49 protein-coding genes (2 of these 49 running past the window's edge) are annotated in these 57,671 nt (G+C 71.2%); 16 read left to right on the forward strand and 33 right to left on the reverse strand.

Annotation, left to right across the window (positions count from 1 at the left end):
- From Q9S71_RS13665 to Q9S71_RS13715, 11 genes are all read right to left on the reverse strand, one after another.
- On the reverse strand, positions 1 to 121 hold the beginning of the coding sequence (locus tag Q9S71_RS13665; RefSeq protein ID WP_311862906.1) for a ComF family protein. The gene continues 554 nt to the left of window position 1, outside the view; only the first 121 of its 675 coding nucleotides appear in the window; it begins with the start codon at positions 119 to 121; its stop codon lies off the left edge, out of view.
- Positions 122 to 212: 91 nt separating this feature from the next.
- The gene (locus Q9S71_RS13670; RefSeq protein ID WP_311862908.1) at positions 213 to 1,886 is read right to left on the reverse strand and encodes an LpqB family beta-propeller domain-containing protein; all 1,674 of its coding nucleotides are present in this window, start codon (positions 1,884 to 1,886) and stop codon (positions 213 to 215) included.
- Positions 1,883 to 3,562 (reverse strand): MtrAB system histidine kinase MtrB, encoded by a 1,680-nt coding sequence (mtrB, locus tag Q9S71_RS13675; protein ID WP_311284295.1) that lies wholly within the window; start codon positions 3,560 to 3,562, stop codon positions 1,883 to 1,885. The genes Q9S71_RS13670 and mtrB overlap by 4 nt, the downstream gene beginning before the upstream one ends.
- Before the next feature lie 19 nt (positions 3,563 to 3,581).
- Positions 3,582 to 4,262, reverse strand: a complete 681-nt coding sequence (gene mtrA / locus Q9S71_RS13680; protein ID WP_311284296.1) for an MtrAB system response regulator MtrA — start codon at positions 4,260 to 4,262, stop codon at positions 3,582 to 3,584.
- A gap of 143 nt (positions 4,263 to 4,405) precedes the next feature.
- Positions 4,406 to 6,745 (reverse strand): catalase/peroxidase HPI, encoded by a 2,340-nt coding sequence (gene katG / locus Q9S71_RS13685; protein WP_311862911.1) that lies wholly within the window; start codon positions 6,743 to 6,745, stop codon positions 4,406 to 4,408.
- A 37-nt stretch (positions 6,746 to 6,782) separates the two neighbouring features.
- Entirely contained in the window at positions 6,783 to 7,217 is a 435-nt protein-coding gene (locus Q9S71_RS13690) for a Fur family transcriptional regulator (protein WP_253035197.1), read from the reverse strand.
- 62 nt (positions 7,218 to 7,279) lie between these two features.
- Positions 7,280 to 8,737: an adenosylhomocysteinase gene (gene ahcY, locus Q9S71_RS13695; RefSeq protein ID WP_064001404.1), complete on the reverse strand. Its 1,458-nt coding sequence runs from the start codon at positions 8,735 to 8,737 to the stop codon at positions 7,280 to 7,282.
- 22 nt (positions 8,738 to 8,759) lie between these two features.
- The gene (locus Q9S71_RS13700) at positions 8,760 to 8,966 is read right to left on the reverse strand and encodes a DUF3499 family protein (RefSeq protein ID WP_064002410.1); all 207 of its coding nucleotides are present in this window, start codon (positions 8,964 to 8,966) and stop codon (positions 8,760 to 8,762) included.
- A 51-nt stretch (positions 8,967 to 9,017) separates the two neighbouring features.
- Positions 9,018 to 9,611, reverse strand: a complete 594-nt coding sequence (locus Q9S71_RS13705; protein WP_311862912.1) for an energy-coupling factor transporter transmembrane component T family protein — start codon at positions 9,609 to 9,611, stop codon at positions 9,018 to 9,020.
- Positions 9,605 to 10,294: an energy-coupling factor ABC transporter ATP-binding protein gene (locus Q9S71_RS13710; protein WP_311862914.1), complete on the reverse strand. Its 690-nt coding sequence runs from the start codon at positions 10,292 to 10,294 to the stop codon at positions 9,605 to 9,607. The genes Q9S71_RS13705 and Q9S71_RS13710 overlap by 7 nt, the downstream gene beginning before the upstream one ends.
- Positions 10,291 to 10,914, reverse strand: a complete 624-nt coding sequence (locus Q9S71_RS13715) for a biotin transporter BioY (RefSeq protein ID WP_311862915.1) — start codon at positions 10,912 to 10,914, stop codon at positions 10,291 to 10,293. Before Q9S71_RS13715 ends, Q9S71_RS13710 begins: the two co-directional genes overlap by 4 nt.
- Before the next feature lie 52 nt (positions 10,915 to 10,966).
- Here Q9S71_RS13715 and Q9S71_RS13720 point away from each other — a divergent pair, with 52 nt between their 5' ends.
- Together Q9S71_RS13720 and Q9S71_RS13725 are read left to right on the forward strand one after the other, a co-directional pair.
- On the forward strand, positions 10,967 to 11,602 hold the full coding sequence (locus Q9S71_RS13720) for a TetR family transcriptional regulator (RefSeq protein ID WP_311862916.1): 636 nt from the start codon (positions 10,967 to 10,969) through the stop codon (positions 11,600 to 11,602).
- Positions 11,603 to 11,631: 29 nt separating this feature from the next.
- Complete coding sequence (locus Q9S71_RS13725; RefSeq protein ID WP_311862917.1) at positions 11,632 to 12,054, forward strand: metallopeptidase family protein; 423 nt, start codon at positions 11,632 to 11,634, stop codon at positions 12,052 to 12,054.
- Positions 12,055 to 12,066: 12 nt separating this feature from the next.
- Here Q9S71_RS13725 and Q9S71_RS13730 read toward each other — a convergent pair whose 3' ends face one another.
- From Q9S71_RS13730 to manA, 4 genes are all read right to left on the reverse strand, one after another.
- Positions 12,067 to 13,455: a DUF5719 family protein gene (locus Q9S71_RS13730; RefSeq protein WP_311862918.1), complete on the reverse strand. Its 1,389-nt coding sequence runs from the start codon at positions 13,453 to 13,455 to the stop codon at positions 12,067 to 12,069.
- Positions 13,452 to 16,292 carry a glycosyltransferase gene (locus Q9S71_RS13735; protein ID WP_311862920.1) on the reverse strand — a complete coding sequence of 947 codons (2,841 nt, stop codon included), beginning with the start codon at positions 16,290 to 16,292 and terminating at the stop codon, positions 13,452 to 13,454. The genes Q9S71_RS13730 and Q9S71_RS13735 overlap by 4 nt, the downstream gene beginning before the upstream one ends.
- A gap of 66 nt (positions 16,293 to 16,358) precedes the next feature.
- Positions 16,359 to 16,679 carry a WhiB family transcriptional regulator gene (locus tag Q9S71_RS13740; protein WP_082886057.1) on the reverse strand — a complete coding sequence of 107 codons (321 nt, stop codon included), beginning with the start codon at positions 16,677 to 16,679 and terminating at the stop codon, positions 16,359 to 16,361.
- A gap of 140 nt (positions 16,680 to 16,819) precedes the next feature.
- Complete coding sequence (gene manA, locus Q9S71_RS13745; RefSeq protein ID WP_311862922.1) at positions 16,820 to 17,962, reverse strand: mannose-6-phosphate isomerase, class I; 1,143 nt, start codon at positions 17,960 to 17,962, stop codon at positions 16,820 to 16,822.
- Positions 17,963 to 18,054: 92 nt separating this feature from the next.
- Between manA and Q9S71_RS13750 the strand changes: the two genes are divergently transcribed.
- From Q9S71_RS13750 to Q9S71_RS13765, 4 genes are read left to right on the forward strand one after another with little or no spacing between them, the layout of a single operon-like run.
- Entirely contained in the window at positions 18,055 to 19,455 is a 1,401-nt protein-coding gene (locus Q9S71_RS13750) for an O-antigen ligase family protein (protein ID WP_311862924.1), read from the forward strand.
- Positions 19,452 to 20,771, forward strand: coding sequence for an O-antigen ligase family protein (locus tag Q9S71_RS13755; protein ID WP_311862925.1), 1,320 nt, complete (start codon positions 19,452 to 19,454; stop codon positions 20,769 to 20,771). Before Q9S71_RS13750 ends, Q9S71_RS13755 begins: the two co-directional genes overlap by 4 nt.
- Positions 20,772 to 20,809: 38 nt before the next feature.
- Positions 20,810 to 23,194, forward strand: coding sequence for a CDP-glycerol glycerophosphotransferase family protein (locus Q9S71_RS13760; RefSeq protein ID WP_311862926.1), 2,385 nt, complete (start codon positions 20,810 to 20,812; stop codon positions 23,192 to 23,194).
- 54 nt (positions 23,195 to 23,248) lie between these two features.
- Positions 23,249 to 24,643, forward strand: coding sequence for an SDR family NAD(P)-dependent oxidoreductase (locus Q9S71_RS13765; RefSeq protein ID WP_311862927.1), 1,395 nt, complete (start codon positions 23,249 to 23,251; stop codon positions 24,641 to 24,643).
- 9 nt (positions 24,644 to 24,652) lie between these two features.
- On the opposite strand, the gene Q9S71_RS13770 is transcribed toward Q9S71_RS13765, so the two are convergent.
- The 4 genes from Q9S71_RS13770 to Q9S71_RS13785 are packed head-to-tail and all read right to left on the reverse strand — an operon-like array spanning position 24,653 to position 30,338.
- Positions 24,653 to 25,366 (reverse strand): IspD/TarI family cytidylyltransferase, encoded by a 714-nt coding sequence (locus Q9S71_RS13770; RefSeq protein WP_253035210.1) that lies wholly within the window; start codon positions 25,364 to 25,366, stop codon positions 24,653 to 24,655.
- Entirely contained in the window at positions 25,363 to 27,174 is a 1,812-nt protein-coding gene (locus Q9S71_RS13775; protein WP_311862928.1) for a CDP-glycerol glycerophosphotransferase family protein, read from the reverse strand. Before Q9S71_RS13775 ends, Q9S71_RS13770 begins: the two co-directional genes overlap by 4 nt.
- Positions 27,171 to 28,292, reverse strand: coding sequence for an NAD-dependent epimerase/dehydratase family protein (locus tag Q9S71_RS13780; RefSeq protein ID WP_311862931.1), 1,122 nt, complete (start codon positions 28,290 to 28,292; stop codon positions 27,171 to 27,173). The genes Q9S71_RS13775 and Q9S71_RS13780 overlap by 4 nt, the downstream gene beginning before the upstream one ends.
- 51 nt (positions 28,293 to 28,343) lie before the next feature.
- Positions 28,344 to 30,338, reverse strand: a complete 1,995-nt coding sequence (locus Q9S71_RS13785) for a glycosyltransferase family 2 protein (protein WP_311862933.1) — start codon at positions 30,336 to 30,338, stop codon at positions 28,344 to 28,346.
- An 83-nt stretch (positions 30,339 to 30,421) separates the two neighbouring features.
- Between Q9S71_RS13785 and rfbA the strand changes: the two genes are divergently transcribed.
- The 3 genes from rfbA to Q9S71_RS13800 are packed head-to-tail and all read left to right on the forward strand — an operon-like array spanning position 30,422 to position 33,692.
- Complete coding sequence (gene rfbA / locus Q9S71_RS13790) at positions 30,422 to 31,291, forward strand: glucose-1-phosphate thymidylyltransferase RfbA (protein WP_253035214.1); 870 nt, start codon at positions 30,422 to 30,424, stop codon at positions 31,289 to 31,291.
- A 2-nt stretch (positions 31,292 to 31,293) separates the two neighbouring features.
- Positions 31,294 to 32,292 carry a dTDP-glucose 4,6-dehydratase gene (rfbB, locus tag Q9S71_RS13795; protein ID WP_311862935.1) on the forward strand — a complete coding sequence of 333 codons (999 nt, stop codon included), beginning with the start codon at positions 31,294 to 31,296 and terminating at the stop codon, positions 32,290 to 32,292.
- Positions 32,289 to 33,692 (forward strand): bifunctional dTDP-4-dehydrorhamnose 3,5-epimerase family protein/NAD(P)-dependent oxidoreductase, encoded by a 1,404-nt coding sequence (locus tag Q9S71_RS13800; protein WP_311862936.1) that lies wholly within the window; start codon positions 32,289 to 32,291, stop codon positions 33,690 to 33,692. Before rfbB ends, Q9S71_RS13800 begins: the two co-directional genes overlap by 4 nt.
- 22 nt (positions 33,693 to 33,714) lie before the next feature.
- On the opposite strand, the gene Q9S71_RS13805 is transcribed toward Q9S71_RS13800, so the two are convergent.
- The 9 genes from Q9S71_RS13805 to Q9S71_RS13845 all read right to left on the reverse strand — a co-directional run bounded on the left by Q9S71_RS13805 (position 33,715) and on the right by Q9S71_RS13845 (position 44,352).
- A complete protein-coding gene (locus tag Q9S71_RS13805; protein WP_311862938.1) occupies positions 33,715 to 34,461 on the reverse strand; it encodes an ABC transporter ATP-binding protein in 747 nt (248 codons plus the stop codon).
- Positions 34,461 to 35,351, reverse strand: a complete 891-nt coding sequence (locus Q9S71_RS13810) for an ABC transporter permease (RefSeq protein ID WP_311862940.1) — start codon at positions 35,349 to 35,351, stop codon at positions 34,461 to 34,463. Before Q9S71_RS13810 ends, Q9S71_RS13805 begins: the two co-directional genes overlap by 1 nt.
- Positions 35,352 to 35,439: 88 nt before the next feature.
- Entirely contained in the window at positions 35,440 to 38,517 is a 3,078-nt protein-coding gene (locus tag Q9S71_RS13815) for an SH3 domain-containing protein (RefSeq protein ID WP_311862942.1), read from the reverse strand.
- An 89-nt stretch (positions 38,518 to 38,606) separates the two neighbouring features.
- Positions 38,607 to 39,716 (reverse strand): glycosyltransferase, encoded by a 1,110-nt coding sequence (locus tag Q9S71_RS13820; protein ID WP_311862943.1) that lies wholly within the window; start codon positions 39,714 to 39,716, stop codon positions 38,607 to 38,609.
- Between the two features lie 19 nt (positions 39,717 to 39,735).
- Positions 39,736 to 41,190, reverse strand: coding sequence for an LCP family protein (locus Q9S71_RS13825; RefSeq protein WP_311862945.1), 1,455 nt, complete (start codon positions 41,188 to 41,190; stop codon positions 39,736 to 39,738).
- A gap of 25 nt (positions 41,191 to 41,215) precedes the next feature.
- Positions 41,216 to 41,683: a 5-(carboxyamino)imidazole ribonucleotide mutase gene (gene purE, locus Q9S71_RS13830; protein WP_311863312.1), complete on the reverse strand. Its 468-nt coding sequence runs from the start codon at positions 41,681 to 41,683 to the stop codon at positions 41,216 to 41,218.
- A 97-nt stretch (positions 41,684 to 41,780) separates the two neighbouring features.
- Complete coding sequence (locus Q9S71_RS13835; protein ID WP_311862947.1) at positions 41,781 to 42,908, reverse strand: 5-(carboxyamino)imidazole ribonucleotide synthase; 1,128 nt, start codon at positions 42,906 to 42,908, stop codon at positions 41,781 to 41,783.
- A 55-nt stretch (positions 42,909 to 42,963) separates the two neighbouring features.
- Positions 42,964 to 43,518, reverse strand: coding sequence for a PH domain-containing protein (locus Q9S71_RS13840; protein ID WP_311862949.1), 555 nt, complete (start codon positions 43,516 to 43,518; stop codon positions 42,964 to 42,966).
- Between the two features lie 51 nt (positions 43,519 to 43,569).
- Positions 43,570 to 44,352 (reverse strand): biotin--[acetyl-CoA-carboxylase] ligase, encoded by a 783-nt coding sequence (locus Q9S71_RS13845; protein ID WP_311862950.1) that lies wholly within the window; start codon positions 44,350 to 44,352, stop codon positions 43,570 to 43,572.
- 138 nt (positions 44,353 to 44,490) lie between these two features.
- On the opposite strand from Q9S71_RS13845, the gene Q9S71_RS13850 reads away from it, so the two are divergent.
- Positions 44,491 to 46,080 carry an acyl-CoA carboxylase subunit beta gene (locus Q9S71_RS13850; RefSeq protein ID WP_374209393.1) on the forward strand — a complete coding sequence of 530 codons (1,590 nt, stop codon included), beginning with the start codon at positions 44,491 to 44,493 and terminating at the stop codon, positions 46,078 to 46,080.
- On the forward strand, positions 46,077 to 46,307 hold the full coding sequence (locus Q9S71_RS13855) for an acyl-CoA carboxylase subunit epsilon (RefSeq protein ID WP_064001378.1): 231 nt from the start codon (positions 46,077 to 46,079) through the stop codon (positions 46,305 to 46,307). Before Q9S71_RS13850 ends, Q9S71_RS13855 begins: the two co-directional genes overlap by 4 nt.
- Before the next feature lie 217 nt (positions 46,308 to 46,524).
- On the opposite strand, the gene Q9S71_RS13860 is transcribed toward Q9S71_RS13855, so the two are convergent.
- Genes Q9S71_RS13860 through Q9S71_RS13875 form a run of 4 tightly spaced genes read right to left on the reverse strand, consistent with a single transcriptional unit; the run spans position 46,525 to position 50,764 of the window.
- Positions 46,525 to 47,610, reverse strand: a complete 1,086-nt coding sequence (locus tag Q9S71_RS13860; protein ID WP_311862952.1) for a hypothetical protein — start codon at positions 47,608 to 47,610, stop codon at positions 46,525 to 46,527.
- Complete coding sequence (locus Q9S71_RS13865; RefSeq protein WP_311862955.1) at positions 47,607 to 48,821, reverse strand: sensor histidine kinase; 1,215 nt, start codon at positions 48,819 to 48,821, stop codon at positions 47,607 to 47,609. The genes Q9S71_RS13860 and Q9S71_RS13865 overlap by 4 nt, the downstream gene beginning before the upstream one ends.
- On the reverse strand, positions 48,811 to 49,467 hold the full coding sequence (locus Q9S71_RS13870; protein ID WP_311862957.1) for a response regulator: 657 nt from the start codon (positions 49,465 to 49,467) through the stop codon (positions 48,811 to 48,813). Before Q9S71_RS13870 ends, Q9S71_RS13865 begins: the two co-directional genes overlap by 11 nt.
- A 16-nt stretch (positions 49,468 to 49,483) precedes the next feature.
- A complete protein-coding gene (locus Q9S71_RS13875) occupies positions 49,484 to 50,764 on the reverse strand; it encodes a class I SAM-dependent RNA methyltransferase (protein ID WP_311862959.1) in 1,281 nt (426 codons plus the stop codon).
- A 71-nt stretch (positions 50,765 to 50,835) separates the two neighbouring features.
- Between Q9S71_RS13875 and Q9S71_RS13880 the strand changes: the two genes are divergently transcribed.
- The 3 genes from Q9S71_RS13880 to Q9S71_RS13890 all read left to right on the forward strand — a co-directional run bounded on the left by Q9S71_RS13880 (position 50,836) and on the right by Q9S71_RS13890 (position 53,846).
- Entirely contained in the window at positions 50,836 to 51,501 is a 666-nt protein-coding gene (locus Q9S71_RS13880) for a Maf family protein (RefSeq protein ID WP_311862960.1), read from the forward strand.
- An 81-nt stretch (positions 51,502 to 51,582) separates the two neighbouring features.
- A complete protein-coding gene (locus Q9S71_RS13885) occupies positions 51,583 to 53,364 on the forward strand; it encodes an acetyl/propionyl/methylcrotonyl-CoA carboxylase subunit alpha (RefSeq protein WP_311862961.1) in 1,782 nt (593 codons plus the stop codon).
- Between the two features lie 38 nt (positions 53,365 to 53,402).
- Positions 53,403 to 53,846, forward strand: coding sequence for a hypothetical protein (locus Q9S71_RS13890; protein WP_311862962.1), 444 nt, complete (start codon positions 53,403 to 53,405; stop codon positions 53,844 to 53,846).
- 10 nt (positions 53,847 to 53,856) lie between these two features.
- Here Q9S71_RS13890 and Q9S71_RS13895 read toward each other — a convergent pair whose 3' ends face one another.
- On the reverse strand, positions 53,857 to 55,317 hold the full coding sequence (locus Q9S71_RS13895) for an NAD(P)H-quinone dehydrogenase (protein WP_422880357.1): 1,461 nt from the start codon (positions 55,315 to 55,317) through the stop codon (positions 53,857 to 53,859).
- 84 nt (positions 55,318 to 55,401) lie between these two features.
- Here Q9S71_RS13895 and Q9S71_RS13900 point away from each other — a divergent pair, with 84 nt between their 5' ends.
- Entirely contained in the window at positions 55,402 to 56,232 is an 831-nt protein-coding gene (locus Q9S71_RS13900; RefSeq protein ID WP_311862964.1) for a purine-nucleoside phosphorylase, read from the forward strand.
- Positions 56,229 to 57,671 carry the 5' portion of a phospho-sugar mutase gene (locus Q9S71_RS13905; protein WP_311862965.1) on the forward strand. Its footprint extends 222 nt past the window's final position, so the window shows 1,443 of its 1,665 coding nt (coding positions 1-1,443); its start codon is at positions 56,229 to 56,231; its stop codon lies off the right edge, out of view. Before Q9S71_RS13900 ends, Q9S71_RS13905 begins: the two co-directional genes overlap by 4 nt.

The following is a 57,671-nucleotide window of genomic DNA, read 5'->3' on the forward strand; positions in this document are numbered from 1 at the left end:
ACGCGCCGCAGAGGTCGCGATCCGCCTCGTCGCATCCGGCGCAGGCGACCGGGAAGACGACGGCGAGCGCGTCGGCGACGGCGCGGCGCACGGCGACGACGGGAGCGGCGGGAGGCGGCATCCGCTCAGCCTGCCGCCCCGGCACGCCCGCCCACCCGCGGGCGGCGCAGAACGAGGAGGGTCTCCCCACCGCGGCGGGTGGGGAGGAGGACTCACCCGGGGAGACCCTGCTGGACGGCGAGGGCCGACACGTCGGAGGCGATCACCTGCCAGGAGCCGCGCTGCACGTAGAGGCTGCCGTCGGACGTCAGCAGCCGCGCGCTGCCGCTCTGGTTCCCGGCGGCGATCGCGACGACGTCGTCGGGCGCGCGCACCTCCGTGCCCTGCCCGCCGATCGTCTGCTCGCGGACGACGCGCTGATCGCCGTCGACGAAGACGAGGGCGATCGTCGCGCCGTCGACCCACGCGAGGTCGACACCGCGACCGGCGAGGTTCGCCACGAGCAGCGGCTGGCCGAGCGACACCGGCGCCCCGTTCTCGTCCCGGACGATGCCGGCCACCCAGACGGCCGACCCGCCTCCGCTGCGCACGAGCGCGGCGATCCGGGCACCGTCGCGGGAGACCCGCATCGCGCTCACCTCGCTTGCGCCCACCCAGCCGGACGGGATGGTCTGCGCGGTACCGTCGGGACCGTACGCGACGACCTCCTCCGGCTGGTCCCGAGGCACCGTCCAGATGTAGCCCTCGGTGTCGATCGACGGCTTCGTCATGCCCGGGCGGGTGTCGAGCTCGGTGTACTCGCCGTTCGCGGGCACGCGGAGGATCGCGCCGGAGCCCGTCCGGACCGCCGCCGTCCGGCGTGCGGCATCCGTTTCGACGGCCCGGGCGTCGAGACTCTGCAAGGCCTCCCCGAAGCCGTCGACCTCGTCGAGGTCGTTGCCCGAGAGGAACCCGAACCTGCCGTCCTGGAGGACGAGCGGGCGCGCGTCGACCGCGGTCGAGCGGGTCGGGACGGCGGTCACGTCCAACGGTTCGTCCCCGACGAGCAGCTGCACGTCGAGGATGCCGGCGCCCGCCAGGCTCGCGCCGAGCTGAGTCTTCATGCGCGCGATCGTCTCGCGGCCGAGGTCGCGGATCGCCGGGTCGAACGAGATGCGCGCGACCCCCGCCTCGACGGGCACCGACGGCTGCGCGAGACCCACCTCGCCCGTGAACGCGGTGCGCACGGACTCGGCCAGCCACGGGCTCGGCGTGCCCGACACGAGCGCGGCGGTGATCCGCGTGGCGGGGTTGGTCGACGGGAACCAGCGGACGTCGGGGATCACCGTGTCCCACCCCCGGTCGAAGTAGGCGAGATCGTAGCTCTGGAAGACCGAGGCGAAGCGGTTGGCGTCGAGGACGATGCCGTCGGGCGCCTGGGAAATGCGCCACTGCCCGTCCTCCTGCGCGAGGGAGAAGGCGAACGGGATGCGGCCCTGCTCGGCCGGCTCGTACGATCCGGTGGCGTCGACGTTGGCGACCGGGTCGACCGTGAAGACGATCTCGTTCTCGGCGGGCGAGGAGATCGAGCTCTCCCCCGGACGATAGACGGTGACGTTCGCCTGCGGCTGCCACTGCTGACGGAACTGCGTCGTGAGGAACTCCTGCGCGACCTCCCAGTTGCCGCGGGGGCCGGAGCCCGCCGCGACGAACCCCTCGACGATCTGCTGCGGCGTGGCATCCTTCACCGGACCGTCCGGGACGAACGCGAAGTCGGGCGGACCCTCGACCTCGTCGATCGCCTTGCCGACGTGGACGGGACCCCCGAGGGGCAGCCCGGCGCAGGCCGAGAGGACGAGGGCGACGACCACCAGGACAGCGGCACCGAGCGGACGACGGACGGTCACGGGTTCTCCTCCCGGGGCGGCAGGGAGATGGGCTGGGTGAGGCCGAGGTCGCCGAGGGCAGCGTCGTCCCGGGGATCGAGTTCGATGGGCGACGGGCCCGAGAGGTGCTCTCCCGCCTGCCGCGGCAGGGTGAGGACGAAGTGGCTGCCGCCGCCCAGCTCGGACCAGACCTCGAGCGTGCCGCCGTGCAGTCTCGCGTCGCCGAGGGCGATCGAGAGTCCGAGACCCGTCCCGCCGATCGTGCGTCGACGCGACGGGTCGGCGCGCCAGAACCGGTCGAAGACCCGCTCGGCGTCGGCCTCGCTCATCCCGAGACCGTAGTCGCGGACGCCGAGGGCCACGGCGCGCTGGTCGCTGTCGACGGTCACGACGATCGGCCGGCCCTCGCCGTGCTCGATCGCGTTGCCGAGGAGGTTCCGGACGATACGGCGGATGCGGCGCGGGTCCATGTCGACGGGCGAGTAGCCTCCGGGGGCGACCAGTCGCACGTCGCTGCCGTGCTGCTCGGCGAGCTGCGCCATCGACTCGATGACGTCCTCCGCCAGGTGTGCGAGGCTCGTCGGTTCGAGTTCGAGCTGCACCGAGCCGGCGTCGTAGCGGCTGATCTCCAGGAGGTCGGCGAGGAGCACCTCGAACCGCTGCACCTGCGCGTGCAGGAGCTCTGCGGCACGCGCGGTCGACGCGTCGAACTCGTCGCGCTGATCGTTGATCATGTCGGCCGCGAGTCGGATGGTCGTCAGGGGCGTCCGCAGTTCGTGCGAGACGTCCGACACGAACCGCTGCTGGACGAGCGAGAGCTCGGCGAGCTCCTTGATCTGCCCCTCGATGCTGTCGGCCATCGCGTTGAACGACCGGCCCAGGGTCGCGAACTCGTCCTCGCCGCGCACCGGCAGTCGGACGCCCAGGTCCCCCGCCGCGAGCTTCGCGCTCGTCTCGGCGGCCTGGGCGATCGGGACGGTCACCGAACGCAGCACGAAGAGCGAGATCCCGCCGATGAGGACGAGCAGGGCGACACCGACGACCCACAGCGTCACCTGGACGAATTGCAGGGTCTGCGCCTCGGACCCGAGGTCGTAGGCGAAGTACACCTCGTAGGCCCCCGCTTCGGGCAGCACCAGTTGCTGACCGACGATGATCCCGGGCGTCTCGCCCCCGTCGGCCTCGGGCAGCCCGATCGACTGCCACCACTGCCGGTCCCCCGTGAGGCGGACGCTCTCGCGCAGCTCGGGAGAGATCATCGACTCCTCGAGACCGCCCGCCTCGAAGTTCTGCGGCGCGATCGCCGACGGCTCGTCGTCGATGCGGAAGACCGCGAGCATCGTCGTCCCGGCCTGCCGCGACAGGATCTCGCGCCGGACCTCGTCCATCAGCACCTGCAGGGCGACCTCGTCGCTGTCGACGACCGCCGCGTCGAACGTGCTCTGCGCCGCCTGCGTCGCGCGCTGCGCGGCATCCTGCACCTGTTCGGCGCGCGACTCGTAGAGGTCGGTGAGGATCGCGAGCGACATCCAGACGAGCGCGACGAGGATCGTCAGCGCCGTGAGGGTGAGGGTCACCGACAGGGTGCGGAAGCGCAGCGAGCGACGCCAGGCGTACTGCACGCGGCGCTGCCAGGACCGCCAGTCGCGCCACGGCGGGACGACGGTGTGCGTGCCGGTGCGGGCGGTCACCGACACGGCGGGGTGCTCCCGGTGATCACACCGCGGCGCCGGCGCGATAGCCCACGCCGCGCACGGTGGTCACGATCTGCGGGTTGTCGGGGTCGCGCTCGACCTTCGCCCGCAGGCGCTGGACGTGCACGTTCACGAGGCGCGTGTCGGCCTTGTAGTGATAACCCCAGACCTGCTCGAGCAGCATCTCGCGGGTGAAGACCTGCTGCGGCTTGGACGCGAGCGCGACGAGGAGCTCGAACTCGAGCGGCGTGAGGGCGATCGGCGAATCCCCGCGGCGCACCTCGTGGGCCGCGACGTCGACGGTGAGGTCCCCGATGCGCAGACTCTCGGAGCGCGCCTCGGCCGTGGGGCGCAGCCGGGTCTTGATCCGCGCGACGAGCTCCTTCGGGTTGAAGGGCTTGACGATGTAGTCGTCGGCGCCGGATTCGAGCCCGCGAACGACGTCGGCGGTGTCGGTGCGGGCCGTCAGCATGATGATCGGGACGCCGGACTCGGCGCGCACCCGCGTGCACACCTCGATCCCGTCCATCCCCGGCAGCATGAGGTCGAGCAGGATCAGATCCGGACGCTCGTCCCGCCACGCGTCGACCGCGGCGCCGCCGTCGGCGCAGAAGGCGACGTCGAAGCCTTCGGTGCGCAGCACGATGCCGATCATCTCTGCGAGAGCGGTGTCGTCGTCGACAACCAGGATGCGCGATGTCATAGGGCCGATGTCGTCCTTCGGGGTCAGCGGATGCCGGTGCTCCGCCCACGGGTGAGTCCACAGTAACCGAACCGTGACCTGCCCGGCGGGACGACGCACGGCCCGCCCCCGGAGGGACGGGCCGTGCGGGTGACCGGCGGGGGTCAGGCGTGGAGGTCGAACCGGTCGAGCTCGGTGACCTTCGTCCACGCGGCGACGAAGTCGCGGACGAACTTCTCCGCGGCGTCGTCCGAGGCGTAGACCTCGGCGAGCGCGCGCAGTTCGGAGTTCGCGCTGAAGACGAGGTCGGCGCGGGTGCCGACACCGATCTCGGAACCGTCCGCCGCCGTGCCGCGGAACGCGTGCGATCCGGGGTCGAGCGGCTTCCACGTGGCGCCGAGGTCGAGCAGGTTCACGAACACGTCGTTCGTGAGGACGCCGGGCCGGTCGGTGAACACGCCGTGCGACGAGCCGTCCCAGTTCGCCCCCAGGGCGCGGAGGCCGCCGACGAGGACGGTCGTCTCGGGCGCGCTCAGGGTCAGCAGGTTCGCCTTGTCGATGAGGTGGTGCTCGGCGGGCAGGAACGCGTTCGGTCCGTAGTAGTTGCGGAACCCGTCGGCCGCCGGCTCCAGGTAGCCGAACGACAGTTCGTCGGTCTGCTCCTGCGACGCGTCGGTACGACCGGGGTGGAACGGCACGGTGACCTCGACCCCGGCATCCTTCGCGGCCTTCTCGACGCCGGCGTTGCCCGCCAGCACGATGAGGTCGGCGAGCGAGACCTTCGTGCCGTCCGTCCGCTCGGCGTCGAAGGCGGCCTTGACACCCTCGAGGGCGGCGAGGACCGTCTGCAGCTGGGCGGGGTTGTTGACCTCCCAGTCCTTCTGCGGAGCCAGACGGATGCGGGCGCCGTTCACGCCGCCGCGCTTGTCGCTGCCGCGGAAGGTGGATGCCGCGGCCCACGTCGTCGAGACGAGCTGCGACACCGTCAGGCCGGTCGCGAGGATGCGCTGCTTCAGGTCGGCGGCGGCGGCCTCGTCGATCAGCGGGTGGTCCACCGCGGGCACGGGGTCCTGCCAGATGAGCTCCTCCTGCGGCACCTCGGGTCCGAGGTAGCGGGCCACGGGGCCCATGTCGCGGTGGGTCAGCTTGAACCAGGCGCGGGCGAACGCGTCGCCGAACGCGACCGGGTCGTCCTTGAAGCGGCGCGAGACCGCGTCGTACGCCGGGTCGGTGCGCAGCGCCAGGTCGCTCGTGAGCATGCGGGGCTCGCGGCGGCCGTCGGAGTGCGCGAGGGGGACCATGTCGGCGCCGGCACCGTTCTTCGGCCGCCACTGGTGCCCCCCGCCGGGGCTGCGCATGAGCTCCCACTCGTAGGCGTAGAGGATGTGGAAGAACTCGTTGTCCCACCGGGTCGGGTGGTAGGTCCACGTGACCTCGAGGCCCGACGTGATGGTGTCGTCACCCTTCCCGGTGCCGTGGTTGTTCTTCCAGCCGAGGCCCTGCTGCTCGATGCCGGCGGCCTCGGGGTTCGCCTCGACGTTCGTGTCGGGCGCGGCGCCGTGGGTCTTGCCGAACGTGTGACCACCGGCGATGAGCGCGACGGTCTCCTCGTCGTCCATCCCCATCCGCCCGAAGGTCTCACGGATGTCGCGGGCCGACTTCAGCGGGTCGGGCTCGCCGTTCGGGCCCTCGGGGTTGACGTAGATGAGACCCATCTGGACCGCCGCGAGCGGCTTCTCGAGGTTGCGGTCGCCGCTGTAGCGCTCGTCGGCGAGCCACGTCGTCTCGGGTCCCCAGTACACGTCGTCGTCCGGCTCCCACACGTCGGGGCGGCCGCCGCCGAAGCCGAACGTCTCGAAGCCCATAGTCTCGAGCGCGACGTTGCCGGCGAGGATCATGAGGTCGCCCCACGACAGCGACTGGCCGTACTTCTTCTTGACGGGCCAGAGGAGTCGGCGGGCCTTGTCGAGGTTGACGTTGTCGGGCCAGCTGTTCAGCGGCGCGAAACGCTGCTGGCCGGTGCCGCCGCCACCGCGACCGTCGGTCGCACGGTAGGTGCCGGCGGAGTGCCACGCCATGCGGATCATGAGCGGTCCGTAGTTGCCGAAGTCGGCGGGCCACCAGTCCTGCGAGGTGGTGAGGACCTCGGCGATGTCCGCCTTCACGGCGGCCAGGTCGAGGCTCTCGAACGCGGCCTTGTAGTCGAAGTCCTCGCCGACGGGGTTTCCGACGGCGGGGTTCTTCTTGAGGATGCGGAGGTTCAGCTGGTTCGGCCACCAGACCTGGTTCGCAGACCCCACGGTCGGGTGCGGCTGTGCGCCGTGGTTCTCGCGGTCGGCACCGGGCGCGCCGTGGAAGACGGGGCATCCGTCGGCCTCGTTGGAACGCGGACGGTCCTCGCCGTCGGCGCGCTCGTCGACCGGCGTGTCGATGGGGGTGACGGCCTGGTCGACGTCGGTGGCCTCGGCGCCGAGGGGTTCGGCCTGGGGGTCACGGTCGCTCATGGTGATCCTTCCGTTCGGGGTGTGGGAGAGGGGATGGTCAGGCGGCGGTCTCGGCGGCGCAGTCGGCGCAGAGACCCCAGTAGGTGACTTCGGCGGACGCGATGCGGAACCCGCGGTCGTCGGAGGGGTGCAGGCACGGAGCTGCGCCGACGGCGCAGTCCACATCCTCCACGCGCCCGCACGACGTGCAGACGAGATGGTGGTGGTTGTCGTCGACCCGGAGTTCGAAGAGCATCGGCTGCCCGGCCGGCTCGATGCGGCGGACGAGGGCCGCATCCGCGAAGTCGTGCAACGCGTTGTAGACCGACTGCCGGCTCGCTTTGGGGAGCTCGTCCGCCACGGCGGCGTAGAGCGCCTCCGCGCTCGCGTGCGGGTGGGCGGCGAGCGCGGCGAAGACGGCACGACGCGACTCCGTCACCCGCAGACCGGCGTCGCGGAGCGCGATGTCGGGGTTCGGGGCGGGATCGGTCATGCCCTCAGCCTAGTTCTTTTTTGATCAGATCAAAAGAGAGTCGAGCCGGGCGTGTCGCGTGGTCAGTAGCGGTAGTGATCGAGCTTGTAGGGTCCGTCGACGGGCACTCCGATGTAGGCGGCCTGCTCGTCGGTGAGCTGCGTCAGCTGCACGCCCAGGGCCGGCAGGTGCAGCCGCGCCACCTTCTCGTCGAGCGCCTTCGGCAGGACGTAGACCCCCGTCGGGTACTCGTCGAGCTTCGTGTACAGCTCGATCTGGGCGAGCACCTGGTTGGTGAACGACGCGCTCATGACGAAGGACGGGTGTCCGGTCGCGTTGCCGAGGTTCAGCAGACGCCCCTCGGACAGGACCAGGATGCTGCGCCCGGTCGGCAGCCGGTACTCGTGCACCTGCGGCTTGATCTCGATCTTCTCGACACCGGGCAGCGACTCGAGCGCGGCCATGTCGATCTCGTCGTCGAAGTGACCGACGTTGCCGACGATGGCGAGGTGCTTGAGGGAGAGCAGGTGGTCGACGGTCACCACGCGGGTGTTGCCCGTCCCCGTGATGACGATGTCGACCTGGTCGGCGACGTCCTCGAGCCGGGCGACCTGGTAGCCGTCCATCGCGGCCTGCAGGGCGCAGATCGGGTCGACCTCGCTCACGATGACGCGCGCGCCCTGGCCGCGCAGCGCCTCGGCGGCCCCCTTGCCGACGTCGCCGTACCCGACGACGAACGCGACCTTGCCGCCGATCAGGACGTCGGTGGCCCGGTTGATGCCGTCGGGGAGCGAGTGACGGATGCCGTACTTGTTGTCGAACTTCGACTTCGTGACGGAGTCGTTGACGTTGATGCCGGGGAACAGGAGCTTGCCGGCGGCGTGGAGCTCGTAGAGGCGGTGCACGCCGGTCGTCGTCTCCTCCGTCACGCCGAGGAGACCGGCCGCGATGCGCGTGAAGCGCTGCGGGTCGCGTGCGAGCGAGCGCCGGAGCGTCTCGAGCACGATGCGGTACTCGGCGGAGTCGGTGGGGCCCGCCTCGGGCACGGCGCCCGCGGCTTCGAACTCGGCGCCCTTGTGGACGAGGAGCGTCGCGTCACCCCCGTCGTCGAGGATGAGGTTGGGGCCGTCGAAGCCTTCCTCCGACCAGTCGAAGATGCGGTCGGCGAGCTCCCAGTACTGCTCGAGCGTTTCGCCCTTGAAGGCGAACACCGGCACCCCCGCGGGCTCGGCGACGGTGCCGGAGGGTCCCACGACGACGGCGGCGGCGGCCTCGTCCTGCGTCGAGAAGATGTTGCAGCTGGCCCAGCGGACCTGGGCGCCGAGGGCGACGAGGGTCTCGATGAGCACCGCGGTCTGGACGGTCATGTGCAGCGAACCGGCGATGCGCGCGCCGGCGAGGGGCTGCGAAGGACCGTACTCCTCACGCAGCGCCATGAGACCCGGCATCTCGTTCTCGGCGAGGCGGATCTGGTGACGGCCGGCATCGGCGAGCGAGAGGTCTGCGACGACGTGTTCGATGGTCTTCACGGGAGTGGGCACGCGCCCATTCTCCCACGCCGGCTCAGACGCGGAGGGTCTCGTGACGCACGACGACCCAGCCCTTGGGCACCGACATCCGAGTGGTGTGGATGGCGCACAGGTCGTGCGCATGCGGATCGTTCCCGGCGCCGAGCGGACCGAGGACGGCCATCTGGTCGCCGTAGTCGTAGGTCAGGGTCGTCACGGCCTCGCGGGCGCAGCCCACCTTGGAGCAGAGTCTGTCGAGCATCACGTCCACGCTATCCGGCGCCTCCCCCGCCGCCGGGATGCCGCGCCGGGTTCAGCGGACGCCGCGCGCCGTCAGGGCGTCGCCCAGGTCGTCCGCGTGGCGCAGCGCCAGGACGAGGAACGGGACGACGAACACCCGGATGCCGCGGGCGCCGCGCGCGTGCTGCGCGCTGCGCACCTCGCGCGCGAGACGGGCCAGGGTGGGCACCGTGCCGAGCGCGACGACGAGCAGGAGGGCCGTGCGGGCGGCATCCACCCCCACGCGGCGCAGCGGTCGCAGCGCCCGCTCGACGACGTCGAGGAGGACCGCGACCGGCGTCGTCAGCGACAGCAGGCCCGCGAGGGCGACCGCGGCGACGATGCGGACCGTGCCGACGGCGGCGGCCTCGACACCCAGGAAGAAGCACGGGATGCCGAAAGCCACGAGGACGAGCCAGCGGAGCGCCCAGACCTGCCGCCCGAGCTCCCGCACCCCGACGCCCGGCACCGCGTAGCACGCGACGCACAGCACGGAGGCCGCCACCGCGGCCGGCCAGACGGGAGGCAGCAGCGAGACGGCGAGGACGAGGATGAGCAGGAGCACGGTCTTGCGTCCGGCGGGCATCCGGTGCCACGGGCCGTCGCCGGAGCGGTACAGCGTCAGCACCGCCACCTCGCGGTGTGCGCGGCGACCACGTCCGGCGCCTCCCCCACCTGGGCGATGCGTCCGTCGTCGACCCGCACCGCGACGTCGCATCGCGCGGCGAGCTCGAGGTCGTGCGTCACGACGACGAGGCGGTGGCCGGTGTCGGCGAGCAGGTGACCCGCGACGAGGTGGGCGTTGCGACCGTCGAGGAACGCGGTCGGCTCGTCCGCCACGACGAGATCCGGCGTCCGCACGAACGCGCCGCACAGGGCGAGGAGCTGCTTCTGCCCGCCCGACAGCTCGTACGCGGGCCGGTCCGCGAGCGGGGTGAGCCCGAAACGCTCCAGCGCGGCGGCGACGCGGGCGTCGCGCTCCGCCCGCGGCAGGCGGTCCGCACGCAACGAGAAGGCGACGTCCTCGACCACCGTCGGCATGATGATCTGGGCGTCGGGATTGCTGAAGACGACCGCCACGCGGCGTCGGAGGGCCGCGGCATCCCTCGCCACGTCGAGCCCCAGCACCTCGACGCGGCCCCTCGTCGGACGGACGAGCCCGCCGATCAGCCGCGCGAGGGTCGACTTGCCGGACCCGTTGTCGCCGACGATCGCGACGGTCCGCGCATCCACGGCGAGGTCGATCCCCCGCAGGACGTCGGTGTCGGCCAGCCGCACCGACACGTCGGCGAGGCGGAGCGCGCTCGTCACCGGACCGGCACCGCCTCACGCGGGGCGGCCGCGCGCGACGCCCACGTCCGTCGGAACGCGCGCGGATAGCCGCGCACGAGCGCGCCGACGACGACCGTCGCGACGACGGCCTTCGCGAGGTCGCCCGGGACGAACGCGAGGTTCGCGAGGAGGGCCTGGTCCACTCCGATGCGCATGACGAGGCTCTGGATCGGGATGCCGCACGCGTAGACCACGACCACCCCACCGATCACGACGCCCGCGAAGGTCCGCCACCACACCGGCCGCCGGCCGCCCAGGTGCACGATGAGGCCGATCACGACGACACCGACGAGCCAGCCGACCAGGTATCCCGCGGTGGGGCCGACGAAGACACCTGCTCCCCCGCGGCCGCCCGCGAGCAGCGGCAGGCCGACGGCGACGAGCACGAGCAGCGTGCCGACCGAGACGGCGCCCACGAGCGGTCCCAGGACGGCGCCGGCGAGCATGACGCCGAGGGTCTGCGCCGTGATCGGCACCCCGCCGAAGACGGAGAACGACCCCGGCAGCCCCAGGATCGCGATGACACCGGCGAAGACGGCGGCGCGGGCCAGGTCGGTCGTGTCGAGCCGCGGGGTGCGGGCGGGGTGGTCGTGGGTCATGTCATCCTCCTGAACAGCGTTCACGTGAACACCGTTCAGGTAGAGTAGCGGCATGTCTCCGCGCGATCCAAACCCCCGCGGCGCCCGGCGGTCGAAGGATGACGTCGTCGACGCGGCCCTCGTCCTGCTCGACCGTGTCGGCCTGCCCGACCTGTCGATGCGCCGCCTCGGCGAGGAGCTCGGGGTGCAGCCCAGCGCGCTCTACTGGCACGTCGCGAGCAAGCAGGAGCTGCTGGCTCAGGTGAGCGCCCGCATCCTCGCCCCGGTCGCGCTCCGCGACGGCGACCCCGACGATCTCGAGCGGGCCGCGGTGACGCTCGGGCGCCGCCTGCACGACCGCCTGCTCGCGCACCGCGACGGCGCGGAGGTCGTCTCGAGCTCGCTCGCCCTCGGACTGGTCGCCTCCCCGGTGCACGACGGGCTCCGCACGATCGACGACTCCCCCGCTGCGGACGTCGTCGCCGACGCGGTCACCCACTACGTCGTGGGCGTCACCTTCCACGATCAGCAGCGGCGAGCGGCGGATGCCTGGGGCACCGCGGCATCCACTGTCGCCCTCTCACCGGAGTCGGCCGCCGCACCGGCACCGGACGCCTTCGAGGCCGCGCTCGCGCTGATCGCCCGCGGCATCGCCCCCTGGCGCGCGGACATCGGGCGAGCGTCCGACGCGGCGGCACCGGGCGCCTAGGATGGCGTCATGCGCTGCAAGGGGGACTCGTGAGGCGTCGCGCCCGCACGACCGCACGCCCCGACCGCCACGGCCGGCACGGACGCCTCGACCGCAGCCCGGTCGTCCGGCCGCCGCTGCCGGCCATCGAGACGCGCGCCGAGAAGTTCGACCTGACCGTCGCGACGGCCGTCGAGTTCCTGCGCAGCGCCTGGCCCGAACTGCGTGAGGTCCGCTTCGACATCGGATGGATGCCGGACGCCGCCGACGACGACGGCATCCCGCGCTGGGTGGTGCAGTCCGAGCAGAAGCGGATCGTGCTGTTCCGCCTGCCCATCGAGCGCCTCGCGCGGCTGCACCGCAACGACGAGCTGCACCGGCGCATGATGATCGAGAGCTGCGTGTTCCGCGCGGCCGCGGAGTACCTCGACCGTGATCCCTGGGACCTCGGTCCCGACCGCTTCCGGTTCTGAACCGCGATCCCGTCAGCGCGGCCGGACCACGACCGGTGCGGCCGCCGCGTCGGCCGGCACGACCGCGTAGCCCGCGATCGCGTCGGAGGCGGTGAAGGTCACGCTCGCCCGCAGCGTCCCGCCCGCCGGATCCAGGCGGTAGAGCTCCCCGGCGGCGAGGTCGACGGACACCGACCCGCCGGCGGGCACGCGGACCTCGCGCGGCTCGCCCGCCCCGGCGCCGTCCGCGAGCACCGCGGCGACCTCCTGCGGGCCCGGGTTCACGAGCGCGAGCTGCGGACGGGGGCCGTCCGAGACCGCGACCAGTGTGGGGACGCGGACGTCGTCGGCGGTGCCGTACCACGCGAAGTCCGACCCGGCATCCGCTCCCGTGGAGGTGTGCGCGGCGGCGACGACGGGAGCACCCGCCTGCACCTCGACGCGGTAGCGCCCCTCGGGGAGCGTCTCGAGGTCGACTTCGATCGGCACCCCCGCGGTGAGCGCGAGGTCGGTGAACGACGCCGCCGTCATCGACCCGCCCACGGGGGTGACGGTGACGGACGCCGTCGTGTCGTCGGACGGCGCCAGCAGACGGATCGTCGTGTCGGTGGGTTCGTCGCCGCCGCCTACCGCCGAGAACGCCGGGATCGTCTGCTGCATGCGCGGCAGTCCGGTGGCGCCGCCCTGGTCGACGCCGACGGGGACGAGCGTCCGGGTGAGCGTCGACTGGAGGGCGGCCTGCACCGGCGCCTGGCTCGCGGAGACGAGGACGACGGGGCTCGCCTCGTTCAGGGCGAGCGCCGCGAGGGGGACGATCCGCTGCTCCCCCGCGGGGACGAGGATGTTCGTGCCGGCCTCCGGGGCGGTGCGGCCCTCGGCGCCGAACACCGTGAGATCGACCCGCGACGCGACGTCGCCGGGGTTGGCGATCACCACCAGGTCGGCGGCGCCGGTGAGACCGCTGCCGGCGGCGAGCCAGGTCTCCATGGCGGGCGGGGCGCACGTCGACGCGGCGAAACCGGCGAGGTCGTCAGCTGCGACCCGGGCGGACTGCGCGGCGGCCAGGTCCGCGCGGACGCGGTCGACGGGCTCGGCGGAGAACGACGGGATCGGGTCGGCGCCCTCGATCGCCGAGGCGATCTCGCCGGGGACCGGTTCGGGCGAGCCGGCGGCCGTGCCCGACACGATCCTCGCGCCCGCGGCGACCTGCAGGGCACCCGGGTCCTCGACGTCACGCCCGACCGCGACGAGCGGACCGTCGCAGGAGAGGACGGAGGTCGCGGGCTCGGGTCGTGTCGTGATCGACAGCGTCGAGCGCTCGACACCCTGCCACGGCGTCGTGATGACGAGGAACGCGCCGGCCACGACGGCGAGGCTCACGATCGCCCCGACCCCGCGGCGGACGGTCCGCGCCGCGATCACAGGCGGACCCCTTCGCCGATGATGCGCGGATGCCGGCGCCCGGCGCGCAGGCTGGCGCGGGTCGGGACGGCGAGCAGGAGCGCGACCACGATGACACCGAGCTGCAGGAGGGCGACGCGGATCGAATGCGGACCGGAGGCGTCGTCCACGGTGCGCTCGGCGATCGTCCCGTCGACGCTCCACAGCGCCCCGCGCGCCGTCTCGCCGACGCTGACGAGGTCGGCTCGCTGATTGAGCAGGTTCTGCGCGCCGAGGCGGGCCGCGCGCGCGACGTCGCTCTCACCCGGCGCCTCCTCGAGCAGCACGTACGCGATGCCGTGCCGGGCGAGGTCCGCCACGACGTCACCCGTCGCGGTCGAGACCAGGTCGGCGGTCACATGGGCGAGCTCGCGGTCACCGGCGGTGAGCGCGGGGCGCGTGGACTGGACGGTCGTCTGACCGCCGAGGGTCTCGCTCGCTCCCCAGACGACGGCGGCCGAGTAGGCGGCATCCGCCTGCACCGTGAGGACCAGCGTCGCCGTCTGCTCGCCGTCCCGCTCCCCTTCGCTGCCCGCCGTCTGCACGTAGGCGGGCAGGGTGCTGGCGGGCCCGTCCGTGAGGGCCGCGTCGCCCCGGATCACCGCGGTCAGGGCCGGGACGGCGCCGATGGCGAGGAACGCGATGACGAGGGATGCCGCCACCGGCACGAGCGCGTCGACGCGGCGGAACCCGTCGAGCCCGGCGACGGCGGCGAGGAGCAGGCCCGCCCACGCGAGCGAGAGCGCGCTCCCCGGCCAGATCGCGACCGGTCCGGAGCTGCCTGCCGTCAGCGCGATGCCGGAGGCCAGGACCGCGGTCGCGACGCCGAGGCCCGCCGCCACGAGCGCGAGCGAGGCGGGAAGGAGCCGGCCGAGGGCCGGGCCCAGCAGCGCCAGCACGAGTACGGGTGCGGTGAAGGCCGCGACCCACCATGCCCGGCCGTCCTCGCCGAGGAACTGCAGCCAGCCGGCGCCGTCGGTCGACGGGTAGCCGAAGGCGAAGAGGATCTTCGGCAGCAGTCCGTCGGGGTTGCCGGCGACGGCCAGCGGGCGCCCGGGGTCGGCGAACACGGCCAACGGGTCGCCCCTCGTCAGGTGGTACCAGACGAGGGGGAGGAAGACGGCGATAGAGGGGATCACGAGCCAGATGATGCGGCCTGCCCCGCGGCCCCGCCGCACGACGAACGCGAGGATGAGGGCGACGAGCCACAGCGCACCGAGCGCGGGGGCGAGCGACGGCGCGCACGCGACGACGATGACGAGGAGGATCGAGGCGAGACCAGCGCTGCTCCAGGAACGACGTGCCGCGGTCGCCGTGTAGACGAGCCACGGCAGCGCGAGATGGAGGATGACGGCCGCCGGCCGCCCCTCGACGAGCGCGACGAGGAAGGTCGGGGCGACCGCCCAGGCGAACGCGGCCGTGCAGCGCAGCACCGAGCGCTCGGTCACGCGGGTGGCCGCGAACCAGCCGCCGAGGGCGGCCAGAGGCAGCGCGAGCAGCCACAGGATCACGAGAGCGCGCGACGGCGCGAGCGGCGAGAGCGAGCCGATGAGCGCGACGACCGCCGCGAACGGATCGGCGGGCCCGACGGTGTCCCACCCGAGCGCACGCGGCCCGTAGGCGGCATCGGTCCAGAGCGCGACGACGCCGCTGCGCAGCGGCGCGAGCCCGCCGCCGCCGAGGACCGGCCACGCCAGCAGCGCACTGAAGGAGAGGAGCGACGTGGCCAGGGCGCCCAGGACGACCCACGCCCCGCCGCCGCTGAAGAACCGGAGCTCCTCGCGCGGCGCGGTGGCGGCATCCGCTTCGTCTTCGAGTCGTTCGCGCAGGTCCCGTCGACCGATGCGCAGCTGCGCGAGGGACAGCCACGACGTCGTGCGGGTCCGGCGGATCGTGCGGCGCGCCCGGATGACGGAGGCGAGTCCGACCAGGACCGAGACGGATGCCGCCCACTCCGGGCCGATCCTGCCCGGGTTCTTCGCGACGAGATGACCGAGGGTGCGCCACAGGGCCAGTGGCAGGAGTGACAGCCAGTGGAGGGGGACGACCGGGGCGGGGGCGTAGACGAGCCGGCGGTGCAGCTGCGCTTTGCGCACCGCGTAAAGCCGCCGGCCGCGCGCACCCGCGGAGCGCCCCGTGGGGGTACCGGCGACACCGTCTCCCGCGACGGCGACGATCGCGGTCGGTGCGAGAGCGACGCGCCCGCCGGCCAATCGGGCGCGGATGCCGAGGTCGAGACCTTCGTCCGCGCCGGCGAGCCCCGGGTCGACGCCACCGAGCGCCTGCCACACCTGGGCCCGGACGAGGACGCCCCGGATGTCGGAGCCGAGGACGTCCTCGCCGGCGTCGTGCTGACCCTGGTCGAGTTCGCCGTCGGCGAGTCCGACGGTGCGGCCCGTCCGCGTCAGGGTGACGCCGAGCGAGACGATGCGGGTCGGATCGTCCCAGGAGACGAGCTTGGGTGCCGCGAGAGCGACGGACGGAGCGGTCTCGAGGGCACCGGCCAGCCGGGCGAGGGCATCGGGGGCGGGGGCGGTGTCCTGCGCGAGCAGCCACACCGCGTCGCCCGAGATGCGACGGCCGGCCAGTCGCAGCGCCTCCGCGAAGCCGGTGTTCCGGCCCGCGACGATCACCGCCTCCGCACCGGACTCGGAGGCGAGGCGGGTGAGGGTCTCGTCGGGTCCGCAGAGGACCACGGTGAGCACGTCGGCTCGCCGCGTCTGGGCGGCGAGCGCGCGCAGCGTGCGGCTCAGATGGAGATCCGTGGGGCCTCGTCCGTGGGGGCGGACGACGAGGATCGCGTGTACTCGGGCGGGCATGACCAGGTCAGCCTAGGTCGCGACCCGCCCGACTCGGGGAGGACGGACGGGGTGGCGCGGATCGTGTCAGGACGCGCGACGCTTGAGCTTGCGACGCTCTCGCTCGCTGAGGCCGCCCCAGATGCCGAACCGCTCGTCGTTCTGGAGCGCGTACTCCAGGCACTCGCCGCGGACGTCGCAGGAGGTGCAGATCCGCTTCGCGTCGCGCGTCGATCCGCCCTTCTCCGGGAAGAACGCTTCGGGATCGGTCTGCGCACAGAGTGCGTCTGCCTGCCACGCGAGCGCGGTGTCCTCATCGGTCTCGACGCGCCGGCGGACACCGGGGACCCCGAGGTTCACCGGGTCGACGAACCAATTCTCGGGAACGCCGGAACGGTAACCCGTCATCTTGCTCTCCCACCTGTAGACACTCGCCGCGGTGCGGCCGATGCCTAATTACACCCGTGTGATTCGCTCCGGTCAAGTCGCAAATCGTAAACCCTCAACCCGTGATTGAATCTTCTTGACGCTCCCGGCGTGTCGCCGCGTCAGGCGGGTCGGCCGGGCTGGGCGAGGTAGGCGACGCCGTCGCCGGACAGGGCGATCGACGTCTCGTCCTGGGCGTACGCCGCCGTCCCCGGCGTGAGCGTCACCTCGCGCTGCGCGGTCCCAACGGTGACCTCCCCCGACACGGCCAGGACGATCGCGGGACCGCTGAGCGGCGCCTGCACCGGCGCGCCGGCGAGGACGTGACGCGTGAGCAGGAAGTCGGGGACGCCGGCGTCGAACACCTCGCCGTCACCCTCCGACACGGGTGTCAGCAGCGGCGCGGGTCCCGGTTCGGTGTCGACGATCCGCAGGAGCTCCGGGACGTCGATGTGCTTCGGGGTGAGACCGCCGCGCAGGACGTTGTCGCTCGCGGCCATCAACTCGACGCCGAGACCGTCCTGGTAGGCGTGCAGCACACCCGCCGGAGCGAAGACGGCCTCCCCCGGGCGCAGGACGACGAGGTTCATGAGGAGCGCGACGACGATGCCCGCGTCCCCGGGGAAGTCGCGGACGATCGCGCGGAGGACGTCGAGCTCCTGCGCGAAGCCGGGCACGGCCGCATCCGCCACCGCATCCGACACGTCGCGGACGACGTCCTCGGCGCGCCCGGTCAGCACCTCCTCGATCACCCCGCGCAGCGCGGCGGACGCGTCGGGCGCCGTCAGGGCGGAGCGCAGACGGTCGACCCCGGCGGCATCGCCCAGTCCGTCGAGGAGTCGGAGGGTGTCCGCGACGGGGCGGAGACCGACGAGCGCGCGGAACGGATCGCTCAGCGCCACGATGACCTCGGGCTTGTGGTTGTCGTCGCGGTAAATGCGGTCGCCGGCGTCGCGCGGCACCCCGGCGGCCTCTTCGGCGGCGAAGCCCGCCTTCGCCTGTGCGAGGTCGGGGTGGGCCTGGATCGACAGCGATGACGAGGCGGCGAGGATCTTCAGGAGGAAGGGCAGCGGCGGCTCTCCGGCCGCCGCGCGCGCCTCGGGCAGGGACCGCCCGTCACCGAGGCGGGCGGGGCTGCCGGGGTGGTCGCCGAACCACACCTCGGCCTCGGGGCCACCGGTCGGCACCCGCCCCTGCAGGTCGGCGATCGCGGACGGGGATCCCCAGGCGTAGTCGCGGGGCTCGTTCGAGAGGGTCTCCAGCACGCGATCAGCCTAGGGCGTGCGGAGGAACGACCAGGCAGCAGGAAGCACAGGGCCGCAGGAAGCACAGGGCCGCGCGATACCCTTCTGTCACCATGGCCGTCCATTCCTCGCACCCGGTCTCGGCGCCGCCGGCCGCCCCGCCGCGCGAGCGGACGAGCCACATCCTCCTGCGGGGCTGGTGCATCCTCCTGCTCGTCATCACCCTGTCGGGGACGGCCCTCCCCCTCGCCTTCGGCATCGAGGTCGCCGCGGGCATCGGGATCGTGAGCTTCCTCGTCTCGGTCGTGTTGTGGGTGACGATCCGCCCGCGCGTGCAGTGGCGCCGACTGCCCTGGTACGCGCTCGCCTACCTCGCCTTCGCCGTCCTCTCCCTCCTCTGGTCGCACTGGCCGGACGCGACCCTCGCCACCGTCGCCCTCCTCATCGTGACGACGGTCGGCGCCCTGTTCGTGGGCGCCGTGCTCACCTGGCGCGAGGTCGTGCGCGCCCTGGCATCCGCTCTGAAATGGATGCTGGCGCTGTCGGTCCTCTTCGAGCTCTGGGTCAGCTTCGTATGGAACGGCCCGATCCTGCCGCACTTCGTCCGCCCCGACGGGCCCGTCGACGATCCGATCGTGCTGTGGTCTCGCGACAACCTGCTCGACGGCGGGCGTATCCAGGGCGTCTTCGGCAACGCCAACGCGCTCGCCTACGTCGCGCTCCTCGCCATCGTCGTCTTCGCCATCCGGATCGCCTCCCGCGCGCCTCGGCGCCCGGTCCTCGGGCTGTGGATCCTCCTCGCGGTGTACCTCTTCGTCCGGGCGGGGTCCGCGACCGCGACCGTGTCGGCCGTCGCCGTCGTCGTGGTGCTCATCACCGTGCTGGTGATGCGCACGACGACCCGGGCCGGCGAGCGCACCCGCTACTACCTCGTCTACGCGATCGTCGCCGTGGGCGGGCTGCTCGCGGTCTGGGCGCTGCGAGACCGCGTCTTCTCGGCGCTCGGGCGTTCGAGCGACCTCACCGGCCGCGAGTCGATCTGGGAGAAGGTCCTCGAGCGGGCGGTCGAGCACCCCGTGATCGGCTGGGGCTTCTCCACGCCCTGGATCCCGACCGAGCCGGCCTTCGACCGCTGGATCGTGGACCACGGTCAGACCGTCATGCAGGCGCACAACATGTGGGTGGACGTCTTCCTGCAGCTCGGCGCCGTCGGAGTCGTCCTCATCACCGCCGCGTACGTCGCGTTCGTCTGGCGGTCGTGGTTCTTCGCCGTCGACCGCCCCCGGTGGGACCTCGTGGCGGATCGGCCGTACACCGCGGTGACGCTGCTCCCGACCCTCACGGGCGCGATCCTCCTCGTGCAGGGCCTCGCCGAGTCGACGCCGCTGCTGAACTGGGGATGGTTCCTGCTCATCCTCTTCGCGTTCAAGATCAAGCAGGCGCCGCTGGTCGGCCGCGGACCGTCCGAGGAGCGCCTCATCGGCGAACAGGGCGACAGGCCGACCGAGCGATGAGGACCGTGCGCGCGCTCCCCCGGCTCATCGCCGCGCTGCGGACCCCCGACGTCGCCGCCGCCTACGCCCTCGTCACCGTCGGCGCCCTCTTCTCCACCCATGCGCTGCGCCAGCTCATGGGCAACGCGGGGTACGGCGCCATCCTCAGCGGTCTCTGCCTGATCGGCGCGGGGATGATGATCGCCCGCCGCGCGGAGCTCCGCCTCATCCACCTCATCCCGACCACGCTCCTGGTGCTCCTGCTCTGGCTCATCATCACGGCGGGGTGGTCCGCGTCGCCCTCGGCGACCCTGACGGGGTGGCTGCAACTGGGCGCCCCGACCTTCCTCGCCGTCGTCGTCGCCCAGTTCCGCGACACGCTCCAGACCGTGCGCGCCACCGGCGACGTCCTGCGCGTGCTCCTCGGCGCCTCGCTCGGACTCGAGATCCTGAGCGGCATCCTGCTCGACCTGCCCATCGCCTTCCTCGGCATCGCCGGCAATCTCGCCGACGGAGGTCCCGTCCAGGGCATCTTCGGCACGCGCACCGTCCTCGGGGTGGTCACGATCATCGCCCTCGTGACCTTCCTCGTCGAATGGCGCACGCGATCGGTGAGTGCGGGCGTCGCGATCGGGTCCGTCTCGCTCGCGGCCGTCCTGGCGGTGTTCACCGCCTCACCCATCGTCCTGGGGATGGTCCTCGTCTCGGGCGCCGCGACGGGCGCGCTGGCCGTCCTGCGTCGCGTCCCCCTCCACGTCCGCCCGGTCCTGCAAGGGGTCCTGGCCGGGGTGGTCGTCGTGGGGCTGGTGCTCGTCTACATCTTCCGCCGACCGCTGGTCTACTGGCTCAACGCGGAACCCGACTTCTTCACCCGCTCCCGCCTGTGGAACGTGATCCTCGACATGTCGGCGCTGCGTCCCGTCCAGGGATGGGGGTGGGTCGGCACCTGGCCCGACCACCTCTCCCCCTTCACGTACATCCGCCTCGTCACCGGCCGCCCGCATGCCTCGGCCCTCAACGTCTGGATGGACGTCCTGCTGCAGGCGGGTGCCGTGGGGGTCGTGCTCCTCGTCGCCTTCGTCGGCCTCGCCCTCGCCCGCGCCTGGGCGACGGCGAGTGAGCGGCGTTCGACCGTCTACGTATGGCCGGCCCTCGTCATCATCGTGCTCCTCACCGACTCCGTCGTGACGAGCTCCCCCCTCGGCGGCTTCGGGTGGTTCCTCCTCGTGCTGTGCGCCACGCAGGCGTCCCTCGTGCGCGGCTGGCGGCGCGAGCGCCCCCTGCCCCCGGATGCGTCGGAGCGTCCCGACACGTTCGGGCTCGGAGCACCGGCTTAGAATCGAGCGACACCCGCCACGATCCAGGAGGTTCCACCGTGCGATCACTTCGCCGGCGTCTGCGAGGGAACGCCTTCCTGCAGAGGTGGCGCTTCGGGCTGTGGATCGCCCTCTACGCCCTCGCCTCGCGGATCGCACGCGTCCAGCAGGGACGCACCCTCTTCCTCTCGGACTCCCGTCGGGGATTCTCGGGCAACATCGCCTTCCTCCGCGACGAGATCCGACGTCAGCGACCGGACGCGAAGGTCGTCGGCATCTTCAAGGGGAGCCTCGCCGAGCGGCGCCCCCTCCGCGACTCGCTGCGGCTGCCCTGGGAGCTCGCCCGCGCGCAGACGATCGTCCTCGACGACTACTACCCGATGATCTACCCGCTGCAGCTGCGCCCCGAGACGCGTCTGCTGCAGGTCTGGCACGCCGCCGGTGCCTACAAGAAGGTCGGCTGGAGCCGTGCGGGCCTGCCCGGCGGCCCCCTCCCCGGGTCCGTCGCGCACCGCAACTACACGGATGCCACGGTGAGCTCGGAGGCGATCCGCCCCGATTACGCGGAGGCGTTCGACATGGACGTCGCGCGGGTCCACGCGCTGGGCGTGCCGCGCACCGACGTCTTCTTCGACACCGACCTGATCGCGCGCAGCGCCACCGAGGTCCGCACCCGCCTCGGCATCCGACCCGAGCAGCGCATCGCCGTGTTCGCGCCGACCTTCCGGGGCAACGGCCAGCTGAGCGCGCACTACGACGTGGACTGGGTGCCATGGCTCCGGCTCGTCGAGGAGTTGGGCGAGGAATGGGTGGTCCTCGTCAAGCTGCACCCGTTCGTCGCGCGCGCCACCGCCGGAATCCCGTCGCACGAGCGGATCCTCGACGTCTCCGCGGAACGCGAGCTCAACGATCTGCTCATGGCAGCCGACGTCCTCATCACGGACTACTCCTCGGCGATCTTCGAGTTCTCCCTGCTCGGCCGCCCGATGGTCTTCTTCTGCCCCGACGTCGAGGTCTACGCCGCGGAGCGCTCGTTCTACCACCCGTTCGAGGACTACCTCGCCGGTCCCCTCGTGACCGACGGCGCCGACCTCGCCGGCGCCATCCGGGACGCGCGCGCCGGCGCGGACCTCGCCGCGTTCCGGGAGCGGTTCATGTCGGCGTGCGACGGCCGATCCACCGAGCGCATCGTGCGCGAGATGATCCTCACCCCCCGTGCGGCGCACGACCGCCCCGCGATGCTCGACGCTCCCCCCGTCGCGCCGACCCGCATCGACGGCCCGGTCGGCCGGCACGTGTTCGCGGCCCGCGTCGCGCGGACGGTGCTCGGGGTCTGCTACGCGCCACTCAAGCTGCTGCCCACCCGACGCAAGGTGGTGATGATCAGCCGGGAGCACCCCGAGGAGACCGACGACTTCATCGACCTGCGCACCGCGATCGCCGCCATGGACCCGTCCGTCTCGGTCGTGTCGCTCGTGCGGATGGTCCCGCCCGGCCTCCTCCGCAAGATCGGTTACGCCGGGCACCTGCTGGTGCAGATGTACCACGTCGCCACCGCGCGCGTCCTGGTCGTCGACACCTACTCCATGGTCGCCAGCATGCTGCGGCATAAGGACGAACTGAGCGTCATCCAGATCTGGCACGCTCTGGGCGCCTTCAAGAAGTTCGGTCTCAGCATCCTCGGCACCGGCGAAGGACGCGACGCGCGCCTCGCGCAGGCCATGCGGATGCATGCGGGGTACGACCTCGTGCTCGCCAGCGGCGAGGCGTGCCGAGCGCCGTACGCCGAGGCGTTCGGCACCGACGAGAGCCGGATCGTGGTGGCTCCCCTGCCCCGCGTGGACCGCCTGCGCGACGAGGAGCTCACCCGTCGCACGCGCGAGCGCATCTACCGCCGGCATCCGCATCTGCGGGACGCGCGCGTGGCCGTGTTCGCCCCGACGTTCCGGATCGAGGACACCGCCATGTCCGCCCCCGACGACGTCGTCGCCGCCCTCGCGGCGATCGGGGTCCACGTGGTCGTGAAGCTCCACCCCCTCATGACGCTCCGCGGGAGCGCCGTCGACACCGCCGAGGGCTTCTCGACGCAGGAGATGCTGACCGTCGCCGACGTCTTCATCACCGACTACTCCTCGACGCTGTTCGAGGCGGCCGTGCGCGGCATCCCGACCTACTTCCTCGCTCCGGACCTCGACGAGTACCTGGCGACCCGCGACTTCTACCTCGACTACCGGCGCGACCTGCCCGGCCCCGTGTGCACCACCGTCGGGGAGCTCGCGGCCGCCGTCGAGGCCGACACCGCGACGACGACGGATGCCGCGGCGTTCGCCGCACGCTGGGTCGCCGAGACGGGCGCCGCCACCGGGCACCCGTGCACGGAACGGATCGCGCGACTCGTGCTCGACCGCGTGGCCGGCAGGGGGCCCGCAGAGCCCCTCGCATAGGATGGTGCGGGCGTGCCAGCGCACGCCCGCACCGACTCACGAGGAGCCCTCGCCGTGACCACAGCCCGTACCGTCGCCGTCGTCCTCGCGGGTGGCATCGGAGTCCGGGTGGGTCTCGGCATCCCCAAGCAGCTCATCAAGATCGCGGGCAAGGCGATCGTCGAGCACACGCTCGAGGCGCTCGAGGCCAGCCCCCGCATCGACGAGATCATCATCATGATGAACGCGGCCGCGATCGGCGAGCTCGACCACCTGCTCGACACCGGCCGGTTCACGAAGCTCAGCCGCATCCTCCCCGGCGGCGAGACCCGCAACGACACGACCCAGCTGGCCATCGCCGCGCTCGAGGGCGACGACACGAAGGTCCTCTTCCATGACGCGGTCCGTCCCTTCATCGACGACCGCATCATCGAGGACTGCGTGCGCGCCCTCGACACCTACGAGGCCGTCGACACCGCCATCCCCTCGGCGGACACGATCATCCAGGTCGACGCGGATCGGCTGATCACCGGCATCCCGGACCGCTCCCTGCTCCGTCGCGGACAGACGCCGCAGGCCTTCCGTCTCGGCACGATCCGCAAGGCGTACGAGATCGCCGCGACCGATCCGCACTTCCGCGCGACCGACGACTGCGGCGTCGTCTTCGCCTACCTGCCCGACGTCCCCATCTACGTCGTCGACGGCACCGCCGAGAACATGAAGGTGACCGAGCCCATCGACGTCCACATCGCCGACAAGCTCTTCCAGCTGCAGTCCGCGAGCCTGTCGCTCGAGAGCATGACGACGGTCCCCGACCTGTCGGGGAAGTCCGTCGTCGTGTTCGGCGGCAGCTACGGGATCGGTGAGAGCATCGTCCAGCAGGCGACGGATGCCGGGGCCACGGTCCACGAGTTCAGCCGGTCGTCGACGGGTACCGACATCCGCTCCGCCAAGGCCGTGCGCGCCGCCCTCGCCGAGGCGCACTCCCGGAGCGGTCGTATCGACGTCGTCATCGTGACCGCGGGCGTGCTGCGCATCGCTCCGCTGGTGGAGAGCCGCAAGCGCGACCTGAAGGACACGATCCAGGTGAACCTGATCGCGCCGGCTGTCGTGGCTCGCGAGTCGCACCCCTACCTCGCCGAGACGGCGGGGCAGGTCGTGCTGTTCACCTCGAGCTCGTACACCCGCGGACGGGCCGGCTACAGCGCCTATTCGGCGACCAAGGCGGGTGTCGTGAACCTCACGCAGGCCCTCGCCGAGGAGTGGGAGGCGTCCCGGGTGCGCATCAACTGCATCAACCCGCAGCGCACCCGCACCCCGATGCGGACGCAGGCCTTCGGCGACGAGCCGGTCGACAGCCTGCTCGACCCGGCCGACGTCGCGCGCGTCACTCTGAACGTGGCGGCATCCGACCTCACCGGTCAGATCGTCACGGTCAACGTCGCCGCGATGCGCAACGCCGCGGGCTGAGCCCGCGCCTCAGCCGCCGATCTGGTTGCGCTCGATGACGTCGAAGAACGCGCGGCAGACGTAGTAGTCCTCTGCCGTCGTGATCTTGATGTTCGAACGCGGACCGTCGACGCGGTACAGGGTGTGCCCGTACCGGCGCAGCAGGCTGCAGGTGTCGATCGAGTCGTTCTCGCCGTCGGCGACGGCCTGGTCGTAGACGCCGAGGACGGTGTCGAGACGGCCGCTCTGCGGCGCCTGCGCGACGTACAGGTGGTCGCGCGGGATGACCTCGTCGACGGCGCCCGCGGCCGAGGAGATGATCGTCTCGTTGAACTTCGTGCTCGTGATGGCAGGCCCCTGCGAGCGGACGGTCTCGATGTTCGCCGAGATCACGTCCGCGTTGATGAGGGGACGCACCCCGTCGTGCAGGAGGACGACGGTGTCACCGGGGGCCTCGTTGGCGACGGCCCGCAGCGCGCGGTGGCGGGACTCCTGACCGGTCGCGCCGCCGTCGACGATCCAGTTCACCTTGGTCAACTCGTACCGGGCGACCAGACGCGCGAAACGGTCGCGCCACTCCGGCAGGATCGACACGGCGATGCGGTCGATCTCGGGGTGGTCCTGGAAGTGCTGCAGCGTGTGGACGATCAGCGGTGTGCCGTGGATCTCGAGGAACTGCTTCGGCAGGGTCGCCGACGTCATCCGGGATCCGATCCCGCCGGCGAAAATGATGGCGATGTTCACGCGATCTCCTCTTCTGGGACGTCCTTCTCACTGGACTCGGTGGTGTTCGCATCGGAACGCTCGGTCGGCACCGGGCTCTCGGTGATCTTCTCGGTGTCGGGGTTGCCCAGGATCAGCCAGTCGATGACGCGGTCGGCGGCCCCGGTGTCGACGCGGTCGAAGTTGAGGCGACGGAACTCCGCGACCTTCTCCTGCTCGAACTCGCCGGTGCGGAGCGCGTCGATGACGTCGTCGAAGGTGTCGGCGACGCGGCCCGGAGCGGTCTCGTCGTAGTCGCGGTGAAAACCTCGCGTCGCGGCGTAGTTCACCTTGTCGGGCGCGAAGAACAGCATCGGGCGATCGAGCAACGAGAACTCGTAGATGATCGACGAGTAGTCGGTGATGAGCACATCCGTCGCGTGCAGCAGGTTGAGCCCGTCCGGGTAGTGCGTGAAGTCGAAGAAGCGATCCTGGTACTGCTCAGGGATCTCGATCGGGTTCTTCACGAAGTGGTGCATCCGGAACAGGACGACGGTGTCGTCGCCGCACACCTCGTACAGGGCGTCGAAATCGATCTGGCTGTAGTCGTAGAACGCCGTGTAGATCGACCGTCCGCGGAACGTCGGCGCGAACAGCACGACCTTCTTCCCGGCGATCTGCGGATACTCGGTGGCGAACGTCGTAAGGAACCGGTCGCGCAGGGTGGTGTCGAGGAACCAGTCGACGCGCGGCAGGCCCGTCGGGATGACGGCGGCCTCCTCGATGCCGAACGCTTCCGCGTAGACGTGACGCAGGTGCTCGGAGCCCGTGATCGCGAAGGTGTACTGCCGGTGCGGATGCCAGAGCTTCGGCGACCCCAGGTTGCCGAAGCGACTGTAGCCGACCGACTTGAATCCGCTGCCGGCATGCCACAGCTGGATGACCTTGGTCCGCGGGTCCATCCGCAGACTCTTGAGGATGCCGAAGTAGTCGTCGAGAAGCACGATCTCGCTCGTCGCGAGCAGGTAGATGATCCGGAGCGTCGTGCCCCAGCCGCCCGAGCGCGGCAGGCGGAAGGAGTACTTCATGTCGAAGCGGTCCTGCAGACCGCGCTCGACGATCCGCTCCTGGACGCGACGGAGGTTGCCCTCGATGCGCAGACGCTGATCGGACGCGAAGAGGATGCGGCCGGGCTTCACCCCGACCGTGCGGGTGATCAGCTGGTAGATGAGTCCCGCGTACCGCTGCTTCGCGGGGGCGCCGAGGAAGAACGCTTTGAGGCGCTTCATCGGACGGAACTTCTTCGGCTTCGGTCGGGAGCGGAAGAGGTGGTAGCTCCGCATGAGGAAGTCGAGCCGTTCCAGGTCGACCGCGTTCTCGGCGATGCCGAACGAGACGGTCGTGACGGCGCGGTTGCCGTCGTACAGGAAGACGCGGGACCCCTCGTCGAGTTCGAGCAGCGAACGTCCGTCGAAACGCGCCGGCGCGACCCGTTCCCCGTGCGCGAACATCACGATGCGCCAGGTGCCGTTGGGGATCGCCTGACGGTCCCGGAACGTCGGGACGTCGACGTGCAGTTCGAACGAGCCGGGTCCGACCGCCGTGAAGGGCACCGGGATGCGCCGCTTGCCGTCGATGAGTCGGAAGTCGACGGCGGGCGAGGGCACCTCGCCCCACTCGGGCGCCTGCGGCGTCCAGTCGCCGACCTGGACGACGGACAGTCGGATGGTCAGCTTCGCCCGCTCCCAGCTGAGGGAGTCGACCGTCACGTCGAACGGCGGCAGGGGGCGGACGACCGCGACCTCGGTCTCCGGAGCGGGGGATGCCGGGGGCCGGCCGGTGGCGCTCACGAACGGGTCCCCTCGGCGCGCTCCTCGTGCCAGGCCAGCGTCCGGTCGAGACCTCGGCGCAGACCGACGTGGGGCGCCCAGCCGAGGCTGCGCAGGCGGGCGTCGTCGAGGCCCTGACCCTTCACCGAGTTGTAGCGGCTCAGGTCGACGCCCTCCGCGAAGCGGACGCTGAGGCCCTTCTCGGGTCGCGCGTGCGTGAACGCCTCGGCGAGTTCGCGGATGCTGATGAAGCCGTCGCGGTCGGAGATGTTGTACGCGGTGTCCTCGCCGAGGAGGATCGCCGCGAACATGCCGGAAACGGCATCCGCCAGGTAGGTGTACGTGCGCCGGGCGCTTCCGTCGCTGTTGAGGGTGATGTCGCGTCCGGCCAGGACGTCGGACGCGAAATCCGCCTGCACACGGCCGTCGTCGAGCGCCATGACGGGTCCGTAGATGTGGCCGAAGCGACCGATCGTGATCGGCACCCCGTGCTGTGCGTGGTAGCTCACGGCGATCGTCTCCGCCGCACGCTTGCCCTCGATGTACGACGCGCGGGGCGTGAGGATGTCGACCGCGCCGTAGTCGGACTCGCCGACCAGCGAGCCGTCGTCCACCCGCTGTCCGTAGACCTCCGCGGACGACATGAGGACGAAACGGGCGCCTCCCGAGGCGACGCAGAGGTCGAGCATGCCGAACGCGCCGTTGACGTTGGCGCGGATCGAGTCGACCGGGCTGGCCGCGTGCAGGGCGGGACGGGCGGGCGAGGCCCCGTGGATGACCAGGTCGACCTTCCGGTCGAGCTCGACCCGCTCGCGGACGTCGCCCTTCACGAGGACGACGTCGCCCCTCTCGGCGACGGGGCCGAGCAGGCGCCGCGCCTTGTCGAGGTCCCGGACGAGAGCGAGGACCGTGATGCCGGCATCCCGCACCTCGTTGAGGCCCAACAGCGTGTAGAGCGCGTACGAGGGGATCATCCCGGCGGCGCCCGTCACGAGCACCGTGCTGCCGTCGAGCTTCTCCCACGGCAGCGGCTGCCCGATGATCTCGGCGATGTCACCGTCGACGGTGGCGCTCCCGGTCACGCGGGGAACGGGGGCCGTCGAGGTCGATCCGTCGCCGCGGGGTGTGTGTTCAGGCATTTTGCCGATTCTACGGCACCGGCTCGCGAGAGCCCTGAGCGACGGGCGGTCTCAGCGGAGCCCGAGCTTGCGGAGCACCTTGCCCACTTTCCGGCGCAGGGTGGGTGGTGCGGCGGGAGCCGGTGTCGGGGATGCCGGCTTGGCGGCGGGCGGCGCAGGGGGTGCCGGGCGGGGGCCTTCTTCGAGGGTGACGCCGTCCTCGGTTCGCCGGAGGATCCAGTAGAGCGGCCCGCCTTTCACGCGATCCCCGATGCGGAGCGCGACGCTGTCACCTTCGATCCCGGACAACCTCACCCGGGCGACGCCATCCGAGACTTCCAGGACCGCCTCCCGCTCGACGAACGGGTCGGGCAGCGGATCCGTCGATGCGTCGGCGGCGCCCGGCCAGCCGTCGTCCACGGGATGCGGAGCCACGCCGATCCGACCGAACGCGCGTCCTCGCCCGTCGTGATCGCCCGACAGCTCGACGACGAGGTCCATCCCGGCCGCCTTCACCGTCAGGGGGGACAGTCGCCGGATCGCCTCGGTCTGGCCCTGCGGGATGACCGTCGCATGGCCGCCGTCGTTGGGGTACACCAAGTGGGCCCCGCCATCGAAGGCGGTGACCGACGCGGGTACGTCCGACCGCAGGTGACGCGCGCTCCCGGTCCCGTCCAGACGGGTCCGCACGAAGATGTCCCAGTGAGTGCCGGGGTCCAGCTCGCGACCGCCCGCGGCCGACGACACGTCGATCAGCGCCGAGACCCGGCCGGTGACGTCGACGCCGCCCCACTCATCCTCGTGCAGTTGCGAACTCCCCTCAGCGGGCAGGGTCCACGCGACGCGAGAGCGGCGCCCGTGGATGAACAGCCCCAGTTCGACGTGCGACAGCGCCTCCGTGACATCCGTCGCGGACTCCGAGACGACAGCGCGCACCGCCGGGTTCAGTGCCTTATGGATGCGGTCGCCACGCCGTGTCAGTCGAAGGCGTCGCCCGTCGGAGTCACCCCACTCGACATCGATGTCGACGGCGAGCTTGCCGTCCTGCCAGCGCATCGACCGCGCGCGACCCCATCCCGGGATGGCGGCGTCGGAGACGCAGATCTCCGTCAAGAGATCGCGACGGCCGGTGCGGAGGAGCTCGGCCCTCACACGCCGGAAGGCAGGGAGCAAGGGCTCCAGTCGCGCATAGTCGAACTCCGCCTGCAGAGCACGGGACCGTTCGAAGATGCGCCGTCGGTTCGCCTCAGAGCGCGTCGCATACTTCTTGTCGTACACACCCAGGACCCGACCGCCGTATTGGTGGAGCTCGACCTGCTGTCGCTGCAGATCGTTCTCGGGGCCTGCGAGGTCAGTCCGGGTGGCTTCGCACACCTTCCGCAGCCAGTCCCAGTACTCGTCCGTAGATTTGACGAACGTGGTGGACCCGCTGCCCTCCGTCGTGACCCAGTGGTAATACGGCACGCTGGCCAGAGATGACACGACCTCGGCGTGGCGGGCTACGAGGAGGTTGAAGAAGATGTCCTCCCACAGGACACGGCGCTGCTCGATGAATCGGATGCCGTGGGCATCCAGGAATGCCTTCCGATACATCTTGTGGGGGTTCATGGGCAGGAGCGGATGGATGTCCTCGCGCCCCCTGGCCTGTCCGCGGTCCTCGTCGTAGTTGCCCAATCCCCACGCCGGTTCCGTCGTCCGCGATTCCTTCCCGCTGACGACATCGGCCCCGTTGGCGGCGCCGAACTCGTACGCCGCCCGGAGCGCGTCGGGGTACAGCTCGTCGTCGTGGTCCATGAAGGCGACGTACTCGCCCTGCGCGAGGTCGATGCCGACGTTGCGGGGTTTCGACGGCCACCCGGAGTTCTCGATGGGCTCGACGCGCACGTGCGGGCGCGTGGCCGCGAGCTCCTTGAGCCGCTCCAGGGTGTCATCGGGCGACCCGTCGTCGACGAAGATCACCTCGAACTCGGATGCCGGCAGGGTCTGCCGGTCCAGCGAGCCGATGAGCCGGGCGAGCCCCTCGGGAGGTGTCTTGTAGGTGGGCACGACGACCGAGACCTTGATCACCAGGCCATGTTACGGGCGCGGTCGTACGGCCCGCGGGATTTCGGCGTCGGGCGCACGCCAACGTCTATGGAACGATGGGTGCCATGAAGGGCATCATTCTCGCGGGGGGTTCGGGGACGCGGTTGCACCCGATCACGCTCGGTGTGTCGAAGCAGTTGATCCCGGTGTACGACAAGCCGATGATCTACTACCCGTTGTCGACGTTGATGCTCGCCGGCATCCGCGACATCCTCATCATCACGACCCCGCATGATGCGGAGCATTTCCAGCGGTTGCTGGGTGATGGGTCGCAGTTCGGGGTGTCGTTGTCGTTCGCGCAGCAGCCCTCACCCGATGGTCTCGCGCAGGCGTTCACGATCGGGGCGGACCACATCGGCGACGACAAGGTCGCCCTGGTCCTGGGTGACAACCTGCTGTACGGGCCGGGGCTGGGGTCGCAGCTGGCCCGGTTCCGGGATGTCGACGGGGGCGCGGTGTTCGCGTACTACGTCGGGGAGCCCGAGGCGTACGGCGTCGTGGAGTTCGACGCCGACGGCCGTGCGATCTCCCTCGAGGAGAAGCCTGCGCAGCCCAAGAGCAACTACGCGGTGCCGGGTCTGTACTTCTACGACAACGACGTCGTCCAGATCGCCCGCGACCTGAAGCCCTCCCCGCGTGGGGAGTACGAGATCACGGACGTGAACAAGGCGTACCTGTCGGCGGGCTCCCTGCAGGTGCAGGTGCTGCCGCGCGGGACGGCGTGGCTGGACACGGGCACGTTCGATCAGATGCTGGATGCCGGTGAGTACGTCCGCACCATCGAACGCCGCACCGGCTTGAAGATCGGGGTGCCCGAGGAGGTCGCGTGGCGGCAGGGGTTCCTCACCGACGATCAACTCCGCGAACGGGCCGAGAAGCTCGTCAAATCCGGGTACGGCACGTACCTCCTCGACATCTTGAACAGGGGCCTGTGACCATGGCACACCTTCTCGTGACCGGCGGCGCCGGTTTCATCGGATCGAACTTCGTCCACCACGTGATCGGGCACACCGACCACACCGTGACGGTGCTCGACAAGCTCACCTACGCCGGCAACGAGGCATCCCTCGCCGGTCTCCCCGAGGACCGGGTCGACCTGGTCGTCGGGGACATCGCTGATGCGGAACTGGTCGACACCCTGTTCCAGAAGGCGGATGCCGTCGTCCACTACGCGGCGGAGTCCCACAACGACAACTCGCTGCACGACCCGCGTCCGTTCCTGGACACGAACATCATCGGCACGTACACGTTGCTCGAGGCGGCACGCCGCCACGACACCCGGCTGCACCACATCTCCACCGACGAGGTGTACGGCGACCTGGAACTCGACGACCCCGCCCGGTTCACCGAGCACACCCCCTACAACCCGTCCTCGCCGTACTCGTCGACCAAGGCCGGCAGCGACCTGCTCGTGCGCGCCTGGGTCCGCTCGTTCGGGGTGCGCGCCACGATCAGCAACTGCTCCAACAACTACGGCCCCTACCAGCACGTGGAGAAGTTCATTCCCCGCCAGATCACCAACGTGATCCGCGGCATCCGTCCCAAGCTGTACGGCAAGGGCGAGAACGTCCGCGATTGGATCCACGCCGACGACCACTCCTCGGCGGTCCTCACCATCCTCGACAAGGGCGAGATCGGCGAGACCTACCTCATCGGCGCCGACGGAGAGAAGGACAACAAGACCGTCGTCGAACTCATCCTCGAACTCATGGGCCAGTCCCCCGACGCCTACGACCACGTCACCGATCGCGCCGGGCACGACCTGCGCTACGCGATCGACTCCACCAAACTCCGCACCGAACTCGGCTGGACTCCGAGCTACCAGGACTTCGAGGCCGGCCTCGCCGCCACCATCGATTGGTACCGTCGCAACGAAGCTTGGTGGGCCCCCGCCAAGGACGGCGTCGAAGCCTTCTACGCCTCGAAGGGCCAGTGAGCGTGACGGAGTTCGGCAAGGCGCTGTCGGCCACCGAGACCGGGATCCCCGGTCTCGTCGTCTGGGACCTCCCCGTCCACGGGGACAGCCGCGGCTGGTTCAAGGAGAACTGGCAGCGGGAGAAGATGACCGCGGCGGGGCTCGCGGACTTCGGTCCCGTGCAGAACAACATCTCGTTCAACGACGCGGTCGGGACGACGCGCGGCATCCACGCGGAACCCTGGGACAAGTGGGTCTCGGTCGCGACGGGCCGGATCTTCGGTGCGTGGGTGGACCTGCGCGAAGGCCCGACGTTCGGCACGGTCTTCACGGCCGAGCTCGACCCGTCGCGCGCGATCTTCGTGCCGCGCGGTGTCGGAAACTCCTACCAGACGCTCGAGCCCGACACCGCCTACACGTACCTCGTCAACGACCACTGGTCCCCCGACGCGTCGTACTCCTTCCTGAACCTGGCCGATGAGACGGCGGCGATCGACTGGCCGATCCCGCTGGCCGACGTCGAGATCTCGGCGAAGGACCTGGCCCACCCGCGGTTGGCCGACGTCGTGCCGATCCCGCCGAAGAAGACCCTGGTGGTGGGGGCGAACGGACAGCTCGGACGCGCCCTGCGCGCCGCCTACGGCGAAGACGAGAGCGTCGAGTTCGCCGGCCGGCAGGAGCTCGACCTCACCGGCGATCTGCACGCCGCTCGCCGGTGGCGCGACTACGGCACGATCGTGAACGCCGCGGCCTACACGGCCGTCGATGCCGCCGAGACCGACCGCGCCGGCGCGTGGGCGGGGAACGTCACCGCGGTCGCCCAGCTGGCGCGGATCGCGACGGAGAACGGCATCACCCTCGTCCACGTCTCGAGCGACTACGTCTTCGACGGCACGGCCACGACGCCGTACACCGAGGGCGAGCCTGTCGCTCCCCTCGGTGTCTACGGGCAGACGAAGGCCGCCGCCGACGCGATCGTCGCGACCGTCCCGCGCCACTACATCGTCCGCACGTCCTGGGTGATCGGCGAGGGCAAGAACTTCGTCGGCACGATGGCCTCCCTGGCCGAGCGCGGCATCGCGCCCTCGGTCGTCGACGACCAGATCGGTCGGCTCACGTTCACGGACGACATCGCCGGCGGCATCCGTCACCTGCTCACCAGCGCAGCGCCCTACGGGACCTACAACCTCACCGGCGGGGGCGCTCCGGCGTCATGGGCGGACATCGCCGCCGAGGTCTACGAGCTCACCGGCCACGACCGCACGGCGGTCTCGGGAGTCAGCACCGAGCAGTACTTCGCGAACGCGACCGGCCCCGTCGCGCCGCGCCCGCGGTGGTCGGTCCTCGACCTCGGCAAGATCGAGGCGACGGGGTACTCCCCGCGCGACTGGCGGGAGTCGCTGCGCGACCACCTCGGCTGAGCGCGCGGGGCGAGCGGAACGCTCAGCCCTTCTCGAGCACCTCGAGGGCATCGTCGATCGGTCCGTCGAAGACGACCTTGCCCTTGCGGATGACGACGCCCCGCGAGCACAGGCTCTTCACGATGTTCTTGCTGTGGCTGACGATCATCATCGTCACACCCTTGTCGGCGAGCTCGCGCAGCTTCGCGTCGCATTTCGCGCGGAAGGGTGCGTCACCCACCGAGAGGACCTCGTCGACGAGCAGCACGTCGAGTTCGACGTGGATCGCGACGCTGAACGCGAGACGCATGAACATGCCCGAGGAGTAGTGCTTGACCTCCTGGTCGATGAAGTCGCCGATGCCGCTGAACTCGACGATCTCGTCGTACCGGGCTTTCGTCTCCTTCTCGGTCATCCCGAGGATGGCGGCGTTGAGGAAGACGTTCTCGCGGCCGGTGAGGTCGGGGTGGAAACCGGCACCGACCTCGATGAGACCGGCGACACGGCCGCGCGTGAAGACACGGCCTTCGTCGGGCTCGAGGACGCCGGAGACGAGCTTGAGCGTCGTCGACTTGCCCGACCCGTTCAGACCCATGATGGCGACGGACTCGCCCTCGGCGATCTGGAACGAGATGTCATCGAGCGCCTGGAACTGGCGCGAACGCGTGGACTGCCGCTTGATGACGCTGATGAAGGCGTCCTTCAGGGAGCGCGCGGAGCGCTTGTTGAACCACTTCGAGACGTGCTCGACGATGATCCGGGGCTGGGCTTCGGTAGCGGTACGGGACATCACAGATCCTGGGCGAAGGTGCGCTCGGCGCGGCGGAAGACGAGCTGGCCGATGACCAGGGTGACGAGGATGACGCCGACGGATGCCGCGACGTGCCACCCGAACTCCGGCGGCCAGCCGAGGTTGGCGGGCGCGGGCGAGGCCTCGTTCACCATGGGCAGCGCGCCCCAGAACGCGTGGTGGAACATCTCGACGGCCACCGCGAGGGGGTTCGAGATCCAGACGTGGAACAGCCACCGGAATCCTTCGGTGCGCTCGTAGACCATGGCCCAGGTGTAGAGGACGGGGACCGACCACGTCGCGATCGTCCGGATGATGTCGACGGTGTTGCTCGCGTCGCGGAAGCGCACGTTGAGGGCGGCGAAGAAGAGCCCCAGGCCCGTCACGAAGAGGAGGACCAGCAGCATCCCGAGGAGGACCAGCCCGACCGAGGCGAAGCTCGGCAGCCACCCGAACAGCAGGCTCACGATGATGAGGACGGCGAGCTGCGGGAGGAAGTGGGTGAAGGCACCGATGATGGCGGCGAGGGGGAACAGCTCGCGCGGCAGGTAGATCTTGCGGACGAGGGCGCGGTTGCTGACGATCGACTGCGTCGCCGCCCCCAGCGTCTCGTTGAACAGGTTGACGAGGACGAGACCGCTGAAGAGGTACAGCGGGAACGCCGGCACGCTCTTGTGGAGCCCCAGGATCTGCCCGACCACGAGGAAGTAGACGAGGAACTGGACCGTGGGTCGGACATAGGACCAGAACCACCCGAGCACCGAGTTGCGGTATCGCAGGGACGTGCTCTTGCCGATCAGCAGCCGGAGGAGGTAGCGGTACTCGAAGACGTCGAGGATGCCGCGTCCACGTCCAGGCGTGTCGAAGGCGCTGTAATCGATCTGTGTCACGGGTTTCCTTGCGAAGGCGGGTGCCGTTCAGGCCGTCGATCATCCTATCCGACGGTTCCTGAACGACCTCCGGCGGGGTCGTGTCGCGTCAGCGCAGGAAGTCGCTGCTCACCCAGCCGGTCTTGCCCTGGAACGTCGTCTTCCGCCAGATCCCCGAGGATGCGGTGATGGTGACCTTGGTCCCCTTCGGGATCACGACGAGGATCTTGCCCGACGTCGACGGAGTCTGCCGCAGGTTGAGCGCCGACGTGGTCGTCTTCACGCTGGTCGCGGGCGCAGCCGTCAGCTTCTTGAGCTCGGAGTCCCGCATCCACCCCTTCGTCGATCCGGCCGTGACCGCGCGCCAGATCCCGAAGGTGTCGTGCACGGTGACCTTCGTGCCCGCCTTCAGCGTCGAGAGCACCTTGCCCGAGGCGGATGCCGTCGCCCGCAGCGGCGTCGAGGCGATGACCTGCCGGTCCTGAGCGCCGACGGCACCGGGGTTCTTCGTCGACAGCTTCGAGGTGAACACCCACCCCGTCATGCCGTCGACCGTGATCTGCGTCCGGTCCCCCGAGACCGAGAGTGCCTTCACCGTCGTGCCCTTGCGGAGTGTCGCCTGAATCGCCTTCGACGACACCGACGGCGTCATGTTCGTCGTCGTCGCGAGGTACATCGTCTTCGCGGTCGAGATCGCCTGCAGCTCGGAGTCCCGCATCCACCCCTTCGTCGATCCGGCCGTGACCGCGCGCCATATCCCGAAGGTGTCGTGCACGGTGACCTTCGTGCCCGCCTTCAGCGTCGAGAGGACCTTGCCCGAGGCGGATGCCGTCGCCCGCAGCGGCGTGGCCTTGACGACCTGCCGGTCCTGACCGCCGACGGCACCGGGGTTCTTCGTCGACAGCTTCGACGAGAACACCCACCCCGTCATCCCGTCGACCGTGACCTGCGTGCGGTCGCCCGACACGGAGAGGGCCTTCACCGTCGTGCCCTTGCGCAGCGTCGCCTGGATGGCCGCCGACGACACCGACGGCGTCATGTTCGTCGTCGTCGCGAGGTACATCGTCTTCGCCGTCGAGACCGCCTGCAGCTCGGAGTCCCGCATCCACCCCTTCGTCGACCCCGCCGTCACCGCGCGCCAGGCCCCGTAGCCGTCGTAGACGGTGACCTTCGTGCCCGCCTTCAGGGTCGAGAGGACCTTACCCGAGGCGGATGCCGTCGCCCGCAGGGGCGTGGCGGCGATGCTCTGACGATCCTGCCCGGCCACTCCGCCGGGGTTCGTCGCGACGAGCTTCGCCGTGGTGACCCAGCCGGTCGTCCCGTCGACGACGATCTGCGTGCGGGTGCCGGACACCGTCGAGGCGACGACCGCCGTGCCCTTGCGCAGCGTCGCCTGGATGGTCGTCGAGGTCGCCGACGGCGCCACGTTGTCGGGCGCCGAGAGGTACATCGTCTTCGTCACGGCCTGCAGCTCGGAGTCCCGCATCCACCCCTTCGTCGATCCGGCCGTGACGGCGCGCCAGGCCCCGAAGGTGTCGTGCACGGTGACCTTCGTGCCCACCTTCAGCGTCGAGAGGACCTTGCCCGAAGCGGATGCCGTCGCCCGCAGCGGCGTCGAGGCGATGACCTGCCGGTCCTGACCGCCGACGGCACCGGGGTTCTTCGTCGACAGCTTCGACGAGAACACCCACCCCGTCATGCCGCCCACGGTGATCTGGGTCCGGTCACCGGACACCGCCAGGGTCGTGACCGTCGAGCCCTTGCGCAGCGTCGCCTGGATCGTCGCCGACGACACCGACGGCGTCATGTTCGTCGTCGTCGCGAGGTACATCGTCTTGGCCGGCGGCTTCTCCTCGACCGTCATGAAGTCGCTGTGCGACCAGTACGTCGAACCCGCCACCTGGATGCGCCACCACACGCCGTAGATCCCGGTGCGCTCGTACTTCTGCCCGGCCGTGATCCAGCGGAAGCCGGTCGCGCAGTCGAGCGAGGGAGCCTTGCGGGCTCGCAGGTTCTCCGAGACGACGGTGATCGTTCCACCGGCCTTCGTGACGCTCGACTCCGCGGGCACGGCGCACGGGTTGCCGGCCGGCGTGCCGCTCGCGATCGAGAGCGCCGACTTCGCGATCCACATCGACGTCGAGCCGACCGTCGCCCGCGCCCACGACCCGTACGTGCCGGTCACCGTCACCTTCGCGGACTTCGCCACGCTGCTCGAGCCCGCCGCACACAGCGTGCTGGGAGCCTTGCGCGCCGTCGTGGCGGCCGTGACGGTCGCCACGGAAGACGCCGGGACGATGTCAGCGGCCTTCGGCGCCGTGCACACGTCCACCCGGGCAGCCGCCCCGGACCCCCAGCGGTTCACCTCCGGGGCGAACCACTGCACGTAGTAGTTGTAGAAGTTGCGGTTGCCGTAGCTCGAGCACCCGTCGCCGGTGGCGTAACCGGCCGCCAGCGCCGCCATGTTCGGACGGTACGGCGTGTAGATGTACAGGTTGGCGGTCGCCTGGTTCTTGATGAGGACCTTCGACGTCCCGCAGGCGCTGTTGGGGTGCCACTTGACCGTGGCCACCTGGCCCTTGCGGTACCCGTACTTCGTGGGGTTGTTCGCGTACACCTGCTGCTGCCGCGCGCCGAGATAGACCTGGTTGAAGAACCCCGCGGATGCCGCGCTGCACGGCGCCGTGTCGGGGCAGTTCATGCCCATCGCCGCCCGATAGCTCCACTCGCTCGGTTTCGTGGAGGTAACCAGGCCCTGCTCCTTCTGGAGCATGACGAGGATGACCTTGGGGCTGAGGCCGCAGGCCTTCCCGACGGTCACGATGATCTCGGCGGCGCGCACCTTGGCCTTCTTGGGGATGGCCGCGCAATAGGCATCCTTCGCCTTCGCGGGGATGTCGGCGGTGAAGTTCCGCAGGCAGGTCGGTCCGCTGGTGGCCTTGCAGGACGGCACCCGCGCTTCGAGGAAGGTCTGCGCCTGAGCCGCAGTCATCGAGCCGCCGTTGAAGTACTCGGCGTCGCTGATGATGAACCCGCCGTCCTCAATGGTGGACGGGAGGCGGGGGTCCGCCGCGGTCGCCGTCGACGCGGGCGCGACGGCCATCAGGACGCTCAATGACAGCACGGTCGCCAACAGGATCGCGAGGCTCCGCAGGGGTCGACGGGGCACGGAAACTGAGAGGCGCATGTGAACAGTGTTACTGAAGTCACGTCCTGTTACCAGTCGTGGCTGCATATCCGTTGTGCGACACGCCGACACCCGGCGTTCGGACGACCTCAGAGTTCGGCGTGGAGCTGCCAGACGCGCTCCGCCGCGCCCGCCCAACTGAACGCCCGCCCACGATCGGCGGACAGGACGGCGAGTCGTTCCACAGCGGAGGTCGACGCCAGCGTCGCGGCGAGCTCGTCCCCCAGCGATCCGGCGTCGCCCGGCGCGAAGGTCGCTCCGTCCAGCAGGAGTTCGCGGTGCGTCGCGCTGTCGGCGGCCACGATGGGCACCCCCAGCCGGAGCGCATCCAGCGTCCGCCAGGGGAAGGCGGTGCCGTCCGAGGGCGCGAGGAGGGCCACGGCACCGGCGAGGACCGCGGCGCGATCGGGCGCCTCGAGGTGACCGCGCACGTGCACCCGTCGTTCGGGCAGGCCCGCCGCGGCGGCGAGCTCGGCGATCGCGGGTTCCTGACCGTCGGGCGCGTCGATCACGACGACGGCCGTGTCCCGCCCAGAGGTTGCGACGGCCTCGAAGCCGGTGCGCAGACGGTCGGATGCCGCCGACGAGCCCGAGAGCAGGACGTAACCCTCGGGCAGGCCGAGGTCGCGCCGACGTCCGATCTCGTCGCTGGGGACGCGGAGGGCGCTCTCGGGAGCCCCGGCGATCACCCGGATCCGGTCCCCGAGGGGCGCCAGCTCGGCGACCCGGTGGGCGAGCTCGTGCGTCGGCACCACGACGGCGTCGGCGTGCCGGACGGCCCGGCGCAGCATGGCGCGGGCCCAGGCGGCATCCGTCCGCGACACCTCGTCGGGGTGATCCCACGGACGGACGTCCCACAGGGTCACGACCGTCTGGTCGTGGTCGTGGACGCGGTCGTGGCGCACGAGCGGCGCCGCGAGCGTCGCCGAGTGGATGAGGCCGTCGCCGGCACCCGCGCGGAGTCCGCGCCGCCACAGGGCCGCGGCGGCGGCGGAGCCGACCGGGAGGCGATCGGCGGCCGCCACGCCCTGTGCGGTCAGGGTGTCGTCCCCCGCGTCGCCGGGGATGATCGCGCGCACCTCGCACCCGGTGGGCGCCGTCGTGACCAGCGCGGCGGCCAGCTCCCGGGAGGCAGTCGCGAGGTCGGGCCCGGTGCCGGGAGCGGACGGGTCGAACACGACCCGCAGTGTGGTCGTCATCGGAACTCCCCCTGTGCGCTCACGGCGCGGTCGTCGGTGTCGGCGTCGGCGGATGCAGGAGCGCCTGGACCTCGCCGCGGATCTTCGCCCAGTCCTCGGCGGTGGGGTCCTCCGGATCGATGCCGACCCCCTTCGGCGTCAGCTCGAGGTCCTGGACCTCCTGGTCCTTCGCCTTTACGCCGAGATCGACGAGGAAGGGGAGCAGGGAGTCCGGGATGTCGGTCTGCACGAGGTTCTTGCCCGCCGCGACGACCTCGCTGAAGCGGGTCGCGACCGTCGAGGGGGTCGCCTGGGCGAGGATCGCGGTCTGGAGCTCCCGCTGGCGCCGCATCCGGTCCCAGTCGCTGGTCGTGTACCGCGACCGCGCGTACCACTGCGCGGTCTCGCCGTCCATGACCTGGGTGCCCTTCTCGATCCATCCGGTCGCCCATTCCTCCGCGGGCTGACCCTCGAAGCGCGGGCCGGGGCCTTCGGGGAGGCGTTCCTTGACCGTGATCTTGACGCCACCGAGGGCGTCGACGAGGTCGGCGAACCCGTGCATGTCGATGAAGACGTGGTACGGGATCTCGATGCCGAGGATCCCCTCCGCGGCGTCCTTCGTCGCTTCGACGGCCGGTGTCGAATTCTGCGCGGCGGCATCGGGGTAGAGGCTCGCCCCGCGATCCTCGCGGCACACCTCGACGGCGTTCATCAGCTGGTTGATGCCCGACGACCACCCGCACGTCGACGAGGTGTGGCCCTCGAACCCGTCGGGGTACAGGTCGCGCATCGGTCCGTCCGAGAAGGGGACGTGGCGGAGGTCGCGCGGGATGCCGAAGATCGTCACCGCGCCGGAGTCCGCGTTCACCGACACCACCGAGATGCTGTCGAAGCGCATGGAGTCGCGTCCCTGCCCGCTGTCGGCACCGAGCAGGAGGAAGTTGTAGTAGCCGTCCGACGGGGGCACGCTCGGGCCGGAGGCGAAGATCGACAGCCCGGAGCGCAGCGGCGCGACGACCGACTGGGCCGTGTACGCGGCCGCCGAGGCGGGGACGAGCGCGAGGACCAGCGCGACGATCGACACGGCGGCGCGGGTGCGTCCGGGCACACGCCGCAGGCGGGCGAGCCGGAGCGTGTCGATCGTCAGCACGACCCACAGCGCGGCGTACGCCCAGAGCAGCACCTGCGCGAGGGTCAGCGTCCACCACGATGCGACGAGGGTCGTCAGCATCGAGCGCCACATCAGCGCCAGGAGCACCGTCGTGAAGAGGAACACCCACATCACGATCGTCGAGATGAGGCCGACGCGGCCCAGACGTCGACCACCCGAGAGGATCTGCGCGGACCCGGGAAGGAGGAAGTTGGATGCCACGAGCCACCACGCGCGCCGCGACATCATGCCGGGGGCCGAGGCATCGGGGTTGCGGAGCGGACGCTCTTCGACGAGAGCACGGCCGGGCGACGAGGTCGCCCGCGGCGGGCTCAGGACGCTCACCGGGGCTCCCCCACCGGGCGGCGGCTCACAGGGAGTCCTTCAGGCGGCGGTTCTTCTCCTCGACCTGCACTTCGAGGTCGGCGGCGTAGGCGGCGACGCGGTCGGCGACCTCGGGATCGGCCGAGCCGAGCAGGCGCACGGCGAGCAGGCCCGCGTTCTTCGCCCCGTTGATCGAGACCGTCGCGACGGGGATGCCGGCGGGCATCTGCACGATGCTCAGCAGGGAGTCGAGTCCGTCAAGAGTGGAGAGCTGCACCGGAACGCCGATGACCGGGAGCGTCGTGACCGAGGCGAGCATGCCCGGCAGGTGCGCCGCGCCGCCGGCACCGGCGATGATCGCGCGCAGGCCGCGCCCACGCGCCTCGCGGCCGTAGCGCAGCAGCTTGTCGGGCGTGCGGTGGGCGGACACCACCTCGACCTCGTGAGGGACGCCGAAGTCGGTCAGCGCCTGCGACGCGTCGGACATCACACGCCAGTCCGAATCGGATCCCATCACGACGCCGATGAGGGGAGCGGTCGATGAGTGCAGGGGGCTGTTCACCCGATCAAGGCTAGGCGCGCGAGCCTGGAGAACTCCGGAACGGCACGGGTCAATCGAGGAAGAACGCCGCCGCCGCGCGGGCTTCGTAGACGACCGTGTCGAGGTCGTCCCCGGCCACGTTGACGTGCCCGACCTTGCGCCCGGGGCGCGGGTCCTTCCCGTACGTGTGGACCTTCGCCGAGGGGTGCGCGGAGAGCGCGTCGGGGAGTCGCTCACCGAGGGTCCCCTCAGCCGGGCCGCCGAGGATGTTGACCATCACGGCGTGCGGTGCGCGCATCGCGGTGTCGCCCAGCGGCAGGTCGAGGACGGCGCGCAGGTGCTGCTCGAACTGGCTCGTGATGGAGCCGTCCTGGGTCCAGTGCCCGCTGTTGTGCGGACGCATGGCGAGCTCGTTCACGAGGAGCCGCTCGTCGCCGGTCTGGAACAGTTCGACGGCGAGCATGCCCGTCACCCCCAGGCCCGTCGCGATCGCCTCGCCGATCTCGGCGGCGACGTCCGCGAGGCGGCCGGCGGAGTGCGGTGCCGGCGCGATCGCCTCGGCGCACACGCCGCCCTGCTGCACCGTCTCGACGACCGGGTAGACGAGGAGTTCACCCGAGGGGCGGCGGGCGACCTGCTGGGCGAGCTCCCGGGTGAAGGGGACGAGTTCCTCGGCGAGCAGTGCCGCTCCGTCCGCCAGGCCGTCGAGCCAGTCGGCGGCCTCGGCGGAAGAGGAGACGACGCGCACGCCCTTGCCGTCGTATCCGCCGCGGGGCGTCTTCACGACGGCGCGGCCGCCGTGGTCGGCGATGAAGGCGTCGAGGGCCGCGGCATCCGTCACAGCAGCCCAGTCGGGCTGCGGCAGACCGAGCTCGGCGAGCTTCGTGCGCATGTCGATCTTGTCCTGCGCGTAGGCGAGTGCGTCGGGACCGGGGTGGACGGCGACACCGGCGTCCACGAGGCCGCGCAGCACGTCCTGCGGGACGTGCTCGTGGTCGAAGGTGATGACGTCGACGTCCTTCGCGAACGCGAGGACGGTGTCGAGGTCGCGGTAGTCGCCGACCGCGGTCGCCGCGAGACCGGCGGACATCCCGGGTTCCTCCGCGAGGACCCGGACGCCGAGTCCCAGTTCCACAGCGGGTGCGATCATCATCCGCGCGAGCTGACCGCCTCCGACGATTCCGACCTGCAGTGCCATGCGTCTCCTCCCGACCTGGACATTCTCGCGCATCCGGGCGGGCGCCCGCAGACGCTCAGTCGTCCGTCGCGATGACCGGGACGCTGTGCGAGTCGCGGTGGGCGAGGATCTGACTGACCTCGACCTGGTCCGACAGCGTCTCGTGCACGAGACGGACCGAGGGGACGTCGACGAGCCGCACCGGTTCGTCGACCCCGTTGGCGAGGATCAGGGTGCCGCTCCCCCAGAGCCGCTGCACCGGACCCCGCCGTTCGGAGATGGTGTAGCCGCGGGCGTGGGGGATGTCGACGCGGCGACGCTGGACGAGACCCGTCCGCTCGATGACGCGCCGTGTGGTCACGGTGTAGGTGTGCGACAACCATCGCAGATAGGGCACGGCTGCGAGCAGCAGCACCACGAGCCCGGCCGCGGCCCACAGCATCCAGTCCTCCCACGGCGACGGGAGGTTGCCGCTGAAGTAGCCCGTCGTCCCCGCCGCGGCGATGAGCACGATCGCGGGCCACAGCAGCCGGCGTCCGTGTCGGCGGAAGCGCGCGATCACGAGCTCGGGTGCGGCGGCACCCGGAGCGGGCGTCCGCGGACGACCCGGATACGCGGTCGGCTGGCTCACGGGACCATCATGGCGCGACGACGGATGCCGGGTGCGCCGACGCGCCCACCGTCACCGGACGTGCACGACGTCGCCGGCGGACACGACGTGCGCGACGCCCGCGGCGTCGACCACCAGCCGCCCCTCATCGTCGATGCCGGTCGCCCTGCCGATGAGGGAGGAACCGTCGGGAAGGGAGACGGAGACGTCGCTGCCGACAGTCGTGCACGCGTCGCGGACCGCCGTCGTCGCAAGGCCCGCGGCGGTGCCGCCTACGGCCAGATCGGCGATCCCGTCGCGGAGTCTCGTGAGGTAGTCCGCGAGCAGCTGATCCTCGTCGGCGGTGCGGCCGAGCGCCGCGAACGAGGTGGCGGTCGGCACCGGCAGTTCCGCGGCGGTCATCCGGGTGTTGACGCCCGCTCCCACCACGACGGCGTGCGGATCGCCGGGCATGACCTCGGCGAGGATGCCGCAGATCTTGAGGCCCCCGACGAGGACGTCGTTCGGCCACTTCAGTCCGACCTCGCGGTCCTCCAGCTGCGCCCGGACGGCCGCGGTCATCGCCGCGCCCGCGATGAGGGGGATCCACCCCCGCTGCGCGACGGGGACCGCCTCGACCCGCAGCAGGACCGACACCGCGAGCGCGGAATCCGGCGGCGTGACCCACGTGCGGTCGAGGCGACCGCGGCCGGCCGTCTGGTCGCGGGTCACGACAGCGGAGAGGTGCGGATGGCCCTCGGGGTCGTCGAAGGCGTCCTTCAGGAGCTTCTTGTTGGTCGAGTCGACGCTCGGGGCGACGTGGAGGCGGGGGCTGACCGCGGCGGCGCGGGGATAACCGTTCTCGGGGATCGACATGCCGCCACCCTAGACGCGGCCGCGTCGGGCGCCGGGCGGCTTGACAGCCGACATCCTGAGGGATGCCACAGCGGATCCGCTCGGCGATTGTCGCCGGTATCCAACGCCGCCGGGACCGCGCTCGCTAGGGTGGAACGCGTGACCGATCAGCCCGACCTCTTCACGACCGCCGGCAAGATCGCCGACCTCCGTGCCCGCTACGAAGAAGCCGTCGTCTCCGCCGAGGAGACCGCCCGCGCCAAGCAGGGCGCGAAGGGGAAGCTCACCGCCCGCCAGCGGATCGAACTGCTCGTCGACCCGGGCTCCTTCGTCGAACTCGACGAGTACGTCCGGCACCGGACGACCGCCTTCGGCATGGACCGCTCCCGCCCGTACGGCGATTCGGTCGTCACGGGGACCGGCACGATCCACGGCCGCACGGTCGCGGTGTACTCGCAGGACTTCACGACCTTCGGCGGATCGCTCGGCGAGGTGGCCGGCGAGAAGATCATCAAGGTCATGGAGTTGGCGCTGCGCAGCGGCATCCCGATCATCGGCATCCTCGACTCCGGCGGCGCGCGCATCCAGGAGGGTGTGGTCGCGCTCGGCAAGTACGGCGAGATCTTCCGCCTGAACACCGCGGCATCGGGCGTCATCCCGCAGATCTCGCTCATCATGGGACCCGCCGCCGGCGGCGCGGTCTACTCCCCCGCCCTCACCGACTTCGTGATCATGGTCGACAAGACGAGCCAGATGTTCGTCACCGGCCCCGATGTCATCAAGACCGTCACCGGCGAAGACGTCGGCATGGAGGAGCTCGGCGGCGCGCACACGCACAACACCCGCTCGGGTGTCGCGCACTACCTCGCCGAGGACGAGGACGACGCGATCGACTACGCGCGCACCCTCATCAGCTTCCTGCCCGACAACAACATGTCGGATGCCCCGGGCTACGAGTCCGGCTTCGAGTTCGAGACGACCGACTCCGATCGCGTCCTGAACACGGTCATCCCAGACTCCCCCAACCAGCCCTACGACATCCACGAGGTCATCTCGCACATCGTCGACGCGGGCGACTTCCTCGAGGTGCAGCCGCTGTTCGCACCGAACATCGTCATCGGCTTCGGTCGCATCGAGGGGCGGACGGTCGGCATCATCGCGAACCAGCCGTCGCAGATGGCGGGAACGCTCAACATCGACGCGGGCGAGAAGGCGAGCCGGTTCGTCCGGTTCTGCGACGCGTTCTCGATCCCGATCCTCACCCTCGTCGACGTCCCCGGCTACCTCCCCGGCACCGACCAGGAGTGGACCGGCGTCATCCGTCGCGGCGCGAAGCTGCTCTACGCCTACGCGGAGGCGACCGTCCCTCTCGTCACCGTCATCCTCCGCAAGGCCTACGGCGGCGCGTACATCGTGATGGGCTCCAAGCAGCTCGGCGCCGACATCAACCTCGCGTGGCCGACCGCCGAGATCGCCGTCATGGGCGGTCAGGGTGCGGTCAACATCCTGTACCGCGGCGAGATCAAGCGCGCCGAGGAGGCCGGCGAGGACGTCGCCGCCGTGCGGACCCGCCTCGCCAACGAGTACACGTACAACGTTGCCTCCCCCTTCCTCGCCGCCGAACGCGGTGAGCTCGACGGGATCATCGAGCCGGCGCAGACCCGCGTCGCCGTCGCGAAGGCGCTGCGCGCCCTCCGCGGCAAGCGGGCGAGCCAGCCGGCCAAGAAGCACGGGAACATCCCGCTGTGAGCGAGTCGGACGACGCACGCCCGGATGCGGCGCACCTCCACGTGCGGCGCGGTTCGGCGACCCCCGAGGAGATCGCCGCGGTGATCGCCGTCGTCAGCGAGTCGCTCGCGCAGGAGGCGAGCACCGCGGTCGCGGACGAGCCGACCGTGTCGGCGTGGCGGATCTCGGCCCGCGGCGTCGGGAACGATCTGCGTCGCGACGTGCCGTGGGGCCGGTGGGCGGGCTGACGCCCGATTTGTCCCCCAAAGTACCTACAGACACGCTTTTCGCGATCAGAGAGACTAATAGCGCTGGAACGCTTCTGCGTTCTGTCGATCCGTATCCCTCAGAGCGCGGATCGGCATGTGCGGGTCGGTTTTCGGGTAACCACTCGCATGGCGAGGGGCGGGCGGCTTCGCCGCCCCTCGCCTCTTCTTTTCGGCGCGTCCTCTCGGCGCGGTGCCGTCAGGACGTCGGGCGATCGACCACCGGGCGCGGATGCGCGATCTCGTGCCAGAGGTCGACGACCTCGTCACCGTCCGGGTCGTCGCGTCGGCGGGACCGGCCCACCACCGTGACCGCGACGCGAGGGTGCGGCGACGTGCGGATGTAGATCCGCTCCGACGAGGCGCCGCGGAGGGCGTCGGCGAGCTCGGCTCGGATGCGGTCGAGCGCGGCCGGGCCGGCGGCATCCAATCCCCCCTCATCGAGGACGGTGACGGTGCTGCCGCGCAGCCGCGCCTCCTGCAGCCGCGCACGCACGGCCTCGTCGAGCAGGCGCGGCCCGCGCAGCTCGTCACGGAGGGATCCCTCCGCCAGCCGCGCCCGCTCGCGCTCGTCGGGCTCAAGGTCGCCGTCGGACTCGATCGTGCGGATGAGGATGGGGCCGGCGACGGCGAGTGCCTGCTGCACGCGGACGCGACGCTCCCGGCGACGGCCCTCCTGGCTCGCGAGCCACTCGAAGGAGCGGCGCTGGATGCCGGTGAGTTCCGCCGTGTCGACGGCCGCCCGGTCGACCAGACGCGTCAGGAGCTGCGCGGCGACGACCCAGACGGCGGCGCCGACGAGTCCGAGGGCGAGGGAATCGAGGATGCCGATCCAGAACGACGACGACACCCCGAGCAGGACGACACCGATCCACGCCACGAGCGGTCGGCGGCGGACGACGACGATCGTCAGGAGCGCCCCGATGCCGCCGAGGCTCCACGTGGCGAACGTCGCGCGACGGAGGTCCTCGTCGACCGCCGCCCAGGTGGCGAACGGCACGGCGACCGCCGTGCCGAGGACCAGCAGGCACAGCCACAGCGGCAGCGAGGCACCGCGCGGCAGACCGTCCGTGTCCGCCGCGACCGGAGCGGCCGTCGTCGGAACCGACCGCGGCGTGAAGCCCCAGAACACGCAGAGCCAGGTGGTGACCAGGTACAGCGACAGGGCGGCGATGAACAGCGCCGGCTGCGCCACCGGCGCGGTCCACACGAGTCCGCCGACGGCGAGATAGGCGGTGAAGACGACCGCGACGATCGAGAGTCCCGTCTGGACGCGCACGTTCATCGCGGGTACTCCCAGCGCAGTTCGGCCACGGTGCCCCGGCGCGAGCTGCGCACGAGCGCCTGCCCGCCCACCGCCGCGGTGCGGGCGACGATCGAGCCGCTGATGCCCAGGCGGTCCTCGGGGACGGCCTGGACGTCGAAGCCCGTGCCCGCGTCGACCACCCGGACGATGACCCGACGGTCGTCGGCGCTCACGTCGACGTGCAGTCCGACCGCGTCGGCGTGTTCGACGGCGTTGACGATTGCCTGATCGGCAGCGAGGACGAGGGCGCGGGCGACCCGTCCCGGGAGCCGCTGAGCGCGCGGATCGACGGTGATGCGCAGGTCGAGGTCGAGATCGTGTTCCGCGGCCGCCCGGCGCAACCCGTCGACGATGAACGCCGGGTCGACCGGCTCGTCCGGGCCTTCCTCGGCTTCCCGGTCGGCGTTGGCGAGGCGGGTGAGCGCGTCACGGGCCATGCCCACGGCGAGATCGCGCTCGCGCGGCGTCGAGGCGCGCTCGGCGGCGATGAGCGCGGCGAGCACGCTGTCGTGCATGAGGGCCGCGACCGAGATCCGCTCCTGCTCCACCGCGTCGGCGGCGGCCGCCGCCGCGTACGAGCGGACCGCCTCCTCGCGGGTGCGATCGAGGCGCTCGGCGAGCAGGCGCAGCATCCACCCGATCATGATCATGACGACGGCGAGGATGATCGCGTAGACCACCTGACGCGAGACGAGGATGACGCTCGCGCCGTCCACACCGATCTGGATCAGTCGGACGACCCCGTAGAGGACCGGGACGAGGCCGCACCACACGTACTGCAACCACAGCGGGAAGACGAGGGCGGTCGCCACCGTCGCGACGTTGAGGAGGTACCAGATCCAGGGCTCCGCCGCCGCGCCGCCCTCCCGACCCGCGGTCGCGAGCGGCCAGACGACGAGGACGAGCGGGAACACGATCGCGAAGACGGCGGCGGGCGCCCGGTAGAAGCGTCCTGCGACGCCGGCGGCGATCATGAGCGCCAGCGGGCCGAAGGTGACAACGCTGAGCACGAGGTTCCACGCCGGCGTCTCCTGCGCGGAACCGATCGCGTGGAACAGGGACTGGAAGCCGAGGATGGCGCATCCCACCGAGACGACGAGCGCGAGGATGCGCTCGACCCTCTCGCGGGAGAAGAAGGTCGAGTCGGGCGGGATTGTCAGCGTTCCCGCGGGTGCGACCTCAGCTGCCACCGGGTTCCTCCGCGACCAGGCCGTCCTCCATCGCGCGCCGCAACAGGTCCACCTTCGTGGGGGCGGGCCGACCGACCTCCACGTACTTCACGCGGACGCGGGTGATGTTCTCCTTCGCCGTCGAGTAAGCCACCCCGAGTCGCTCGGCGACCGTCTTGAGAGGCAGGCCGGCGGCGTACAGACGCAGCACGTCGCGCTCGCGCGAGGACAATTGCGCGTCGGCGAAGGCCCGGTCGCCGTCGACGGCGGACGCCCACTCGACGTTGTCGAGAGCATGACCGCGGGCGACCGTGTCGATCGCGGAGATGACGTCGTCGATGCGCGAGGCCTTGCTCACCACGCCCGCAGCCCCCGCGACCAGCGCCTCGCGGACGGCGGCCGGGCGATCGGCCACGCTGTGGATGATGACCGGCGAACCGTCGTGGACGAGGCGGGTCACATTCTCGGTCACGGTGGCCCCGTCCCCGAGCATGAGGTCGAGGACGACGACGTCGGCGGGGTTCTCCTGCGTGAGCGTCCGCCAATCGAGGTAGGCGGCCACGCTCTCCCCCGAGAAGACGACGCGCAGGTGGTCCGTGCGGCTGCACGCGGCCTCGAGGCCGAGACGCACGGATTCGTGGTCGTCGATCAAGGCGACGCGGATCATGCGCTCACCCTAGCCGTCACCGCGTCAACACGGCGATCGCCTCGACGTGGTGCGAGTGCGGGAACAGGTCGAAGGCCCGCACCGCGGGCGTCGTGTACCCGTGCGCGGCGAAGGTGCCGAGGTCGCGGGCGAGGGCGACGGGGTCGCACGCGACGTAGACGATGCGTGCCGGTGAGAGGTCGACGAGCTGCTCGACGACGTCGCGTCCGGCGCCCGCGCGGGGCGGGTCGAGGACCACGGTCCCGCGCGCGAGCCGGGCGCGCTGCGCGGGGGTGGCCGTCTGGACGAGGTTTCCGACCCACCGGTCGACCCGGCCGGTCTCCGCGCGGGCCCCGATCCACGCGGCGAGGTTCTCGCCCGCGTGCTCGGTCGCGCGGGCGTCGGACTCCACCGAGGTGATCCGGGTGGCGGGACCGCCGACACCGGCGACGGATGCGGCGAGCAGCCCGACCCCGCCGTAGAGATCGAGGTGCCATCCGTCGGGGTCGACGGCATCCGCGACGGCGTCGGCGACCGCGTCGTGCAGGGTGCCGGCGGCGAGGCGGTGGACCTGCCAGAAGCCGCCCGCATCGACGCGGAACTCCCGGTCGCCGACGGTCTCGACCACGACCTCCCGGGCCGCGGGGTCGACCGGAGCCGGGCGCCGGGAACGGCCGGGCTCGGCACGCGGGATGACGCGCACGCGTCCGTCGGCGGGCTGCACGAGGTCGAGGCGGCCGGCGGAGCCGCCGCGCCGACGGCTCGCCGCGCGGGCGATGCCCGCGGTCGCGAGGGGCAGGTCGTCGACGGGGATGACGCGGTGGCTGCGGGCCGCGAACGGGCCGATGCGCCCCTCGTCGTCGACGTGCAGGCTGACCCGGGTGCGCCACCCCGTGCCGTCGGCGGATTCCTCGACGAGACGGTCGCCGCGCATCTGCGGGAGGGGCGGCTCGATCGTGACGGGGGCAGTGGACCCGGCGAAGCGGGACAGCGCGTCGCGGAGGACGTCCGCCTTCAGTACGCGCTGGTGGGCGAGGGCGATGTGACCGAAGTCCGCACCGCCGGGCCGGGCGTCGGGGGGTGTGCTCACGTCGGCGGGCGCCCACACGTGCGGACGGCGGTGGGGCGAGGCATCCAACACCTCCACGGTGTCGCCCCGCCAGAACGACGCCTTGCGCGTGTCGGTGAGGGCGACGCGCACCCGCTCGCCGGGGATCGCGTCCGAGACGAACACGACCCGGTTCTCGTGCCGGGCGACGAACACACCGCCGTGCGCGACGGCGGTGATCTCGAGGTCGAGGAGGTCTCCCGGTTGCATGCTTCGATGCTTTCACACCGGGTCGCCGCGGACCGTCATCGACTCCCGCTCGCGCGGCTACCGTGGTCGGTATGCGCGTGTGCCTCGCCTCCACCTCCCCCGCCCGTCTGATGCTGCTGCGCCAGGTCGGCATCGAGCCGACCACCCGCTCACCGCAGGTCGACGAGGAGGCCGTGATCGCGGCGGTCGAGGCGGCGCAGGCCCGCACGCTGCCGCCGGAGGAACACGTGCTCCTCCTCGCCCGACGCAAGGCGGCCGACGTCGCGGCGACCGTCGCCGCGGAAGGTTTCGAGGGCCTCGTCGTCGGCGGCGACTCGATGTTCGAACTCGACGGCGAGATCCTCGGCAAGCCCTACACACCCGAGGCGGCGCGCGCCCGGTGGCAGTCCATGCGGGGCCGCACCGGCGTCCTCCATTCGGGGCACAGCGTGTTCCTCGTCCGCCCGGGCGCTGACCCCGTCGAGGCCCATGCGGTGGCCGCCGCGTCCGTGACCTTCGCGGCGGATGTGACGGATGCCGAGATCGACGCCTACGTGGCGACCGGTGAGCCCCTGCTGGTGGCGGGCGCCTTCACCGTCGACAGCCTCGGCGGCGCGTTCATCGAGCGGGTCGGGGGCGACCCGTCAACGGTGGTCGGGATGTCGTTGTCGACCCTGCGCCGACTCGTCCGCGAGCTCGGGGTCGAGTGGACGACGCTGTGGAACTCCGCGGGCGGCGGCGGCGCGGCATCCGCTTAGTGGGATCCGCGACACGAAACCCCGATGATCTTGTGCGAGTGATCCAAAGGAGCGGCCACACTCGTGGGTAGGCTCGAAGCCATGCCTGAGAGCGTGACCACCGGAATCTCGAAAGTGCTGATCGCCAACCGAGGCGAGATCGCGGTGCGCATCATCCGCGCCGCACGCGACTCGGGGAAGTCGTCGGTGGCGGTCTACGCCGACCAGGACCGCGATGCGATGCACGCGCGCCTCGCTGATGAGGCGTACGGCCTCGGCGGCTCGACGAGCGCCGACACCTACCTCTCCATCGAGAAGATCCTCTCGGTCGCCCGCCGCTCGGGCGCCGACGCCGTCCACCCCGGCTACGGCTTCCTCGCCGAGAACGCCGACTTCGCCCGCGCCGTGATCGGCGCGGGGCTGGTCTGGATCGGCCCCTCCCCCGAGGCCATCGAGGCGCTCGGAGACAAGGTCACCGCCCGCCACGTCGCCGAGAAGGTCGGCGCACCGCTCGCCCCGGGCACCCCGGGACCGGTCGAGGGCGCCGACGAGGTCATCGCCTTCGCGCGCGAGTTCGGCCTTCCCATCGCGATCAAGGCCGCGTACGGCGGCGGCGGTCGCGGTCTCAAGGTCGCACGCGAGTTCGACGAGGTCGAGGAGCTCTTCGAGTCCGCGACCCGCGAGGCCATCGCGGCGTTCGGCCGCGGCGAGTGCTTCGTCGAGAAGTACCTCGACAAGCCGCGCCACGTCGAGACGCAGTGCCTCGCGGATGCCGCGGGCAACGTCGTCGTGGTGTCGACCCGCGACTGCTCGCTGCAGCGCCGCCACCAGAAGCTCGTCGAAGAGGCTCCCGCGCCGTTCCTCACGGCCGAGCAGAACGAGATCCTGTACTCCGCGTCGAAGGCGATCCTCAAGGAGGTCGGCTACGTCGGGGCCGGCACGTGCGAGTTCCTCATCGGCGCCGACGGGACGATCTCGTTCCTCGAGGTGAACACCCGCCTGCAGGTCGAGCACCCGGTCTCCGAGGAGGTCACCGGCATCGACCTCGTCCGCGAGCAGTTCCGCATCGCCGAGGGCGGCACGCTCGACTACGCCGACCCCGAGCCGGTCGGGCACTCGTTCGAGTTCCGCATCAACGGCGAGGACCCGGGCCGCGGGTTCCTCCCCGCCCCCGGCGACATCCACGTGTTCAAGACCTTCGGCGGACCGGGCGTGCGCCTGGACTCCGGCGTCACCGCCGGCGACAGCGTCTCGGGCGCCTTCGACTCGCTCCTGGGCAAGCTCATCGTCACGGGACGCACGCGCGAAGAGGCCCTCGAGCGGTCGCGCCGCGCCCTCGACGAGTTCGAGGTGGCCGGGATGCCGACGGTGCTGCCCTTCCACCGGAAGGTCGTCCGCGACCCCGCCTTCACGGCCGAGGACGGCACGTTCGGCGTCTTCACCCGCTGGATCGAGACCGAGTTCCACAACGACATCCCCGCATGGGACGGCGAGGCGGGTCCCGCCGCCGAACCCGAGGGCCGCCACACCGTCGTCGTGGAGGTGTCGGGCAAGCGACTCGAGGTGAGCCTGCCGGACCGGCTGACCCACGCACCCGCCGCCGTCGGACGCCCCGTCGCCGTGCCCCCGTCGCGCCGTTCGCACGCCGCGGGTGCCGTCTCGGGCGCGAGCGGCGACGCCGTCGCGTCGCCCATGCAGGCCACCGTCGTCAAGATCGCCGTCGAAGAGGGACAGCAGGTCGTCAAGGGCGACCTCGTCGTCGTCCTCGAGGCGATGAAGATGGAGCAGCCCATCCAGGCGCACAAGGACGGCGTGGTCGGCGCGATCAACGCGCAGCCCGGCACGACCGTGTCGGCGGGGCATCAGCTGCTCACGATCTCCTGATCCTGTCGGGCGGAACGGACCGCCCCTAGGGTATGGGCATGAGGACTCTGCGTGCGCCGGTGATCGCGGCCTCCGCACTGGCGCTCCTCCTGACCGGATGCTCCGCCACGCCGACCGTCGACGTCGACGCCGCGGGTGCGTGGTTGGACACCGTCGGCGACGATCCCGTCGCCGACGGTGCTGCCGCCCTGGGGATGAAGGTCAGCCCGGGGAGCTCGGGCGAAGTGAGAGCGGACTTCGCGACATCGGTGGGGATCATCGGAGCGGATGCCCGGTGCTACGGGGGCGACGACGTGACCGCCGACGTCACGGTGAACGTGATGACCGCGGACGGCGGACAGATGACGATCACGAATCAGATCGTCTGCGACACCGAGCCGCACCGCATCCCGTTCGATGGCTCGTCGGCGCGGGCCGTCTCGGCGTCGGGGACCGCGCCGGTGCCGACCTACCTGTATGTGACCGCGATCGCCGTCGGCTGACGCGCGCGGATCAGGTGTAGGTGTCCTCGTCCCGGGCGACCTGGTGCATCGCGCGGGTCGCGTCGGTGATGCTGCCCGCGAGCGACGGGAACACCGCGAACACGCGGGAGAGCTGGTCGACCGTGAGGCGCCGCTCGACGGCGATGGCGATCGGGTAGATCAGCTCGGAGGCGCGCGGGGCGACAATGACGCCGCCGATGACGGTGCCCGACCCCTCTCGGGCGATGATCTTCACGAAGCCGTCCTTGACGCCCATCATCTTCGCGCGCGCGTTGGCGGCCAGCGGGAGCTTGTGGACGGTGCCGTTGACCGCGCCGGACTCGATGTCGCGCTCCTGGCGTCCGACGGTAGCGATCTCGGGCGCCGTGAAGATGTTCGCCGTGACGCGGTGCTTCTCGAGCGGGATGACGGTGTCGCCGAGCGCGTGGAAGACGGCCATGCGCCCCTGCATGGCGGCGACCGAAGCGAGCGGGAGGAAGGTCGTGCAGTCACCGGCGGCGTAGATGTTGGGGACCGACGTCCGCGCGACGCGGTTGACCTGGATGTGACCCGAGCCGGTGAGCTGGACCCCGGCATCCTCCAGTCCGATGCCGGCGGTGTTCGGGATCGAACCGACGGCCATGAGGCAGTGGCTGCCCTCGACGGTGCGACCGTCGGACAGCGTCGCGACCACGCCGTCCTTCGTGCGCTCCACCTTCTCGGCGCGGGACTTCGACAGCACCTCCATGCCGCCGCGGGTGAAGACCTTCTCGATGACGGCCGCCGCGTCGGAGTCCTCACCGGGGAGGACCTGGTCGCGGCTCGAGATCAGCGTCACCTTCGACCCGAGGTTCATGTAGGCGCCGGCGAACTCCGCGCCCGTGACGCCGGACCCCACGACGATAAGGTGCTCGGGCAGCGACGACATGTTGTAGAGCTGCGTCCAGGTCAGGATGCGCTCCCCGTCGGGCTTCGCGCTGTCGAGCTCGCGCGGCGAGGCGCCCACCGAGACCACGAGGGTGTCGGCCTCGATCCGGTCGAAGTCGGTGCCGCCGGGGCCGGTCGAGACGACGACGGCGTGCGTCCCGTCGAGGCGGCCGTGGCCGGAGATGATGCGGACCCCGGCATCCACCAGCTGCGCGCGCTGATCGTCGGACTGCTGACGGGCCAGCGACAGGAGCCGCTTGTTGACCGCGCCGAGGTTGATCGCGATCTCGGGCTTGAGCGGCTTGCCGCTGTCGCCCCGGGCGAACAGCTGCACCCCGAGATCGGAGGCGCCGCGGATGGCGACGGCGGCGTCGGCGGTGGCGATGAGGGTCTTGGAGGGGACGACGTCCGTGATGACCGCGGAACCGCCGATGCCCGCGCGCTCGACGAGCGTCACCTCGGCGCCCAGCTGGGCCGCTGCGAGAGCCGCCTCGTATCCGCCGGGGCCGCCGCCGATGATCGCGACGCTCTGGGTGGTCTCGAAGCTCACAGACATGCGCACCATTCTTCCAGTCCGCAGGGTTCCCGTGCGCCGCGACGCGATGCGCGCCGTGTGGCCGAGCCGTCCCCGGGTTCCTAGAGTGGGAGCATGCACGAGGAGACCCACCCGCTCGACGACCCCACCGCCGACCCGTTCGAGGTCGCACGGACCGCCGCCGACGACATCGCCCACCTCACCGGCGTCGACCACCACGACATCGCCCTGACGCTCGGGAGCGGCTGGGGCAAGGCCGCCGAGCTCATCGGCGAGACGACGGCGACCCTGGCCGCGACCGATGTCACCGGGTTCAGCAAGCCCGCCCTCGAAGGGCACGTCGGGTCGATCCGCAGCATCCTCACCCCGGACGGCAAGCGCGTGCTCGTGATCGGCGCGCGCACGCATTACTACGAAGGGCACGGCGTGCGTCGTGTCGTGCACAGTGTGCGCACGGCCGCCGCGACCGGCGCCAAGACGATGGTCCTCACCAACGGCGCGGGCGGCATCAAGACGTCGTGGACGCCGGGGCAGCCCGTGCTCATCAGCGACCACATCAACCTGACGGCCGACTCCCCCCTCGAGGGCGCGACCTTCATCGACCTCACCGACCTCTACTCGCGGCGCCTGCGCGACCTCGCCCGCACCGTCGACCCCTCGCTCGACGAAGGCGTGTACTGCCAGTTCCGCGGACCGCACTACGAGACCCCCGCCGAGGTGCAGATGGCCAAGGCGATCGGCGGGCACATCGTCGGCATGTCGACGGCCCTCGAGGCGATCGCCGCGCGCCAGGCGGGCATGGAGATCCTGGGCTTCTCGCTCATCACGAACCTCGCCGCCGGCATCCAGACCACCCCGTTGAGCCACCAGGAGGTCATCGAGGCGGGCCGCGAGGCCGAGCCGGTCATCTCCGACCTGCTCGCGCGCGTGATCGGCGTCCTGTGAGCGAGGGCGTCCTCGACGTCGCCCGCGGGTGGCTCGCGCAGGACCCCGACCCGCAGACGAGCGACGAGCTGCGCGCGCTGATCGAGCGGGCCGAGGCCGGTGACGCGGCGGCGCTCGACGACCTGCACGACCGGTTCGACACGCGGCTGGCCTTCGGGACCGCAGGGCTGCGCGGAGCCCTGGGCGCCGGGTCGAACCGCATGAACCGCGTCCTCGTCGGGCAGGCGGCCGCCGGGTTCGCCGCGTACCTGCGCGAGCGCGCGGGCGAAGAGACCCCGTCGGTCGTCGTCGGCTACGACGGTCGTCGCAACTCCGACGTGTTCGCCCGTGACAGCGCGGAGATCTTCGCCGGCGCGGGCCTGCGCGCCATCCTCCTCCCCCGCCTGCTTCCGACACCCGTGCTCGCGTTCGCCGTCCGGCACCTGGGCGCCTCCGCCGGGGTCATGGTGACGGCATCCCACAACCCGCCGGACGACAACGGCTACAAGGTGTACCTCGGCGGTGCCGATGACGGCGCCCAGATCGTCTCACCCGCGGATGCCGAGATCGCGGCGCACATCGACGAGGTCGCCGCCCGGGCGGACCTCGGCGCGATCCCCCGCTCGGCGGACTACGAGACCGCCGGCGAGGACGTCGTGGACGCCTACGTGCGCGCCACAGCGCTCGTCGCCCCCGCCCCGGCCGGTGCGGCCGGTCTGAACTGGGTCTACACCGCGATGCACGGCGTGGGCCACGAGACCCTCTCGCGCATCCTCGAGACCGCGGGGTACCCGGCGCCGACGGTGGTCGCCGACCAGATCGAGCCCGACGGGCGGTTCCCGACGGTCGCCTTCCCCAACCCGGAAGAGCCCGGCGCGATGGACCTCTCGTTCGAGGCGGCCCGCGCCGCCGGCGCGGAGCTGATCCTCGCCAACGATCCCGACGCCGACCGGCTCGCCGTCGCGATCCCGGATGCCGCCGCCCCCGGCGGCTGGCGCCGGCTCACCGGCAACGAGGTCGGGCTGCTCCTCGGCTGGCGCGCGGCGCGCACCGCGACCGCGGGCACCCTCGCGTGCTCGATCGTCTCGTCGCCCGGCCTGCAGGCGATCGCCGAGCACTACGGCCTCGACTTCGCCGCCACGCTGACCGGCTTCAAATGGATCTCGCGTGCCCCCGGGCTCGTCTACGGGTTCGAAGAGGCGCTCGGCTACCTCGTGAACCCCGACACCGTGCGCGACAAGGACGGCATCTCGGCCGCCGTCGCCGTGCTGGGCCTCGTCGCCGAGGCGCGCGAGGAGGGCCGGACGCTCGGCGACCTGCTCGACGAGTCGGCCGCGACCTTCGGGCACTTCGCGAGCGGGCAGGTGTCCCTCCGCGTCGACGACGTGTCGGTGATCGGCCGCATCATGAGCGCGCTGCGCGCGGCGCCCCCGGCATCCGTCGGTACGGTCGCCGTCGAG

It is taken from the genome of Microbacterium gawkjiense, assembly GCF_031932225.1.
Lineage (GTDB): Bacteria > Actinomycetota > Actinomycetes > Actinomycetales > Microbacteriaceae > Microbacterium > Microbacterium gawkjiense.

What these genes read in the sequence shown, in the direction of transcription:
- Q9S71_RS13780 (WP_311862931.1), bottom strand. Translation starts at nt 28,292, where the DNA reads ATGCCTGAACACACACCCCGCGGCGACGGATCGACCTCGACGGCCCCC.
- Q9S71_RS13885 (WP_311862961.1), top strand. Translation starts at nt 51,583, where the DNA reads ATGCCTGAGAGCGTGACCACCGGAATCTCGAAAGTGCTGATCGCCAAC.
- Q9S71_RS13845 (WP_311862950.1), bottom strand. Translation starts at nt 44,352, where the DNA reads ATGTCGATCCCCGAGAACGGTTATCCCCGCGCCGCCGCGGTCAGCCCC.
- Q9S71_RS13880 (WP_311862960.1), top strand. Translation starts at nt 50,836, where the DNA reads ATGCGCGTGTGCCTCGCCTCCACCTCCCCCGCCCGTCTGATGCTGCTG.
- rfbB (WP_311862935.1), top strand. Translation starts at nt 31,294, where the DNA reads ATGGCACACCTTCTCGTGACCGGCGGCGCCGGTTTCATCGGATCGAAC.
- Q9S71_RS13700 (WP_064002410.1), bottom strand. Translation starts at nt 8,966, where the DNA reads ATGCTCGACAGACTCTGCTCCAAGGTGGGCTGCGCCCGCGAGGCCGTG.
- Q9S71_RS13835 (WP_311862947.1), bottom strand. Translation starts at nt 42,908, where the DNA reads ATGGCACTGCAGGTCGGAATCGTCGGAGGCGGTCAGCTCGCGCGGATG.
- mtrA (WP_311284296.1), bottom strand. Translation starts at nt 4,262, where the DNA reads ATGACATCGCGCATCCTGGTTGTCGACGACGACACCGCTCTCGCAGAG.
- purE (WP_311863312.1), bottom strand. Translation starts at nt 41,683, where the DNA reads ATGGGATCCGATTCGGACTGGCGTGTGATGTCCGACGCGTCGCAGGCG.
- Q9S71_RS13720 (WP_311862916.1), top strand. Translation starts at nt 10,967, where the DNA reads ATGTCTCCGCGCGATCCAAACCCCCGCGGCGCCCGGCGGTCGAAGGAT.
- Q9S71_RS13750 (WP_311862924.1), top strand. Translation starts at nt 18,055, where the DNA reads ATGGCCGTCCATTCCTCGCACCCGGTCTCGGCGCCGCCGGCCGCCCCG.
- Q9S71_RS13875 (WP_311862959.1), bottom strand. Translation starts at nt 50,764, where the DNA reads ATGCAACCGGGAGACCTCCTCGACCTCGAGATCACCGCCGTCGCGCAC.
- Q9S71_RS13805 (WP_311862938.1), bottom strand. Translation starts at nt 34,461, where the DNA reads ATGTCCCGTACCGCTACCGAAGCCCAGCCCCGGATCATCGTCGAGCAC.
- Q9S71_RS13895 (WP_422880357.1), bottom strand. Translation starts at nt 55,317, where the DNA reads ATGGTGCGCATGTCTGTGAGCTTCGAGACCACCCAGAGCGTCGCGATC.
- Q9S71_RS13715 (WP_311862915.1), bottom strand. Translation starts at nt 10,914, where the DNA reads ATGACCCACGACCACCCCGCCCGCACCCCGCGGCTCGACACGACCGAC.
- Q9S71_RS13755 (WP_311862925.1), top strand. Translation starts at nt 19,452, where the DNA reads ATGAGGACCGTGCGCGCGCTCCCCCGGCTCATCGCCGCGCTGCGGACC.
- katG (WP_311862911.1), bottom strand. Translation starts at nt 6,745, where the DNA reads ATGAGCGACCGTGACCCCCAGGCCGAACCCCTCGGCGCCGAGGCCACC.
- Q9S71_RS13890 (WP_311862962.1), top strand. Translation starts at nt 53,403, where the DNA reads ATGAGGACTCTGCGTGCGCCGGTGATCGCGGCCTCCGCACTGGCGCTC.
- Q9S71_RS13740 (WP_082886057.1), bottom strand. Translation starts at nt 16,679, where the DNA reads ATGACGGGTTACCGTTCCGGCGTTCCCGAGAATTGGTTCGTCGACCCG.
- Q9S71_RS13690 (WP_253035197.1), bottom strand. Translation starts at nt 7,217, where the DNA reads ATGACCGATCCCGCCCCGAACCCCGACATCGCGCTCCGCGACGCCGGT.
- Q9S71_RS13860 (WP_311862952.1), bottom strand. Translation starts at nt 47,610, where the DNA reads ATGAACGTGCGCGTCCAGACGGGACTCTCGATCGTCGCGGTCGTCTTC.
- rfbA (WP_253035214.1), top strand. Translation starts at nt 30,422, where the DNA reads ATGAAGGGCATCATTCTCGCGGGGGGTTCGGGGACGCGGTTGCACCCG.
- Q9S71_RS13900 (WP_311862964.1), top strand. Translation starts at nt 55,402, where the DNA reads ATGCACGAGGAGACCCACCCGCTCGACGACCCCACCGCCGACCCGTTC.
- Q9S71_RS13820 (WP_311862943.1), bottom strand. Translation starts at nt 39,716, where the DNA reads ATGACGACCACACTGCGGGTCGTGTTCGACCCGTCCGCTCCCGGCACC.
- Q9S71_RS13735 (WP_311862920.1), bottom strand. Translation starts at nt 16,292, where the DNA reads ATGCCCGCCCGAGTACACGCGATCCTCGTCGTCCGCCCCCACGGACGA.
- Q9S71_RS13870 (WP_311862957.1), bottom strand. Translation starts at nt 49,467, where the DNA reads ATGATCCGCGTCGCCTTGATCGACGACCACGAATCCGTGCGTCTCGGC.
- Q9S71_RS13815 (WP_311862942.1), bottom strand. Translation starts at nt 38,517, where the DNA reads ATGCGCCTCTCAGTTTCCGTGCCCCGTCGACCCCTGCGGAGCCTCGCG.